The 54,376-nt window shown below is 68.2% G+C and carries 42 protein-coding genes and 3 pseudogenes; 11 read left to right on the top strand and 34 right to left on the bottom strand.

Going from position 1 to position 54,376, the window contains the following annotated elements; translation table 11 throughout:
* The 3 genes and pseudogenes from E2493_RS22290 to E2493_RS13580 form a co-directional block, all read right to left on the bottom strand.
* A pseudogene (locus tag E2493_RS22290) lies at positions 1-178 on the bottom strand (IS110 family transposase); the annotation flags it as partial.
* Between the two features lie 756 nt (positions 179-934).
* Positions 935-1,513 carry a tyrosine-type recombinase/integrase gene (locus E2493_RS13585; RefSeq protein WP_135087678.1) on the bottom strand — a complete coding sequence of 193 codons (579 nt, stop codon included), beginning with the start codon at positions 1,511-1,513 and terminating at the stop codon, positions 935-937.
* A 153-nt stretch (positions 1,514-1,666) separates the two neighbouring features.
* Entirely contained in the window at positions 1,667-1,888 is a 222-nt protein-coding gene (locus E2493_RS13580) for a hypothetical protein (RefSeq protein WP_135087676.1), read from the bottom strand.
* 607 nt (positions 1,889-2,495) lie between these two features.
* Between E2493_RS13580 and E2493_RS13575 the strand changes: the two genes are divergently transcribed.
* A complete protein-coding gene (locus E2493_RS13575; RefSeq protein ID WP_135087674.1) occupies positions 2,496-3,077 on the top strand; it encodes an SOS response-associated peptidase in 582 nt (193 codons plus the stop codon).
* A gap of 1,079 nt (positions 3,078-4,156) precedes the next feature.
* Here E2493_RS13575 and chrA read toward each other — a convergent pair.
* The 5 genes from chrA to E2493_RS13550 form a co-directional block, all read right to left on the bottom strand.
* Complete coding sequence (chrA, locus tag E2493_RS13570; protein WP_135087672.1) at positions 4,157-5,539, bottom strand: chromate efflux transporter; 1,383 nt, start codon at positions 5,537-5,539, stop codon at positions 4,157-4,159.
* Positions 5,540-5,550: 11 nt separating this feature from the next.
* A complete protein-coding gene (locus E2493_RS13565; protein ID WP_135087667.1) occupies positions 5,551-8,034 on the bottom strand; it encodes a TonB-dependent receptor in 2,484 nt (827 codons plus the stop codon).
* Positions 8,035-8,071: 37 nt separating this feature from the next.
* Positions 8,072-8,827 carry a sulfite exporter TauE/SafE family protein gene (locus E2493_RS13560; RefSeq protein ID WP_135087665.1) on the bottom strand — a complete coding sequence of 252 codons (756 nt, stop codon included), beginning with the start codon at positions 8,825-8,827 and terminating at the stop codon, positions 8,072-8,074.
* Positions 8,828-8,886: 59 nt separating this feature from the next.
* Positions 8,887-9,060 carry a YezD family protein gene (locus E2493_RS13555; RefSeq protein ID WP_135087663.1) on the bottom strand — a complete coding sequence of 58 codons (174 nt, stop codon included), beginning with the start codon at positions 9,058-9,060 and terminating at the stop codon, positions 8,887-8,889.
* 158 nt (positions 9,061-9,218) lie between these two features.
* Complete coding sequence (locus E2493_RS13550) at positions 9,219-9,872, bottom strand: RBBP9/YdeN family alpha/beta hydrolase (RefSeq protein WP_225421466.1); 654 nt, start codon at positions 9,870-9,872, stop codon at positions 9,219-9,221.
* A 299-nt stretch (positions 9,873-10,171) separates the two neighbouring features.
* Between E2493_RS13550 and E2493_RS13545 the strand changes: the two genes are divergently transcribed.
* Together E2493_RS13545 and E2493_RS13540 are read left to right on the top strand one after the other, a co-directional pair.
* Positions 10,172-11,224 (top strand): alanine racemase, encoded by a 1,053-nt coding sequence (locus E2493_RS13545; protein WP_135087659.1) that lies wholly within the window; start codon positions 10,172-10,174, stop codon positions 11,222-11,224.
* 25 nt (positions 11,225-11,249) lie between these two features.
* Positions 11,250-12,140 carry a metallophosphoesterase family protein gene (locus E2493_RS13540; RefSeq protein WP_135087657.1) on the top strand — a complete coding sequence of 297 codons (891 nt, stop codon included), beginning with the start codon at positions 11,250-11,252 and terminating at the stop codon, positions 12,138-12,140.
* A gap of 111 nt (positions 12,141-12,251) precedes the next feature.
* Here E2493_RS13540 and E2493_RS22255 read toward each other — a convergent pair whose 3' ends face one another.
* From E2493_RS22255 to E2493_RS13520, 6 genes and pseudogenes are all read right to left on the bottom strand, one after another.
* On the bottom strand, positions 12,252-12,413 hold the full coding sequence (locus E2493_RS22255) for a hypothetical protein (RefSeq protein WP_404828322.1): 162 nt from the start codon (positions 12,411-12,413) through the stop codon (positions 12,252-12,254).
* 21 nt (positions 12,414-12,434) lie between these two features.
* Positions 12,435-13,196: pseudogene (locus tag E2493_RS21870) on the bottom strand (TonB-dependent receptor domain-containing protein); the annotation flags it as partial.
* A 1,417-nt stretch (positions 13,197-14,613) separates the two neighbouring features.
* A pseudogene (locus E2493_RS22100) lies at positions 14,614-14,871 on the bottom strand (Plug domain-containing protein); the annotation flags it as partial.
* Between the two features lie 704 nt (positions 14,872-15,575).
* Entirely contained in the window at positions 15,576-18,755 is a 3,180-nt protein-coding gene (locus tag E2493_RS13530; RefSeq protein WP_225421469.1) for a TonB-dependent receptor domain-containing protein, read from the bottom strand.
* 292 nt (positions 18,756-19,047) lie between these two features.
* Positions 19,048-20,223 carry an acetyl-CoA C-acetyltransferase gene (locus E2493_RS13525; RefSeq protein ID WP_135087653.1) on the bottom strand — a complete coding sequence of 392 codons (1,176 nt, stop codon included), beginning with the start codon at positions 20,221-20,223 and terminating at the stop codon, positions 19,048-19,050.
* Positions 20,224-20,282: 59 nt separating this feature from the next.
* A complete protein-coding gene (locus E2493_RS13520) occupies positions 20,283-21,284 on the bottom strand; it encodes an alpha/beta hydrolase (protein WP_191993001.1) in 1,002 nt (333 codons plus the stop codon).
* A gap of 91 nt (positions 21,285-21,375) precedes the next feature.
* Here E2493_RS13520 and phaR point away from each other — a divergent pair, with 91 nt between their 5' ends.
* A complete protein-coding gene (phaR, locus tag E2493_RS13515) occupies positions 21,376-21,918 on the top strand; it encodes a polyhydroxyalkanoate synthesis repressor PhaR (RefSeq protein WP_135087649.1) in 543 nt (180 codons plus the stop codon).
* 166 nt (positions 21,919-22,084) lie between these two features.
* On the opposite strand, the gene E2493_RS13510 is transcribed toward phaR, so the two are convergent.
* Complete coding sequence (locus E2493_RS13510; protein WP_135087646.1) at positions 22,085-22,858, bottom strand: hypothetical protein; 774 nt, start codon at positions 22,856-22,858, stop codon at positions 22,085-22,087.
* 242 nt (positions 22,859-23,100) lie between these two features.
* On the opposite strand from E2493_RS13510, the gene E2493_RS13505 reads away from it, so the two are divergent.
* Entirely contained in the window at positions 23,101-24,414 is a 1,314-nt protein-coding gene (locus E2493_RS13505) for an SLC13 family permease (RefSeq protein WP_135087644.1), read from the top strand.
* A 27-nt stretch (positions 24,415-24,441) separates the two neighbouring features.
* On the opposite strand, the gene E2493_RS13500 is transcribed toward E2493_RS13505, so the two are convergent.
* A complete protein-coding gene (locus tag E2493_RS13500; RefSeq protein ID WP_135087642.1) occupies positions 24,442-25,257 on the bottom strand; it encodes a class I SAM-dependent methyltransferase in 816 nt (271 codons plus the stop codon).
* 102 nt (positions 25,258-25,359) lie between these two features.
* Between E2493_RS13500 and E2493_RS13495 the strand changes: the two genes are divergently transcribed.
* Positions 25,360-25,572, top strand: a complete 213-nt coding sequence (locus E2493_RS13495) for a hypothetical protein (RefSeq protein ID WP_135087640.1) — start codon at positions 25,360-25,362, stop codon at positions 25,570-25,572.
* 19 nt (positions 25,573-25,591) lie between these two features.
* On the opposite strand, the gene E2493_RS13490 is transcribed toward E2493_RS13495, so the two are convergent.
* Positions 25,592-27,127, bottom strand: a complete 1,536-nt coding sequence (locus E2493_RS13490) for a CpaF family protein (protein ID WP_135087638.1) — start codon at positions 27,125-27,127, stop codon at positions 25,592-25,594.
* Between the two features lie 91 nt (positions 27,128-27,218).
* Here E2493_RS13490 and E2493_RS13485 point away from each other — a divergent pair, with 91 nt between their 5' ends.
* Together E2493_RS13485 and E2493_RS13480 are read left to right on the top strand one after the other, a co-directional pair.
* A complete protein-coding gene (locus tag E2493_RS13485; RefSeq protein ID WP_225421465.1) occupies positions 27,219-28,145 on the top strand; it encodes a DMT family transporter in 927 nt (308 codons plus the stop codon).
* A 61-nt stretch (positions 28,146-28,206) separates the two neighbouring features.
* Positions 28,207-28,671, top strand: coding sequence for a DUF6265 family protein (locus E2493_RS13480; protein ID WP_225421464.1), 465 nt, complete (start codon positions 28,207-28,209; stop codon positions 28,669-28,671).
* A 116-nt stretch (positions 28,672-28,787) separates the two neighbouring features.
* Here the strand turns inward: E2493_RS13480 and E2493_RS13475 are convergent, their stop codons facing one another.
* From E2493_RS13475 to E2493_RS13455, 5 genes are all read right to left on the bottom strand, one after another.
* The gene (locus tag E2493_RS13475; RefSeq protein ID WP_135087636.1) at positions 28,788-29,054 is read right to left on the bottom strand and encodes an ATP synthase F1 subunit epsilon; all 267 of its coding nucleotides are present in this window, start codon (positions 29,052-29,054) and stop codon (positions 28,788-28,790) included.
* Positions 29,054-30,511 (bottom strand): F0F1 ATP synthase subunit beta, encoded by a 1,458-nt coding sequence (gene atpD / locus E2493_RS13470; protein WP_135087634.1) that lies wholly within the window; start codon positions 30,509-30,511, stop codon positions 29,054-29,056. The genes E2493_RS13475 and atpD overlap by 1 nt, the downstream gene beginning before the upstream one ends.
* Positions 30,512-30,538: 27 nt before the next feature.
* Entirely contained in the window at positions 30,539-31,423 is an 885-nt protein-coding gene (locus E2493_RS13465; protein WP_135087632.1) for a F0F1 ATP synthase subunit gamma, read from the bottom strand.
* A gap of 95 nt (positions 31,424-31,518) precedes the next feature.
* The gene (atpA, locus tag E2493_RS13460) at positions 31,519-33,048 is read right to left on the bottom strand and encodes a F0F1 ATP synthase subunit alpha (RefSeq protein ID WP_135087630.1); all 1,530 of its coding nucleotides are present in this window, start codon (positions 33,046-33,048) and stop codon (positions 31,519-31,521) included.
* Between the two features lie 32 nt (positions 33,049-33,080).
* Positions 33,081-33,635 (bottom strand): F0F1 ATP synthase subunit delta, encoded by a 555-nt coding sequence (locus E2493_RS13455; protein ID WP_135087628.1) that lies wholly within the window; start codon positions 33,633-33,635, stop codon positions 33,081-33,083.
* A gap of 240 nt (positions 33,636-33,875) precedes the next feature.
* Between E2493_RS13455 and ada the strand changes: the two genes are divergently transcribed.
* The gene (gene ada, locus E2493_RS13450) at positions 33,876-34,940 is read left to right on the top strand and encodes a bifunctional DNA-binding transcriptional regulator/O6-methylguanine-DNA methyltransferase Ada (protein ID WP_135087626.1); all 1,065 of its coding nucleotides are present in this window, start codon (positions 33,876-33,878) and stop codon (positions 34,938-34,940) included.
* A gap of 21 nt (positions 34,941-34,961) precedes the next feature.
* Here ada and E2493_RS13445 read toward each other — a convergent pair whose 3' ends face one another.
* The 3 genes from E2493_RS13445 to E2493_RS13435 form a co-directional block, all read right to left on the bottom strand.
* A complete protein-coding gene (locus E2493_RS13445) occupies positions 34,962-36,524 on the bottom strand; it encodes a hypothetical protein (protein WP_135087624.1) in 1,563 nt (520 codons plus the stop codon).
* A gap of 117 nt (positions 36,525-36,641) precedes the next feature.
* Positions 36,642-38,144: a S1C family serine protease gene (locus E2493_RS13440; protein ID WP_135087623.1), complete on the bottom strand. Its 1,503-nt coding sequence runs from the start codon at positions 38,142-38,144 to the stop codon at positions 36,642-36,644.
* Between the two features lie 177 nt (positions 38,145-38,321).
* Complete coding sequence (locus tag E2493_RS13435) at positions 38,322-40,487, bottom strand: primosomal protein N' (RefSeq protein ID WP_135087620.1); 2,166 nt, start codon at positions 40,485-40,487, stop codon at positions 38,322-38,324.
* A 135-nt stretch (positions 40,488-40,622) separates the two neighbouring features.
* Between E2493_RS13435 and E2493_RS13430 the strand changes: the two genes are divergently transcribed.
* Positions 40,623-41,309, top strand: a complete 687-nt coding sequence (locus E2493_RS13430; protein ID WP_135087618.1) for a DUF4197 domain-containing protein — start codon at positions 40,623-40,625, stop codon at positions 41,307-41,309.
* 177 nt (positions 41,310-41,486) lie between these two features.
* Here E2493_RS13430 and E2493_RS13425 read toward each other — a convergent pair whose 3' ends face one another.
* The 7 genes from E2493_RS13425 to E2493_RS13395 all read right to left on the bottom strand — a co-directional run bounded on the left by E2493_RS13425 (position 41,487) and on the right by E2493_RS13395 (position 51,625).
* Positions 41,487-42,380: an SDR family NAD(P)-dependent oxidoreductase gene (locus E2493_RS13425; protein WP_135087616.1), complete on the bottom strand. Its 894-nt coding sequence runs from the start codon at positions 42,378-42,380 to the stop codon at positions 41,487-41,489.
* 85 nt (positions 42,381-42,465) lie between these two features.
* Complete coding sequence (locus E2493_RS13420) at positions 42,466-43,152, bottom strand: TetR/AcrR family transcriptional regulator (protein WP_225421463.1); 687 nt, start codon at positions 43,150-43,152, stop codon at positions 42,466-42,468.
* A 37-nt stretch (positions 43,153-43,189) separates the two neighbouring features.
* Positions 43,190-44,776, bottom strand: a complete 1,587-nt coding sequence (locus E2493_RS13415) for an AMP-binding protein (protein WP_135087614.1) — start codon at positions 44,774-44,776, stop codon at positions 43,190-43,192.
* Positions 44,773-46,407, bottom strand: coding sequence for a carboxylesterase/lipase family protein (locus tag E2493_RS13410; RefSeq protein WP_135087612.1), 1,635 nt, complete (start codon positions 46,405-46,407; stop codon positions 44,773-44,775). Before E2493_RS13410 ends, E2493_RS13415 begins: the two co-directional genes overlap by 4 nt.
* A complete protein-coding gene (locus E2493_RS13405; RefSeq protein WP_225421462.1) occupies positions 46,404-47,741 on the bottom strand; it encodes a spinster family MFS transporter in 1,338 nt (445 codons plus the stop codon). The genes E2493_RS13410 and E2493_RS13405 overlap by 4 nt, the downstream gene beginning before the upstream one ends.
* Before the next feature lie 3 nt (positions 47,742-47,744).
* A complete protein-coding gene (locus tag E2493_RS13400; RefSeq protein WP_135087610.1) occupies positions 47,745-50,081 on the bottom strand; it encodes a TonB-dependent receptor in 2,337 nt (778 codons plus the stop codon).
* A gap of 254 nt (positions 50,082-50,335) precedes the next feature.
* Positions 50,336-51,625 carry an Hsp70 family protein gene (locus E2493_RS13395; protein ID WP_135087608.1) on the bottom strand — a complete coding sequence of 430 codons (1,290 nt, stop codon included), beginning with the start codon at positions 51,623-51,625 and terminating at the stop codon, positions 50,336-50,338.
* An 82-nt stretch (positions 51,626-51,707) separates the two neighbouring features.
* Here E2493_RS13395 and E2493_RS21280 point away from each other — a divergent pair, with 82 nt between their 5' ends.
* Entirely contained in the window at positions 51,708-51,884 is a 177-nt protein-coding gene (locus E2493_RS21280) for a hypothetical protein (RefSeq protein ID WP_167737523.1), read from the top strand.
* 114 nt (positions 51,885-51,998) lie between these two features.
* Here E2493_RS21280 and E2493_RS22095 read toward each other — a convergent pair whose 3' ends face one another.
* Together E2493_RS22095 and E2493_RS22090 are read right to left on the bottom strand one after the other, a co-directional pair.
* Positions 51,999-52,124 (bottom strand): hypothetical protein, encoded by a 126-nt coding sequence (locus tag E2493_RS22095; protein ID WP_263854092.1) that lies wholly within the window; start codon positions 52,122-52,124, stop codon positions 51,999-52,001.
* 32 nt (positions 52,125-52,156) lie between these two features.
* Positions 52,157-54,376, bottom strand: a 2,220-nt coding sequence (locus E2493_RS22090) for a M10 family metallopeptidase C-terminal domain-containing protein (RefSeq protein ID WP_135087606.1), incomplete at its 5' end; no start/stop codon positions are given.

Below are 54,376 nucleotides of genomic sequence, written 5' to 3'. Positions count from 1 at the left end.
GATGCGCACCGCCGCACGCCTCCAGCGCTACAATGCATCGCGGCTGCCCCGCGAAGAAGTCGAGCAGCTTGCCGCGCGTGAGCTTGCGGCTGAACACCAGCGTACCGCGCGCATCTGCGCCCTGCGCATGAAAAACACTCTTGGCGATATCCAGACCGATTGTGGTAACTTCCGACACGGACGCCTCCCTCAGTGGTGTTTCAACACCTCCACTTTGGCACATCGATGCCGTCGGGGGGCGTCCACCCCATCAGCTTTCCTTCCGTACACCCGTCGTCGACACCAGCGCGAGACGATCGGCTGGAGAGGGTGGAAGGCGGACATTGCGTCAGCTATCGATCCGTCTGTGAGTGACTATCCCTACCTCCTCAGTACCGCCTTCGAACGCAGTGGCGACGAGTGGCTGTACTATCGGTGGGCTTGGTCAAAGGCCGTCCCGGTGACGGCTTACGAGCGGGAGGTGTACCTTTCTGGCCACGTATGGGAGTTCAAGAGGTTGATCGCCGGACGGAGGCCGGTGGAGAAACGACGGCCATACTGGGCCACATTGAAGCGGATTTTGTGGGCGACGTGGAGCGGGCGCGATCCGGCGGAGCCGCGTGTCTGACGCTCGCCGGCTCAAATGGACGGAAAACGCCAGCAGCGTTCTGAAGTCCGCTTCGGGTCGATTCACGTCGTCCGCGATCGTCGCTGAGTCGGCACCGCCGAGCCTTGGCTCGAACTCGGATGCGGACATTGCCTGCATGGAGTACCGCGGTCCGCTGCATGCCCTTTCACCGGACGTAAGTCGCGCCACCATCTGAATGGTCGCTGCGGGTGCATGAGCTGCCGGCGGCGAGCGGCTCGGTCCAACTCGCCGTCGGCTCGATGGCGCGACTGATCAGACGTCAGTGGCCTCGGAGAGGGTAAGCGCGTCGTCCACGTCGACGCCAAGTTAGCGAACCGTGCTCTCGATCTTGGTGTGGCCGAGAAGGATCTGCACCGCGCGGAGATTGCCGGTACGCTTGTAGATCAGCGACGCCTTGGTGCGGCGGAGGGAGTGGGTACCATAGTCTCGCACGTTGAGGCCGATAGCTTCGACCCAGCCATCGACGAGGCGTGCATACTGCCTGGTGCTGATGTGCTCGCAGCTATTCACCCGGCTCGGGAACAGCGGCTGATCCGCATTGCCCCTCCGCTTCTCGAGCCAGGCATGGACGCTCTGACGGACCTCTTCGGTGATCTCGAACGAGACGGGCCGGCCGGTCTTCTGCTGGACCACGGTGGCTCGGCGCCGCACCTCGGATCCCGCCGCAACGTCGCCGATTCGGAGCTTCACGACGTCGCAGCCCCGAAGCTTACTGTCGATCGCGATATCGAAGAGGGCGCGATCGCGCGTGCGACCCTCGTGATCCAGATGGAAGCGGATAGCCCAGACCTGCTGAGCCTTCAGCGGCCGCTTGGCCCCGACGATCCTGCCGGCGTTCCAGATCGGCTTGCGCGCTTTCTCGTGCCGAGACTTTGATCCTACCATGACCATTCTCCTCGTAGGCTGCGGATTGCAGCCCACGAGAGATGGGATGTCGGCACCACGCCGGCGCCGCCTGGCTGAAGGTCCGGAATCCAGCTCAGCCAGTGGCCCGACGAACGGCAGGAATCGGCCAAAGCCAGCCGTTGAAGCCCTTGATCACCGCGCCGTCGGGACCGGGATCATCCGCGCCCGTTTCTCGCCGCAGCGCGAGCATTTCAGCCTCTTCTCCGCGGCCGGGATCGGGATCACGGCGGCGAAGGCGCGGATGAGCTCCTGGCCGGTGACGATCCTCTCGTAGGCGCAGCCGCCGCAGACGATGCGGCAGTCGGCGCGGGCGCGCGCGAAGCAGATGGTGGTCTCGAAGTTGCGATTGCCCAAGCGGCCGACTCCCGAGTTGCGATATTGACAAGGGCCAATGTTCGTGCTATGTTCCGCTTCATTGGTCAACGGTCAGAAGCCTTGCGAGCCGACGTCGCTCCGGGCCCATCCGTCCGCGACCACCGGCCCGAGGGGCCGATCCCTCCGCGCCGCGGCCGTTCGTCGAAGGCGGGGGATCGTTCGGAGACCGGAAGCCTCCCGATGCGCCGGCCCAACGACGCAGCAGGTGGACAATGGTCCGCATCGTCCAGCCATGCCGATGGCGTGCCTGCTCCCGTAGCCGAGCGGGCGTCGACGGCTCCCAGCGTCCCGCTGCGGCGCGGTGCCGCGTCGCGGCGGGAGCATCTGGCCAACCGGCAGGATGCACATTGGTCGGCTCGGCCGGCCGAAGGAGGAGAAATGGGACTCTTCGGTGGAATGGAGACGCGCTCGAAGGCGCGGCGGGCCGCGGCGGAGCGGAGCGGCGCGGCGGAGACCGCACGGCGTGCCGCTGCCGATCGCGCGGCGCAGCGGGCGGCGGCGGCGGCCGAGGCAATGCGCCTGCGCGACGCTCTGGTGCGGGCCGCGCGCGCCGCTAGACTGAGGCGGCAACCAGGAGAGCCCTCGCATGTGCAACCGCTACCGGATGACGGCCAAGCAGCAGGAGCTGGCGCTGCGCTTCGGGATCGACCCGGCGCTGATCATGCCGGAGCCGGAGCCGCTGCCGCCGCCGGAGCTGTTCCCGAAGAGGATCGGCTGGGTGGTGCGGAAGGAGGAGGGGCGCCGCGTGCTCGACACGATGACCTGGGGCTTCCCGCCGCCGGCCGCCGCACGGGCACCGGTCACCAACGTGCGCAACCTCGCCAGCCCTTTCTGGCGCTCGGCGCTGTCCCGCCCCGACCGCCGCTGCCTGGTGCCGGTGACCGACTTTTGCGAGTGGAGCGGCGAGAAGGGGGCCAAAAAGGAACATTGGTTCGGGACGATCGATCGGGCGATCTTCGCCTTCGCCGGCGTCTGGCGGCCGACCGAGACCGGCAAGGCGTTCGCGTTCCTCACCTGTGAGCCGAACCCTCTGGTCGCGCCGATCCACCCCAAGGCGATGCCGGTGATCCTGCACGAGGAGGATCACGACAAATGGCTCGAGGCGGAGACGGCCGACGCGTGCGCGCTCGCGGCGCCGTTCCCGAGCCAGATGATGCGGATGAGTTAGGCAGCAGGCCTGCGAGACTTGCGCTATTTCTGATTGCGCCTCGAGCTTCTCTCTGGCGCCGCAAACCGCTGGCTTGAAGCGGCTCTATCCTAGTGGCTTTGCCCCGGTATTCGGCACCGTCATCTCCACTGGCCGACGGATATCACGACCCAGCACTTCCTCCGCCGCGGAAATGAGGACCTCGCCGGCCTCCAGGGCAGACTCAGGTGCTCCGCAATCCGTCTCTCGCACGAGCTCGATTGCGGCCGGGCTGCGGCTTTGCACCTCCAGCAAAGTTGATGAGGAATGGGAGCATGTCTGAACAGGCCTTCGCACACTCATTTCACTCGGTCGAAGGGCAGCGGCTTTCGCGAGGACCTCAGCCCGCAGCGCTTCGAAGCGGGCCGCGGTGATCCACCCGACCTTGCGAGATGTTGGGGCCGCTCCCCCCTGCAGCGGACTGTGCACTTCCACGAGGAGTACTTGTGCCCTCTCGCCGCTTCCTGCGACCGCGAACTGGACGATGATCCGCCTTGTCCCCTGTTGCTGTGTTGAAGCGTTCGCTGCTCCGGTGGCGAACCAGATCGTGTAGCGCAGGACGTGCGGGTAGGCGGCAGTCGGGAAGAGGCCCGCGTCGCGAAGAGCCCGGCTGTCGGCCAAGAGATCCGCATGGGACCGCAAGCTGGGATTTACCACCGGTACGTCCGAGTTCGAACCGGCCAATCCGTAAAGGGCATACTCACCCTCAACAAAGGGTGAGGGAGCCGCCGGGGGGAGGGCAACGCCAAGGAGCGCTGCCAGCGGTAGGGCGCCAAGGATCATCATCACCTTTCCACCGTCAGGTTCGACTCTGGCTAGGGCCGAGTTATGAATGACGGCAACAGTCTACTAAATACATGAAATCCCATGGGCTGTTTCGATGGCCGGCCTGCCGCGCCTCGTCCTGCCCGGGCCGTCGTACCACGCCGATCGAGGCAATGCGCTGCATTCAGGAAACGGTCACCGTAATCCGCGGCGCGGGGACGCTGGCGTCTTCAGCAGCCGGGTCGCGGACCGGAAATTGATATTGTGTCCCCGATTTAGTCGGGTGCCCGATTTGGTCAGGGAGGGGTCATGATCAGGCTCCACCCAAGGCCCGCTGCCGCGCAGCCGGCGAGGACCTTCATCGCCCCGACCTTGAACCTGAACATGGCGACGATTGCGGTGACGGTGAGCGCGAGCGCGGCGAAATTGCACGTCGGGAGCATTGGGAGGTCGATCCGCATCCCCCAGCCCCGCCACGGCCGGACCTCGGCGAAGAGGGTGTGGATCGCAAACCAGATGGCGAGATTCAGGATCACGCCCACCACCGCGGCGGTGATCGCCGAAAGGGCGGCGCCCAGCGACCTGTTGCCGCGCAGCGTCTCGATGAACGGCGCGCCGAGAAAGATCCACAGGAAGCAGGGCACGAAGGTTACCCAAGTGGTGAGGATGCCGCCGAGCGTTCCGGCGACCAGCGGATCAAGGCCCGTCCCGGCGCGAAAGGCGCCCATGAAGCCGACGAACTGGGTGACCATGATCAGCGGCCCGGGCGTGGTTTCCGCCATGCCCAGGCCGTCGAGCATCTCGCCCGGGCGCAGCCAGCCGAAACCCTCCACGGCCTGCTGAGCGACGTAGGCGAGCACCGCATAGGCCCCACCGAACGTCACCACCGCCATTTGCGAGAAGAAGACAGCAATTTCGGAGAAGACGTGATCGGGGCCGAGTGCGACGAAGAGCAGGCCCACGGGGCCGAGCCACAGCAGGAGGAAGATCGCGCTCACCTTCAGCGACCAGGCAAGGCTGGGTCTTGCATGAGCGGGGACGTCTTCGCCGAGCAGGGTTTCCGAAGCCGCCACGATCCTGCCGCCTGCGCTGCCATGGGACCCGGGGGCGAACCCGGCGACGCCGGCGCGGCTGCTCGCCCAGCCGACGATGGCTGCGGCGAGGACGATCAGGGGAAAGGGGACGGCGAAGAAGAAGATGGCGACGAAGGCGGCTGCGGCGACCAGGCGGGTCGCATTGCTCTTGAGAGCCCGGCTGCCGATCCGTTTCACCGCTTCCAGGACGATCGCCAGCACCGCCGCCTTGAGCCCGAAGAACAATGCTTCGACCGCGCCGATGTCGCCGAACAGCGCGTACAGCCAGGAAAGTGCCATGATGGCGAGGAAGCCCGGCAGGACGAAGAGCCCGCCGGCGATCAGTCCACCCTTGGTGCGGTGCATCAGCCAGCCGATATAGGTGGCGAGCTGCTGCGCCTCCGGGCCGGGGAGGAGCATGCAATAGTTCAGCGCATGGAGGAACCGGTGCTCGCCGATCCAACGTTTCTCCTCGACGAGGATCCGGTGCATCACCGCGATCTGCCCGGCCGGCCCGCCGAAGCTGAGCGCCGCGATACGCGCCCAAACCCTCACCGCCTCGCCGAGAGGGACGCCGTGTTCCGTTCGGCCTCTCTCACCCGCCATGGTTCCTCTCCTCAGAATCGCGCCTGCGCGGTGATGCCGTAGGTTCGCGGATCGCCGGGTTGGCCGACGACCAATCCGGTGCTGCCGGATTGGGTGGCGAGCACCTCGTAATATTCGGCGTCCAGAACATTGCGAACCCAGCCGAAGAGATTCCATCCCCCGTCGGTACGGAAGCCGATCCGCAGGTTGGCAAGGCCATAGCCGTGAATGTCGGTGTAGGCGGAGCGCGACGGGTTGGACGAGAAGCGGCTGCGATAGCTGGCGTCGATGCCGAGATACGCCTCGCCTCTGAGGCCCAGGAAGGTCGCAGGGTGGTTGTACTCGCCGCCGTAGGAGGCCGCCCATTTCGAAATGCCGGGCAGCCATTGGCCGGAGATGTCGCAATTGGCCGGGCTGAAGCCGCCCGGGGTTCCCGGCGCGCTCGGCGGGTTGGCGGCCGAGGCGGCGGCGCCGCCGGCGAGCTCGGGCGGGCAGGGCGCATCGACGAACCTGACGTATTCGTGGTCGGTGAAGGCCCCGCTCGCATAGAGGTTCAGGCGGTCGCTCGGCCGGATCGAGAAATCCGCCTCGACGCCGCGCACCCGGACCTTGTCGGCATTGGCGAGATAGCCGCGCAGCACCCCGAGCTGGCCGTTGGTGACGGTCGCCTGATAGTCCCTGATCTCGGTCCAGAAGCCGGCGAGGTTCAGCGTCGCCCGCCGGTCGAGGAACTGGGTCTTGAGGCCGATCTCGAAATGATCGACCTTCTCGGGCTCGACCGTGCTGGCGCCGAGGATCGGATTGTTGCCGGCATCGAGCGGCAGGCCCGCCAGGTTGATCCCGCCCGACTTGAAGCTCTTCGCATAGGTCGCGTAGGCGAGCACGTCCTCGCCAGGCCTGTACGAGGCGGTGAAGTCTCCCGACAGATTCCAGTCGCTGAACACGGGCCGGTAGCTCTGCGGCGCGAGGACGCCGCGCTGATCGTTGTTGAGGGTCGTGCTGCCGGAGCCGGTGATGACGATGGCGACGTAGGCGCCGTTCTTCCTGTCGTAGTTGAGGCGGACGCCCGGCTGCAGGGTGAGCCGGTCGGTGACGTGCCAGCTCAGCTGCCCGAACGCGGCGAGGCTGGTGGTCTCCAGCCTGATGTCGTTCTCGGAGCGCAGGCCGTTCAGCGCCGCCGGGTTGCCGGCGTTGGCGCTGGACGGGTTGAGCAGCCAGCGGCTGGCGGCCGCGCCCTGCTCCTGGGCGCCGGTGGTGTGCTGCTTCTGGTGATAGGCGAAGAGGCCCGCGACATAGTCGAACCTCCCGCCGGAGCCGGCGTAGCGGAACTCCTGGGAATATTGGTTCTGCCGGGAAGGATTGGCCGAGACGGTGGTGATCGGCAGACCAGTGAAGTCGCGGTCGTTCGACGGGCCCCAGTTCCAGAAGCGCCAGGCGCTGACCGAGGTCAGGGTGCCGGGCCCCACGTCCCATTCGGCGCGCAATGCGACGCCGCCGATCTCCTGGAAGGCGTCGAGCGGGGTGTCGAGGTCGGTCAGGCGATCGAACGGATCGGTGCTCGGCGGCGCGTAGCCGAAGGCGGCGGCGAGGGCGGCGAACTGGCGGTTGAGCGGCCGCTGGGTGGCGCCGGTGCGCACGTAGATCTGGGCGCAGCATTCCGGGTTCTGGCGGTTGTAGTCGGCGGAGAGCGTCACATCGACTGTGCTCAGCGGCCGCCACAGCAGCTGCCCGCGCAGCCCGAGATTGTCCTGCTCGTTGACCCAGCGGTCGGTGGCGACGTTGTAGATCGTCCCGCGCCGGTTCGATCTGGAGGCGGCGAGCCGGACGGCGAGCACGTCATCGACCAGCGGCCCGGACACCGAGGCCTTGGCCGCGACATGATCGAAATTGCCGAGCGAGACCTCCAGCCGCGCTTCCGGCTGGAAGGTCGGCGCGCGGGTGGTGATGGCGATCGCGCCGGCCGTCGTGTTCTTGCCGTAGAGCGTGCCCTGCGGGCCGCGCAGCACCTCGATCCGCTCGACGTCGAGGAAGTCGAACGTCGCGACGGCGATGCGGCTGTAATAGACCTGGTCGATATAGATGCCGACGCCCTGCTCGATGCCGTCGTTGGTGAGGCCGAACGGCGCGCCGAGGCCGCGGATGTTGGCCGCCGAATTGCGCGGGTTGGTGGTGAAGAACTGCACCGACGGCTGGATCTGCGTGAGGCGCCCGACATTGATGCTGCCGGTCTGCTCGAGCTGCTCGCCGCCGATGACCGAGATGGCGATCGGCACGTCCTGCACCTGCTCCTCGCGCCGGCGGGCGCCGGTGACGACAATTGCGTCCTCCGTCTCCGACGCGTCCGTCGAAACCGGTTCGGCGTCTTGAGCGGCTGGAGGGGCGGGCTGCGCAGCCTCCTGCGCAGCGGCCGGGGCGGCGGCTGAAACGGCGGCAGTGGAGGCGAGCAGGATCAAGCGTGCGATCACGGGAAAGCTCCTTCGTGTGGATCGCGACGCCTCCGGCCGTCCGGTCAGCATCGATTATGAATGGGGTCGCCCTGCAAGGGCGGGGGGCTCAGGCCAGCGCCCGGTACACTCCGTAGAGGCTGGTGATGGTGAGAAGACAGCCGACGAACACCAACAGCGTCTTGCCGGGCGTCCGCTTCGCGATGAACGCGCCCAGCGGCGCGGCGGCGACCCCGCCGATCAGCAGGCCCAAAGTGGCTTCGGTGAAGGCCTCCCAGCCGAGATGCGCGATGAACGTCGCGGAAATCGTCGTCGTCAGAACGAACTCGGAGGCGCTGACGGTGCCGATCGTCTTGCGCGGCTCGTGGCCCTGGACGAGCAGGTTTCCGGTCACCACGGGGCCCCATCCGCCGCCGCCCGCGGCATCGAGGAAGCCGCCAATCAGGCCCAGCGGTTCGACGACCTTTGCCGGCTTGTGCTCTCCGGCGAGATGGAACCCCCGCCAGACGAGGTAGATGCCGATGGCGGCGAGATAGGTCATCACGATCGGACGCGCCAAAGACGCGTCGATCGTCGTCAGCACATAGGCTCCCAGGGTGCCGCCGATCATGCCCGGTATGGCGAGCCGGGCGAACAGCTTCCAGTCGACGTTCTTGTGCAGGATGTGGCTCATCCCGGACACGCCGGTGGTGAACGTCTCGACCGTGTGCACGCCGGCGGACGCCGCGGCCGGCGGAACCCCGAGGCTGAGCAACAGGGTGGACGAGATGACGCCGAACGCCATTCCCAGCGCGCCATCGACCAATTGCGCCGCGAAGCCGATTGCGATGAACGGCAGAAGGTCGATCAGGCTGAAGCCGTCCATTGCGAAACTTTCGAAGGGGCGCCGCAAGCGCCGTTAATGAGAGGACGACAGGCCGCGGGTCAACCGCCGAAGCGGCGCTTCTCGGTCACCTCGAGCTGGGTGAGGCGACCCTCGTGGATCGTGAGCGTGATCGTGCCGAAGCGAACCGAACCAGCCTTTTCGCGCACGACGCGAAGCGCTTCCTCCAGAGCCTGTAAAGGCTGCGTCCTGGTCGCGAACGTCATCTCGCTCATCGCTTCCTCCTGATCGGATAGCCCCGATTCGTGGTACAGGTATATCTCAACTGATTTGGTTGACAATAGGGCGAGCGTGCGAGGCGCCCCGGTCCGTCGTCCGGGGCGCCCCGAGGGCAGCCCACCTCGCAAGGACTGCCCAAGCTCTCGGAGCCGCCTCAGGCAAAGGCGGTCCTCAGGCCGAGCTCGGCGACCAGCAGATTGCCGTTGTGCCCGCTCAGCCGCGCCAGCAGCGGCAGGCCCTGCGCCCAGGGGCCGATCGGCGAGTCGGAATTGATGTGCCCGATCGCGCCCCCGTCGACGAAATCGCTGCCCCAGGCCGAGGCGATTTCCTGCGCGCGCGCGAAGCGGCAGAACGGATCGTTGCGGCTGGCGACGACGATGCTGGGGAAGGGCAGGCGCAGGCGGGGGAGGGGCCGGAAGTCGCGGAGGCGAATTTCGATGTCCTCGTCGTCGATGTCGGGCGGCGCGACCAGCAAGGCGCCGCAGACCTTCTCGCGGAACGCCTCGCTCCAGGAGAGCGCCGCCCACCAAGCGGCGGCGATACAGCCGAGACTGTGCGCGACCAGCACCAGCGGCCTCGGGTGCTCGCGGACGGCGCGGTCGAGACGCGGCACCCAGTCGTGCAGCCTCGGGCGCTCCCATTCTGCGAAATCGACGCGGCGGAAATGGGGAAGCCTGCTCCAGGCGCTCTGCCAGTGGCGCGGCCCCGAATCGTCGAGGCCGGGCAGGATGAGCACGCCGTGCGGCGCCGTGTCCCGGCCAATGTCGTGGTGGCGCCGCGCGCTGCCCTGATGGAGTTCCAATTGCACCTCTGCCTCCTCGCGATCTGCATTGCAGTCTGGTGTGAAGAAGCCCTCCGGTGGTCCGGTCGATGCCCGCCGATCCGCCTCTCCGTCGACGAATCGGGAGAAGCGAAGCGACAACGGCAGGAGAATAGCTAAGTGCCAAGGTTGACAATGGCCGCGCGCCAAAGCGGTTGGATTCGGAGCCGATCCGAAAATCGGCGTCGAAGCGGCCCCGCGCTTTCCTCCAGGCTGGCGCATTCGTCGGCCGTGCTCGGCGCGAGCGCGCTGGACGAACCCGCTCTGCCGCCGCTATCGGCGCTGGCGTGACCCATTTCCCGCTCCGCCTGCGTCTCGACGGTGCCGCGCTGGTCGCCAACTGGCGCTGGCTCGCCCGGCGCAGCGCGGGCGCCGCCTGCGGCGCGGCGGTGAAGGCGAACGGCTATGGGACGGGCGCCGCGCCGGTGGTCGAACGCCTGCTGGCGGCGGGCTGCCGCGATTTCTTCGTGTCCACCTGGAACGAGGCCGACGGACTGCCCGGGCTGCTGGGCGACGGGCCGGGAGGGCCCGCGCTCTCGGTGCTTCACGGCGTCCAGGAGGGCGACATGGCGCGCGCCCTGGCCTCGCCGGCGCGCCCGGTGCTGAACACCCCGCTCCAGGTCCGCCGCTGGCGCGAGGCGGCGGGCGGGCGGCCCTGCGACGTGATGCTCGACACCGGCATGAACCGCCTCGGCATCTCGGGCGAGGACGTGGCGGCGGGGCTGCTCGACGGCCTCGCCATCGAGACCGTGCTCAGCCATCTTGCCTGCGCCGACGAGGACACGGACATGAACGCGCGCCAGCGCGAGCGTTTCGCCGCGCTCTCCGCGGCGGTGCCGGCGCGCCGCCGCAGCCTCGCCAACAGCGCCGGCATCTGCCTCGGCGACGCCTATTGCTTCGATCTGACCAGGCCCGGCCTGGCGCTCTATGGCGGGATCCCGCGGCCGGAGGCGGCCGGGCAGATCCGCCCGGTGGTCGAGGTCCAGGCGCAGATCGTGCAGCGCCGCCGCGTCGAGGCGGGCGGCGCGATCGGCTATAACGCGACCTACGTCGCGGATCGCCCGATCGAGGTCGCGATTCTCAACATCGGCTATGCCGACGGCTATCTTCGCGGCTTCTCCGACCGCGGCCGCGCCCGCGCCGGGGAGGCGGTGCTTCCGGTGCTCGGGCGAGTCTCGATGGACCTGACCGCGATCGGAGTCGATGCGGCGCCGGCGCTGGCGGAGGGAGACTGGGTGACGCTCGACTACGATTTGCCGGCGGCGGCGGCGCAGTCCGGCCTCTCCCAATACGAGCTGCTGACCGGCCTCGGCGACCGGCACGAGCGCCTCTGGACCTGATCGGCATCCGGCTCGTTTGAGCCGCATGTCGACCATCGCCCATCTTTCCGACGTCCATTTCGGCCGCCACGATCCGGAGATCGTCGCCGCCGTGGAAGCCTTTCTGTTCGAGCGGCGGCCCGATCTCGTCGTGGTCAGCGGCGATTTCACGCAGCGCGCGCGAGTCGAGCAATATCGCCTGGCCGCCGCCTGGCTCGAGCGGCTCGAGCAGGCCGGCCTGCCCACGCTGGCCGTGCCGGGCAATCACGACGTCCCGCTCTACGACGTGTTCCGCCGCTTCGCCCGGCCGCTGCACCGCTACAAGCGCTACATAGACGACGATCTCTGCCCGTTCGTCGAAGCGGACGACGTCGCCGTCCTCGGTCTCAACACCGCCCGTTCGCTGACCATCAAGGACGGCAGCATCAATCGCGCGCAAATGGCGATCATCCGCGACCGCTTCGCCAGGGTCGGAGAGGGCAAGACCAAGATCCTCGTCACCCACCACCCCTTGTTCGCCATGCCGATCGGCGAGGAAGGGGCGCTGAGCAAGGTGGTGAAGCGCGACAGCGACGCGCTCGCCGCCGCGGCGGACGCCGGGGTCGACGTGCTCCTCGCAGGCCATTTCCACCGCACCTACGCCCAATCGGCGCGCGAGATGGTGGAGACGGCGGGCCCGGCGCTGGTCATCCAGGCGGGAACGGCGACCTCGACCCGGGTTCGCGGCGACGAGCTGCAGAGCTTCAACATGATCGCGCTGGCGCCTGCCAGCGTCGAGCTCCAGGTCCAGCGCTGGGACGGCAGCGCCTTCGTCGCCGGCCGGCCGACGCAATTCGCCTGCCGGGACGGAAACTGGGTCTATGCCGGGCGGCGCGAGGAAGAGGGCACCCCGGCCCCCGTGGTGGCGGCGCGCGCCGACGCGGCCGCGGAGGCATGACGCCCCCGGAGGCGAGGCCGGGCGGCGTGCCCGTCCCGACCCTGTCTTCGAGACAAAAAGAAAGGGCGGCTCCGAAGAGCCGCCCTCCCTCTTTCAGGTTCGTGCCGAAGCTTAGAACTTGAAGCGCGCGCCGGCGCGGAACTGGCGACCGAGGACGCCCGTGCCACCCTGGACGGCGTTGTAGAGATGCGCGCCGTAGGTGACCGGATCGATCGGCGGCAGGTCGTTCAGCGCGTTGAGGACGTTCACGTAGAAGGTGAGGTTGTCGCTCACCTCAACCGAACCATGGAGATCCAGCGTGAAATAGTCGTCGACACGGCACGGCGTGAAGCCGGACGAGAGACCGCAGTCCTTGTAGCCGGTGCCCTGATCGGTGGCCGACAGGTCATAGCCGCCGAACCACTGGACCGTACCCGACAGCGAGTAGGGGCCGTAATCCAGCGTGTTCTGCCAGCTGCCGTGCCACTCCGGCGTACCCGAACCGGCGGTCAGGTTGAAGTTGCCGAGGGTGCCCTCGTAACGTTCGAACGAACCGTCCGGGAAGGTGGTGCTGAGCTCGAGGATGTAGCTCGCCTCCGCGGAGGAGGTGAACCGGAAATCCCCGAAGCCGAGGCGGGCGACCGCCGCGAAATCCAGACCGCGCGAGCGGATGGTGTTCGCGTTGACCAGCTGCGACTCGATGAAGCCGATCACCGGCAGCGCGCCCGGGTTGTTCAGAGACGGAGCACCCGGAATCACGTTGTAGCCGGCCGGAATCGGGCAGGTGTTGCCGTTCACCTGCGCCAGCGTGCAGGAGTAATAGGCCTGCAGCGCCGGAGCGTTGGACGGCTGGGTGATCGCGCCCGTCTTTTTGATGTCGAAATAATCGACCGTGAAGGTGAGCTGCTTGATCGGGTTGAAGATCGCACCGATCTTCGGCGAGAAGGCGTTCTGACCGCTCGAATAAGCGTCGTAACGGCCCGATGCGTTGATCTCGAGGATGTCGAGGATCGGCGCATTGATTTCGCCGAAGGCCGCCCGATGCGTTGATCTCGAGGATGTCGAGGATCGGCGCATTGATTTCGCCGAAGGCCGAGTAGACCGTACGATCGCCCGAGGTGCCGAAGGCGTTGAGCGTGAAGTAACGCTGGGTCGGACCGTTGAAGTCCGGGTTGCCGCTCGGCGCGTCGACCGCTTCGTAGCGGATCTGGCCGCCGAAGCCGACCTGCAGCGGACCGCCGGGCAGCTCGAACAGCGAACGGCTCACCGAAGCCTGGAACGCCACGAGATCCGACGAAGCATCCGTCCGGTTGTCCGGAGAAATGTAGTTCATCGTCTGCTCGGTGTTCGCGCCCGGATTGACCAAGTTCACCGTGCCCTGAGCGATCGCAGTCAGGAAGTTGTTGATGTAGATGTAGTTGTTCTGGGTCCGGCGAAGGTCGTTGTGCATCGCCGTGAAGTCGACGCGGTAATCCCAGTCGGCGACCGTGCCGTTGATGCCCATCGCCGCACGATACACGCGGCTGCGCGTCTCGTTATAGGTCGGCTCGGAGAACGGACGGCCGATGATGCGGGCGATCTGGCCCTGCGCCGCGAACGGGTTGTTCGGGTTCAGGACGCCGTTGGTCGCATTACAGCCCGTGTTCACACCGGACGGATCCGGGGTGCCGTTCGGGCAGACGTAGACCGGCAGCGACAGCACGAACGATCCCGGCGCCAGGTTGGCGGCGGGGCCCGCCGACGTCGAGAACGGACGGAACAGGATGCCGGCGTTGGCCTGGCCGCGGATGACCGGCGGGAAGCCGGTATAGTCGACGGTCGACTGCTGGAAGTTCACCATGAAGAAGCCCTCATGGTTGTCGCCCAGGCGCGCGGTGACGCGGGCCGTGCTGCCCCAGCGCTGGATGTTCGGCGTCGCCATGGCGAAGCGGTTGGTGATGTCGACCGTGCAGACCGGGGTCACGACCGGCGCGGCGGCGTTGACGGCAAGAGCAGCCTCGGCGGGGGTCAGCTGGTAGCCCGGGCCGTATTGACAGCCCGCCGCCGGGTTGAGCAGCTCGTAGCGCCGGCCCGGAATGACGGCCGTGTTGGTCGCATTGTACGGGCGCACATAGGTGTCGTAGCCGATGAGGAAGCCGTTGAGCTGGCCGGTGTCCGGATCGCGCGAGTTGACGATGCCGTTCGGGCCGCACTCGCCGTCGAAGCAGATGCCGGTCTCGTTGTCCGTGTTGAACGGATAGGGCAGGTCGCGGTTGTAGACGCCCTTCTGGTTGAAGAAGAAGCCGCTCAGGTAGGCGTTGAAGCCCTGGTCATCGAGATCGCCGATGCCCGCGGTCAGCGACGCGCGCTGGGTCGGAGCGTTGCCGTCCTCGGAGACGCCCGCCTCGAGACGGCCGCTCACGCCGGTGATCTGGCGCTTGGTGATGATGTTGACCACGCCCGCGATCGCGTCGGCGCCGTAGGTCGACGAGGCGCCGTCGCGCAGCACTTCGACCCGGTCGACGACATCGTCGGGAATGGTGTTGAGGTCGACGAAGTTGCGCGAGCCGTCATCCGCGAGCGGATAATAAGCGGCGCGCTGGCCGTCGAAGAGGACGAGGGTGGAGTTGGTCGAGAGGCCGCGCAGCGAAACGGCGGACGCGCCGGCCGCGAACGCGCCGTTGGCGGTGAACGAGTTGGTCAGCGCCGGGCCGTTGTTCGAGGAGAGCTGCTGGATCGCCTCCTGAACGGTGTTGTTGCCGCGCTGGTCCATCGCTTCCGCGGTGACGACCGTGATCGGCGAAACGGTCGCCGAGGTGGTGCTGCGGAACAGCGTACCGGTGACGACGATCTCTTCTTCGCCGGCCTCATTGGTGTTTACGACGGGGGCCGGAGCCTGCTCGTCGTCGACTGCCTGCCCCTCGGGCGAGGAGCTCTGCGTTCCCGGGAGGTTCGAGGCATCTTGCGCCATCGCAGGCGCAAAGCCCGCGGCGGCCAAGGTAATAAAGGCAGCCGAGCGCATGGCGCTACTGCCCAGGAGTCCGAACTTTCTCACGTGTCATCCCCTTATGATTGGCTGCGGTGCGCGCAGCTGAGAGAGGAAAAAGACCAAGCGGGAGAGCGGCGCAAGGGACTTGCCGCCCGTGGCGGAGATTGTTTGCAATTGTGTCGCTTGCGCAACACTGCTCTCGGCAGGAGGTCGCCCGGCTTTTCTGCCCCCCATTCGGGCGTTCACGCCGACCGTCCGGCTAGAATGATTGCATAAAGAGACTTATTTTGCGCTGCAGCAGTGTTTCTCGCGCCCTGGTCTGGCGCGCGCCGCGGCGCCTGACACGAATGTCAGTAAAACCGGTCGCCCGGTGCGCGCACGACATCGCTTCCGCGGGGCATCGGCCCGAATGACGAACCCGCAGGCGCACCGCGCAAAAAAAAGGGGGCGCCGGGAAGGCGCCCCCAGGGATGCACGTGATCTGGCGCTTAGAAGTCGATCTGCGCGCCCGCGTAGAAGAACCGTCCCGTGACCGGGAAGATGCCGCTGCCGCCACCGGTGCCGGTGAGGTCGTACGGCGGCTTGCGGTTCAACACATTGTCGATGCCGGCGTAGAAGCTGAACTTCTCGGTCGGCTCGAACCCGAAGCGCAGGGCGTGGTAGACCACGTCCGGATACTTGCGGAACGGATAGGCATCCGGATTGGTCGGAGCGCGGCCCTGGTGCGAATGCTGGACCTCCCAGTCGGTGACCGACTGCGCGCCGACGTAGTTCAGGCGATAGCCGATATCGAAGGTTCCGAAATCGACGTTGGCGGTGAACGTGCCGGCCCAGATCGGATCGCCGAGCACGCCGTGCAGGCGGGTCGAACGCTCCGGATCGGTGATGAAGCTGAAGTTCTCGCGATTGAGGTTGTAGGTCGCGATACCCCGCAGATTCACCTCGATGCCGTCGTTCAGCTTCTTGCGGTAGGCCGCGTCGAAATCGATGCCCTCCGCCTTGTAGGAGGCGAAGTTGAACGGCTGGTTGAGGAACGCCGGACCGAGCTTCGCGAAGTTCAGCGTCGGCACGCCCGGAGCCGGGGTGCGGTTCGTCTGACCATCGAAGGTGAAGTCGATCAGCGGGTTCGGATCCCGGCGGCGGAACACGGCGTCGCAGAACGGATTGTCGGTGCTGACGGGGTCGTCATAGCAGCGATTGACGATCTGCTGGCCGGTGAGGCCGGAGATCACGTTCTGGATCTTGATGTTGTAATAATCGACCGTGAACGAGAAGCCCGGGATGAAGCGCGGCTGGAGGACCGCGCCGACCGTGAGGCTCTTGCTGACTTCCGGGACCAGCTGCGCGTTGCCCTGGTTGAAGTAGCTCACGCCCGACGAAGGCGTGTTCACCCAGGGAATCGTCTGACCGTCGACCACCATGGTCGTCGGAATGCCGGCCTCCGCGCAGTTGCGGACACGGTTCGGGTTGTCGTTGATCGCCGTCTGGCTGCACGGATCGATCAGGCCGTTGGCGAAGTTCTCCGACTGGGGCGCGTACAGGTTGCCGAGGTTCGGAGCGCGCACCGAGCGGCCGTAGGCCGCGCGGACGCGGAGGTCCGAGATCGGGGCCCAGGTGCCGCCGAAATTGTACGCCCAGACGCCGCCGATGTTGCCGCTGTAATCGGAGTAACGGGCAGCGCCTTCGACGGTCAGCTCGTGGAAGAACGGCATGTCCCTGAGGATCGGCACGCGAAGCTCGCCGAACACTTCCTTGACCTCGACCGACGGCGGATCGAACGGCGCCGACGCGTTGAGGAAGGTCGCGCCGGTGGCCGTGTAATCGTCATAGGCCGAATAGGCGTCTTCCTTGCGGTACTCGGCACCGAGCGCGAAGCCGATCGCGCCGCCGGGCAGCTCGAACAGGTTTTCGGTGTCGCCCGAGAGATAGGCGACCGCGTTCTTCTGCTCGGCCCATTCGTTGCGGAACGAGGTGTAGAGAACGTAGTCGATCGCCGCCTGCGACGGTGCCCCGTAGCCGAACACGTTCAGCGGTGCGCAGCTCGGATCGTCGTTGGTCGTGCTCGCATCCGCGTTCACCCGGCAGACGATCTGGCCGGACGAGTTGCGGACCGCGTCGAGCGCACGGTTGAACTTCGCGACATCGACGTTTCCGCCGGTCTCGTAATAGGTTTCCGTGCGGCCGTAGTTCAGCGACACTTCGTACCGCAGGTTCGCGGTGTCGGTGAGCTTGCCGCTCGCGCCGGTCACGATCCGGAACGTCTCGCGCTTGTGGTCCTCGGCGCGGGTGCCGATGTCGTTGTTGAAGCGCTGCATCTGGAAGGTGCTGGCGCCGCCGGTGATCACGTTCAGCGTCGCCCGGGCCTGAGCGGTCAGGAACGGGTTGCTGGTCGAGAAGATCGGGTTCAGCGCCGAGGCGATGAACGTCGGCTGGGTCGACGTCTGGTTGGCGTCGACACGGACGTACTTCGCCTCGACGAACGGTTGGAAGCCCTCGCCGAAATCCCCGTTGAGCAGCAGGTTGGCGCTGTAGCGCTCAAGGCCCGGGAGCAGCATCGCGCCCTCGAGACCGGACGCGCCGAGGCCGAACAGGGCCGAGCCGCCGGCGGCGCGGTTGTCGACCAGGCCGTTGGCCGGGTTGTTCGGGATCAGGTTGCCGTTCGGATCGAACGCGTAGTTGTACGACAGGCGGCCGCCCGACGTGGGCGAGAGCTCGCCGGTGCAGACCGCGTCGCGGCGGGCCTGGTTGGTCGCCGTCGCTGCCGGGCAGGAGGTGAGCACCATGCCGCCGGTCGACACCGTGTTGAAGGTGAGTCCCGACGAGATGAAGCGGGTGTTCGGCACGCCGTTGTTGTTGCGGTTCGGCACCGCGACCGGAACGCCGTTGACCAGGCGGAAGGTCGGCTCGACGGTCTCGAAGCCGGCCGGGCCGACGCCCGTCGCCGCCCCGAGATAGGCGCGGTCCGAGAAATAGACGGCATTGGTCTTGGCATATTCGCCGGCGACCGCGACGTTCAGCCGGTCATCGAAGAAGTTCTTGCCGGCGATTCCGCTGATGAAATAGGTGCCGCGGTCGCCATAGCTGGACGTGCCGCCCTGGCCACGAAGGCTGAGGCCCTCGTAATTGCGCTTCAGGACGAAGTTGACGACGCCGGCGACGGCGTCCGAGCCGTAGACGGCGGAGTTCGCGCCGGTGACGACGTCGACCCGCTCGACCAGATCGGTCGGGATGGTGTTGGTATCGACCTCGTAGCTGCCGGGCGTCGAGCTGACGTGGCGGCGGCCGTTGACGAGGACCAGCGTGCGCTCGGTGCCGAGCCCGCGCAGGTCGAGCAGGTTCAGGCCGGCGGTGCCGATGAAGCGGGTGGAGTTCGACTGGCTATAGGTCGAACGCAGCGACGGAAGCTCGTTCAGCGCGTCGCCGAGCGAGACGTCGCCACGCTGGGTGAGCTCTTCGGCGCCGACCGAGGTGATCGGCACGGTCGAATCGAGGTTCGGCCGGTTGATGCGGGAACCGGTGACGACGATCTGGTCGTTGCTGGCCTGATCAATGGCCTGGCCGGATTCGAGCTCGACCTCGTTCTGGGCGAGAACGGCAGGGCTGTCGCTATCGGCAACCGTCTCCTGGGTGTTCTGGGCGAAAGCAGGCGCGGCAACGGCCAAGGACATGGTCACAAGAGCCGCAGAGCCGAGGGCGCTGCTGCCCATCAAACTGAACTTTCTCATTATGGTTGTTCATCCCTTCTGACGCAGGCCGGATACAGATCGGCCGCGAGCAGCGGGAAGAGACGAAAGGCAAAGCGGGTTCAACCCGAAGGGAGAGAGGTTACCCGATTTTGCGGGTATGATGTATCCCGTTTACAACAATTGCTGTCCAAGCCGGCCGGAAAACCCCGGGCAGCTACCGTAAATCTACCGTAGTTACGGATCCGGATCTGCCGTGGCGACCCGGCAACATCGGTCAAGTTCGCTCGACGCAGACCGCGATTCCCATGCCTCCGCCGATGCAGAGGGTGGCGAGTCCCTTCTTCGCGTCGCGGCGCTCCATCTCGTAGAGGAGGGTGGTCAGCACCCGCGCCCCCGAGGCGCCGATCGGATGGCCGATGGCGATCGCCCCGCCGTTGACGTTCACCTTTTCGGGATCCCAGCCGAGCTCCTTGCCGACGGCGATCGCCTGGGCTGCGAACGCCTCGTTTGCCTCGATGAGGTCGAGATCGGCGATCGACCAGCCCGCTTTCTCGAGCGCGCGCTGGCTCGCCGGCACGGGGCCGATGCCCATGATCGACGGATCGACGCCCGCCGACGCCCAGCTGGCGATCCGCGCCAGCACCGGCGCGCCCCGCCGCTCGGCTTCCTCGCGGCTCATCACCACCAAAGCGGCGGCGCCGTCGTTGAGGCCGGACGCGTTGCCGGCCGTCACCGTGCCGTCCTTGCGGAAGGCGGGACGCAGGCCGGCGAGCCCCGCCTGCTCGACGCCGTCGCGGATATATTCGTCGCGGTCGACCACGGTCTCGCCCTTGCGGGTCTTGAGCGTCACCGGCGCGATCTCGTCGGCGAACCGGCCGGAGGCGCGGGCCGCGCTCGCCTTGTTCTGCGAGGCGGTGGCGAACGCATCCTGATCGTCGCGGGTGATCTGGTATTTCTCGGCCAGATTCTCGGCGGTGATGCCCATGTGATAACCGTTGAACGCGTCGGTGAGCCCGTCCTTGATCATCGTGTCGACCAGCTCGAGCCCGCCCATCTTGGTGCCGGCGCGGAGCGCCTGCGCGTGGGTCGAGAGGCTCATGCTCTCCTGGCCGCCGGCGACGACGATCCGCGCGTCGCCTGTCTGGATCGCCTGGCTGGCGAGGGCGACGGCGCGAAGGCCGGAACCGCACACCTGGTTCACGCCCCAGGCCGGAACCTCCTTCGGCACGCCTGCCGCCATCGAGGCCTGGCGGGCCGGGTTCTGTCCCTGGGCGGCGGTCAGCACCTGACCGAGAATCACTTCCGAGACCTCGTCCGGCGCGACGCCGGACTGCTCCAGCGCCGCGGCGATGGCGGTGCGGCCGAGCTCATGCGCCGGCGTGCTCGCGAACGCCCCGAGGAAGGCGCCGACGGGCGTGCGCTTGGCGGCGGTGATGACGACGTCGGTCATGGGATGGCTCCTCTTGGCGGGGCTGGCAATGCGGGACGTTCTTGCCACTAGCACCTTGGTCAGGTGCGGAAAAGCCAATCGGAAAGCGGCTGCCAGAGCTGCGCCCGCCCCCGCGCCCCGACCACCATGCCGACATGGCCGAGCGGGATCTCGAGCCGCTCTCCGCAGGCGGCGACGCTCGCAGCCGGCACGATCCGGTCGGTCGTCGAGACGATGTTGAGGAAGGGGCAGGATAGCGCCGCCGGATCGACGGGGCGGCCGGCGACGTCCCAGCGGCCGGAACCGGGGCGGTCCTCGGCGAAAAAGCTCTCGAACAGCTCGCGGGCGGCCGCTTCCCCGATCGGCGGTCCGTCGTTCGCCCAATCCTCGAGCAGGACGAAGCCGTGCGCTTCGGGGCTGGCCGGGTCCAGCGTCGCGAAGCGCTCGAACTTGGCGATGGTGCGGGCGGGGTCGAGGCTCCAGAACGCGCTCTGCAGCATCTCCATCGGAAAGGCGCCCAATCGCTCCGCCAGCGGCTTTCCCTGCGTCCAGAGCGATGCGAGCAGCGCCCGGGCCGGTGCGGGATAAGCAGCGAAGTGCCACGGCGCGGCGATCGTCGCCACGTTGCGGACCTTGCCGCGCGCTGCCGCCGCGAGCGCCATCGTTCCGCCGAGGCAATAGCCGACCAGCGCCGGCGGGCTCTCGAGCGTTTCGATCAGCGGCAGCAGGATCTGCTCGACGTGGCCCGCGACCGAGAGGTTGCGGCGGGTCTCGACGTCCCAGCCCCAGTCGAGCAGCAGCGGCCGGTGCCCGCGCGCGGCCAGCCAGTTCAGCAGCGACGTCTCCGCGCCGAGATCGAGGATGTTGGGCGGGTTGATCAGCGACGGCACGAACAGCACCGCTGCGCCGTCGTCACCGCTCCCGGGCGGCTCGCCGTACGCGCGCAGGGTCGCGCCGCAGAGCGAGGCGATCGCCGGCTTCGGCGCCGGAAGCGGTGGGCGCCTTGCCTCCTGGTAGCGCCGCAGACCCTCCAAAGCGCGCGCTGCCCGCGCCGGTTCTTGTGCGGTTTCGCTGCGCAGCATGGCCAGGAACAGCGGAAGCGGGCGCGGCCTGTGTTGCGGTGCAGAAAGCTTTGGTGCTAGTGCGGTAGCTCCAGGCTCGGGAGGACGGTTCATGGCAGCTGGATCCGGCGGCGACGCTGTCGTCATCATCAAGAAATATGCGAACCGTCGGCTCTATGACACGGAAAGCTCGAGCTACATAACGCTCGAGCGCCTGGCCGAGATGGTGCGCCAGAAGCGCGAGTTCAAAGTCGTCGACGCGAAGACCGGCGAGGACATCACCCATTCGGTGCTCACGCAGATCATCATGGACGAGGAATCGCGCGGCAAGACCATGCTGCCGGTCAATTTCCTGCGCCAGCTGATCGGCATGTACGGCGGCCAGATGCAGTCGCTCGTGCCGGAATATCTCGAGGCTTCGCTGGAGGCGTTCCAGCGCAACCAGAACCAGTTCCGCGACGCGCTGGCGGGCGCCTTCACCGGCGGCCCCTTCGCGGAAATGGCGCGGCGGAACATGGAGCTGTTCCAGAGCGCCGCCGGCGGCGCTGCCGCCAAATCCGCCCCGGCCGCCGAGGCCCAGGGGGATGACGAGATCGCACGCCTCAAGACCGAGCTCGCCGCCCTTCAGGCGAAGGTCGACAAGCTCGCCAAATAGATCCGTCCGCCGCTCCTTGCGAGCGGCGGCGAAAGCAATCGGCCGATCGGTCCACGCCGCCGTCGCGCCGCGTCGTTTCGCTCCTGTGGTGGGCGATCTCCGTAGAGGCGCGCGGCACCTTCGGTGACGCGATCCGGCGCGCGGCTTCGTTTGACGCGGCGGCCGCTCAGCCCTGCGACCATTCGGCGAGCAGCGCACCGCTGTCGCCGCGCTTCAGCTCCACCTTCTGGATCTCGGCAGAGACGATGCAAATCGGACGCGCGTCGGCGCCGGCGGCGATGCAGTTGATCACCTTGCCGTCCTTGAGCCGGCGAAGCCGGCCGGAAAGCACGAGATCGAAGCCGCGGGCGAGATCGCGCGCCTGCTCCGGCGGCAGCGTGGCGACGCTCTGATACGAGCGGTCGTCGCGGCGGCCGGTGCGGGAATCCTCCGCCGCGTGGAACTGGGCGATCGCAAGCGACGGTGAAGCGCGCTGAGCGACGGCGGCGGCGGGCGCGGCGGCAGGGCAGGCGGCCTCGAGGAGCCAGGGACGCTGGATCCAGAAGCCTTCCACAGCCTCGTAGGCGGTGCCGGCGATGGTGGCGACTGCAGCGTCGGTGAGATCGACGTCCGGCGTTGCCGTCACCTCCAGCCGATCACGGGCGGGGTCATATCGCCACGACATGGGTTCCACGGGGAGCGGCTCCGGCGGCGTGTTCGCAGCGCCGCGATCGGCTGCCGCCGGTGCCGTCTTGGCGGCCGGAATCGCCGCCGCATCACCTTGCGGCTGTATTCCGGCGGGACCGCAGCCGAAGCGGATCGGGAAGGTGAACAAGGCTCCATCGAGGACCCGCTGCGCCTCGGCATCGTCGCGGCCGCTTGCGGCGGCGCTTGCCGCCCGCGTCACTGCGAGCAGGATGGCCTCGCGCTCGAGAAGCTTCGGTTCAGGCAGCGAGGGCAAAGGCGGGGCGATGGAGGATGTGTTCGCGCTCGCCGCCGGCGGCGGCGGCTCGTCTTCCCTGCTGCCGCAGCCGCCGAGGCAACCGGCGAGAGCGAGGAGGGAAAGCCAGACTTTGGTCGCGGGTCCGCAGATCATCGCGGGACGATAGCACAGCCTCGCCGCTCCGCGAGCCGGAACCGACTTGGCGGGCCGGGCGAACGTCCCCATAGGGGAGAGGGACCTTGCCGGGATCGTGCCATCACGTGAGCCTTGATCAGATCATCACCCTTCTGGTGCTCGCCGCAGTCGTGGCGGCCCTGATCTGGGACAAGGTGCGGGCCGACGTGGTGGCGCTGACCGGGGCGGCCGTGCTCCTGGTCTCGGGTGTGGTGCGGCCGGTGGAAGTCCAGGGCGCCTTTGCGAGCCCCGCGATCATCGCCATGGCTTCACTCTTCGTCATCGCCTACGCAATGGAGCTCTCGGGGCTGCTCGACAGCGCGATCGAGCGGGTGGTCGCGATCTGCCGGCGGATCGGCGCGACCGGCGTGTGGATCGTGATCGGCCTCTGCGGATCGGCCTCGGCCTTCCTCAACAACACGCCGATCGTCGTCCTCGGCGCGCCGGTGGTGCGCGACGTCGCCAAGGCGCTCGATCTCTCCCCCAAGCGTTTCCTCATGCCCTTGTCCTATGCCGCGGTCCTCGGCGGCTGCTGCACGCTGATCGGTACCTCGACCAACCTTCTCGTCGACGACATGGCGAGCATCGCCGGCCAGCCACGCTTCGGCATCTTCGAGATCACGCCGGTGGGCCTCGCCGTCGCGGTCACCGGCGGCATCTACCTGTTGCTGGTGAGCAACCGCCTGATCTCGATTCCGCCGCAAGAGGCTGCCGACGAGAAACGCGCCCTGGCGGCGCGTGACGAGATCGGCCTGGCGGGAGGCTCGGTCGGCACCGCAAGCGCGTTCGAGAAGCGTCGGACGCTGCGGCCTGCGGCAGCCCTTGCCTCGTCCCTCGTCTTCCTCGGCGTGATCGCGCTTGCGACGCTCAACGTCGCGCCGATCGCCGCCTGCGCCTTCGCCGGCGCCGTGCTCCTGATCCTCCTGCGCGTGATCACCGCCGACGAAGCCTATCATGGGCTGCGGCCGGACGTGCTGATGCTGATCGCGGGAATGGTCGTCATCGGCATCGCGCTCGACGAAACCGGCCTGGCGAGCTCCGCGACGAGCAGGCTGGTCGGCTCGCTCGACAGCCTCGATCCCTTGCTCGCGCTGATCGTTCTCTACGGCGCGACCCTGTTTCTGACCGAGCTCCTCTCGAACGCGACCGTGGCGGTGCTGGTCACGCCGGTCGCCGTGGCGCTGGCGGAGGCCCTGGCGGTCAGTCCGAGGCCGTTTCTCGTCGCGGTGATGATCGCCGGCAGCGCCGCCTTCGCGACGCCCTTCGGCTATCAGACCAACGTCCTCGTCTACCAGATGGGGTCCTACAGCTACCTCGATTTCGTCAAGGTCGGCCTGCCGCTGAACCTGATCACCTGGGCCGCCGCGATCGTCGCGATCCGCCTGTATTTCCCTTTCTAGGCACGGGCTCGCGCCAGCGGCTGCCGATTATTTCGGCTTCACGAACCTGAGCGTCATCCGGTCGCTCTCGCCGATCGCCGCGAAGCGCTCGCGGTCGACGGCGCCGCCGCGATAGGTCGGCGGGAGCGACCAGACGCCGTTGGGATGATCCTTGCTATCGCGCCAATTGGCGTTGATCTCGGATTCGCCGGCGAGGCGGAAGCCGGCGGCCTCGGCCAGCCGCCGGACCGTCGAGACCTTCAGGTAGCCCGAGGTGCGCTCGCGCGCCGCGTCGGCGCTCTCGGGCAGGCGGTGGTCGACGACGCCGAGCACGCCGCCCGGCTTCAGCATCGCGTACATCTGGCGGAACGCCTCCTCGCCGCGATCGGCCATCACCCAATTGTGGACATTGCGGAAGGTGAGGACCACGTCCGCGCTGCCATCGGGCACCCGGGCCTCCCCGCCCGATGCGGGGAAAGCGGCGAGGCGGATCTTGCCGTAGGTGGCCGGATCCTTCTCGATCAGGGCGCGCACGCCGGCGAGCTGCTTCTCTCCCGCCACCGCCCAGAGCATGCCGGATTCGCGCAGCAGCGGCGCCAGGATCTCGGTGTACCAGCCGCCGCCGGGCCAGATCTCGACGACGGTGTCGTCCGGCTCGACCCCGAAGAAGCCGAGGGTCTCGCGCGGGTGGCGCCATTCGTCCCGGGCGACGTTCGCCGGCGTCCGCGTCTCGGCGGCCATCGCCGCGGCGATCGAGGTATCCGCATAGACCGAAGCCGCGGCGGCCCGTTCGGCCGAGGCGGTCGGGCCGCAGGCGGCGAGCGCAGCTAGGGCGACGGCGGCAAAGAGGCTCTGGCGGATCATCATGTTCTCCCTACATGGTCACGAACGGAATGGCGGAAGGACAGAAGTGACGCAAGCAACGGTCTCTTCCCCGCGGGCAGCGGGGCAGGCGGAGCGCAGCCGATGATCGATCTCGATTTCGTGTCGCTCGACACCGAATTGTGGGTGGCCGCCGCCGGCCTGTTCGTGCTCGCCGCGGTGGCCGCTCTGGCCGAGCACCGCCGCAACCGCCGCCGCACGCTCGATCGCGTCGGCTGGGTGCCCTGGAACGTGATCCAGGTGCTGTCCTTCATGGGATCGGTGGTCGCGCTCGCACTCGCGCTGAAGGCGCGCTGAGCGCCTCCACGGGGGTGCCTTAGAGGCAGGCCTCGAGATAGGGCTGGTCGAAGCCGAATTGCTTGGCCTTCTCCAGCGTGTAGGGCCGGAGGCCCATCGAGCGATATTCGCCGATGATCTTCCCGTCGGCGGTCTCGTCGAGATATTCGAACTTGAACAGCTCCTGGGTGACGATCACGTCGCCCTCCATGCCGATCACCTCGGTGATGTTGGTCGTGCGGCGCGAGCCGTCGCGGAGACGCTTCACCTGGACGATGAGATCGACCGAGTCGGCGATCTGCCGGCTGATCGCCTCCTTCGGCACCTTGATGTCGCTCATCATCACCATGTTCTCCATACGCGCGAGGCCTTCGCGCGGGGAGTTGGAGTGGAGCGTCGCCATCGAGCCGTCGTGGCCGGTGTTCATCGCGGCGAGCAGGTCGAAGCATTCGGATCCGCGGATCTCGCCGAGGATGATGCGGTCGGGGCGCATACGCAGCGCGTTGATGACGAGGTCGCGGATGGTGATCGCGCCCTGGCCCTCGAGGTTCGGCGGACGGGTCTCGAGCGGCAGCCAATGCGGTTGCTGCAGCCGGAGCTCGGCCGCGTCCTCGATCGTGATCACGCGCTCGCCCGGGTCGATCAGCTTCGACAGAGCGTTCAGCATCGTCGTCTTGCCCGAGCCGGTGCCGCCGGAAATGATGATGTTGAAGCGGCTGGCGCCGGCGATCTTCAGGCAGGTCGCCATCTTGTCCGACATCGAGCCGAAGTTCTTCATCATGTCGACGGTGATCGGCTTCTCGGAGAACTTACGAATCGAGATGGCGGTGCCGCGCAGCGACAGAGGCGGCACGATCACGTTGACGCGGCTGCCGTCCTGGAGACGGGCGTCGGCGAGCGGCGTGGTCTGGTCGATGCGACGGCCGACCTTGTTCACGATACGCTGGGCGATCTGGAACAGATGCTCCTCGTCGCGAAACTGGATGTTGGCGACCTGGAGCTTGCCGCGCTTCTCGACGAAGGTCTGGTTCGGCCCGTTGACCATGATGTCGCTGATCTCGGGGTCGTTGAGCAATTCCTCCAACGGCCCGAGGCCGAGCAGCTCGTCGACCAGCACCTTCTCCAGCGCGAACTGCTCGCGGCGGTTGAGGTTGATCTTCAGCTCGGCGAGCACCTCGCCGATGATCGGCCGGAATTCCTCGGCCAGCTCGTCCTTGGAGAGGGTGGCCGCGGCTTCCGGATCGACGCGCTCGAGCAGGCGCGGCAGCACCTGCTCCTTGATGCGGTGGATCGAGGCCTCGAAGCCCTCGTTGCGCGAGACCGGCGCATCGCTGGCCGCCGCCATGCGGTCGGCGAGGCGCGACATCGCGTCCGAACGGTCGTTGCCGCCGGGGACGATTTCCTCGCTGGTGAAATCCATCGTGTCGATCGGCGGGAATTGCTCGCCGCCGAGAGCGGCGGGAGACTCGCTGGGCAGGGTCGCGGGCCCGCCGGGCCCCTTCATCGGTTTCGCGACGCCGAAAGCGGGCTTGATTCCCGATCCGCCACTACCGCCACGCCGTCCGAATGCACTCATGTCGCGCGAACCTTGCTCGAAGAAGACACGTTCGGGGTGGTGAATAGGCGGGAAACTTTGACAATTGCCTAATCGCGGAAGAAGGGGCGGCGTGCCTTCCCCCACCGTCCCAAGCCCCGCCCGCGAATCGGCGCGGACCGCCCTGGTCATAGCGCTCTGCGGTTTCGCCAGCCTTTCATGCGGAGACGCCTTGGTGAAATCGATGGCCGGCCAGTGGCCCGCCCCGGCCGTCTCGGCGCTGCGCTACACGTTCGGCGCGATCGGCCTGGCGGTGATGGTCGCGCTGCGCCACGGGCGCGCGGGCTTCGTCATGCCGCGCCCCGCGCTGCAGCTCGGCCGCGGCGCCGCGGTCGCCGTCGCCACGATCTGCTTCTTCATCGGCGTGATGGTGATGCCGCTCGCCGATGCGACCGCCATCCAGTTCACCAGCCCGATCATCACCGCGCTCCTCGCGCCGTTCGTGCTGGGCGAGCGCACCAAGCGGGCGACCTGGCTCGCCACCCTGCTCGCTTTTGCGGGCGTGCTCGTCGTCCTGCGACCCAACCTCTACGAGCTCGGTGCCGTCGCCTTGTTCCCGATCGGCGCCGCGGTCGGGATGAGCTGGCTGATGATGTTCAACCGCAAGGCGGCGGGCGACGCGCCGGTGATGGTGATGCAGTTCCTGCTCGCCCTGATCGCCGCACCGCTGCTGATCGCCGCCGCCTTCGTGCTCGGCCGGCTCGGCATCTTCGCCATTCCTGCGCCGAGTGCACTGGTCGTCGCCAAATGCCTCGGCGTGGCATTGTTCGCGACGCTCGGCCACACGCTGATCTTCGCCGCGGTCGAGCGCGCCGACGCCTCGATAGTCGCGCCGATGACCTATGTGCAGCTCCTCGTCGCCGCAGGGCTCGGCTGGCTGCTGTTCGGCGACGCGCCGGACGCGACCGGCTTCAGCGGCGCGGCGCTGATCATCGCCGGCGGTCTCTTGCTGTGGCGGGCGCAGAGGACGAATGTCGCACCGGAGGGCACGCCCGACTGAGCCGCAGCGGGGCTCCCGTCGAAGCCGAAACGCGCTACAAGGCGGGAGGGAGGACTGGCCGATGAACCCATTGCTGTTGTTCGCTGCCGGGCTCGCCGCGGCGCTCGCCGCTCCGGGCGAGCCGCCCGACCTCGGCTGGATGGCGGGCAGCTGGGTCTCGGAAGGTCCCAGCCGCTGGACCGAGGAGCGCTGGTCGCGGCCGCGCGGCGGCGTCATGCTCGGCACCGGCCTCAGCGGCGAAGGCGCCAGGGCGGAGAGCTTCGAGTTCATGCGCATCGCGCCCGACGATCAGGGTCGGCTGACCTTCTGGGGCTCACCCGAGGGCGCCACGCCGACGCCGTTCCGTTACGAAGGGGGCGGGGAGCGCGAGGCGGTGTTCGTCAATCCGTCGCACGATTACCCGCAGCGCATCGTCTATCGCCGCGAGGGCGCCGAGCTGGTCGCGACGATCTCGCTGGCCGACGGCTCGAAGCCGCAGACCTGGCGCTACGTGCGAAAATGGCCTGCCGACCGGAAGCGTCCGTAATCCCTCTTCCCTTCAGGGGAGAGGCCTTCAGGGGAGAGGGAGGTGCGCCGCATCGACGAAGAAGGCCGCGCTGCCGGTGAGCAGCGCGGCCTTTCCAAGCCCTTGTTCGACAGCGCTCAGCCCTCGGTGCCGGCCCGCTCGGCAAGCACGGTGAGGCCGCGGTCGCTGACCTCGGCGAAGCCGCCCTCGACCGGGATCCGCTCCGGCTCGCCGCCGGCGCTGCGGTAGATGGCGATGTCGCCGTTGCGCAAGGTCGACATGAAGGGCGCGTGGCCGGCGAGCACGCCGAACTCGCCCTCGCTGCCGGGCACCACGACCATGTAGACCTCCTCGGAGCGGACCAGCCGCTCCGGGGTGACGAGCTCGAAGTGGAGATCGGCCATTACGCCGCCTCGGCGGCCAGGCGCTGCGCCTTCTCGACCGCTTCCTCGATGCCGCCGACCATGTAGAAGGCGGCCTCCGGCAGATGGTCATACTCGCCGTTGATCACCGCCTTGAACGAGCGGACGGTGTCCTCGATCTGCACGAACTTGCCCGGGATGCCGGTGAAGACCTCGGCGACGTGGAACGGCTGCGACAGGAAGCGCTGGATCTTGCGGGCGCGGCTGACGACCAGCTTATCCTCTTCCGAGAGCTCGTCCATGCCGAGGATGGCGATGATGTCCTGGAGCGACTTGTAGCGCTGCAGGATCTCCTGGACGGCGCGGGCGGTCTCGTAATGCTCCTGACCGACGGTGCGCGGCTCGAGCACGCGGCTGGTCGAGTCGAGCGGATCGACGGCCGGATAGATGCCGAGTTCCGAGATCGCGCGCGACAGCACGGTGGTGGCGTCGAGGTGGGCGAACGAGGTCGCCGGAGCCGGATCGGTAAGATCGTCGGCCGGCACGTAGATCGCCTGCACCGAGGTGATCGAGCCCTTGTTGGTCGAGGTGATGCGCTCCTGCAGCGCGCCCATGTCGGTCGACAGGGTCGGCTGGTAGCCCACCGCCGACGGGATGCGGCCGAGCAGCGCCGACACTTCCGAGCCCGCCTGGGTGAAGCGGAAGATGTTGTCGACGAAGAACAGCACGTCCTGGCCTTCCTGGTCGCGGAAATACTCCGCGATGGTGAGGCCCGAGAGGGCGACGCGGGCGCGGGCTCCCGGCGGCTCGTTCATCTGGCCGAACACGAGCGCGACCTTCGAGCCTTCCGGCGTCGGGTTGCCCTCGGCATCCTTGGCGATGACGCCCGCGTCGAGGAACTCGTGATAGAGATCGTTGCCCTCGCGGGTGCGCTCGCCGACGCCGGCGAACACCGAGGTGCCGCCGTGGCCCTTGGCGATGTTGTTGATCAGCTCCTGGATCAGCACGGTCTTGCCGACGCCGGCGCCGCCGAACAGGCCGATCTTGCCGCCCTTGGCGTAGGGGGCGAGCAGGTCGATGACCTTGATGCCGGTGACCAGGATCGAGGTCTCGGTCGACTGGTCGACGAAGAGCGGAGCCTCGGCGTGAATCGGGGCCGACTGCTCGGCGCCGATCGGGCCGCGCTCGTCGATCGGCTCGCCGACGACGTTCATGATGCGGCCGAGGGTGCGCGGGCCGACCGGAACGCGGATCTGGTCGCCGGTGTCGCGAACCGGCTGGCCGCGGGTAAGACCGTCGGTCGAGTCCATCGCGATCGTGCGAACGGTGTTCTCGCCGAGGTGCTGGGCGACCTCGAGGACGAGGCGGTTGCCGTTGTTCTCGGTCTCGAGCGCCGAGAGGATCTCGGGCAGCTCGCCGTCGAAGGTCACGTCGACGACGGCGCCGATGACCTGGCTGATGCGGCCGGTGGTGGTGGTGGCGTTAGCGGCGGTGGCCATGGCTTCTTTCCTTGCCTTTCGGATGTCTTAGAGCGCTTCGGCGCCGGAGATGATTTCGACGAGCTCGGTGGTGATCGCGGCCTGACGGGTGCGGTTGTACTGGATGGTCAGGCGGTTGATCATGTCGCCGGCATTGCGGGTGGCGTTGTCCATCGCGGTCATGCGGCTGCCCTGCTCGGACGCGGCATTCTCGAGGAGAGCGCGGAAGATCTGCACGGCGACGTTGCGCGGCAGCAGCTCGGCGAGGATCTCCTCCTCCTCGGGCTCGTACTCGACGGCGGCCTCGACTCCGCTGGTGGCGGTGCCGGCGCTCTCCGGCATCGACACCGGGATGATCTGCTGCGCGACCGGGTCCTGGACCAGGGCCGACTGGAAGCGGGCGTAGAAGAGATGGGCGACGTCGAACTGGCCGGCCTCGAAGCGGTGGACGAGGTCCTGCGCGATCTCCTGCGCATCGGCGAAGCGGACCTGCTTGATCGCGCCGGTATCGTGCTGGTGGACGATCTGCTTCGGGAAGAGCCGGCCGATCACCGCGCGGCCCTTGCGGCCGACGAGGTAGAAATGGACCGTCTTGCCCTCGCGGATCAGGTCGTCGGCCTTCTTGCGGGCGGCGCGCACGATGTTGGTGTTGAACGCGCCGGCGAGGCCGCGGTCGGAGGTGCAGACGACGAGCAGATGAGTCTGGTCGGCGCCGGTGCCGGCGATCAGCTTCGGGCTCTGCGGGCCGACGACGACCTTGGCGGCGATGCTCGCCATCACCGTTTCCATCAGCTCGGCATAGGGGCGGCCGGCCTCGGCCGCCTGCTGGGCGCGGCGCAGCTTGGCGGCCGCGACCATCTTCATCGCCTTGGTGATCTTCTGCGTCGACTTGACCGACGCGATCCGGCCCTTGAGCGTCTTGAGGCTGGCCATTCTATCCCTGCTTCCAATTCCGTCATCCCGGCCAGGGCCGGGATCTCAGTGCGAGACCGCGAGAGGGTTGCGGACGGTGCCGCAACCCCTCCGGCTCAGGCGAACGACTTGGCGAAATCGCCGATCAGCGTCTTGAGCTGACCCGCGGTCTCGTCGTCGAGCGCCTTGGTGTCGCGGATCTTCGCGAGAACCTCGGGATGCTCCGAGCGGAAGAAGGCGAGGAGCGCGCTCTCGAACCGCGTGACGGCGGCAACCGGCACGGTGTCGATGAAGCCGTTCACGCCCGCGAAGATCGAGACGACCTGCTCTTCGACCGGCATCGGGTTGAACTGCGGCTGCTTGAGCAGCTCGGTGAGGCGGGCGCCGCGGTTCAGCAAGCGCTGGGTCGCGGCGTCGAGGTCCGAGCCGAACTGGGCGAAGGCCGCCATCTCGCGATACTGGGCGAGCTCGAGCTTGATCGAGCCGGCCACCTTCTTCATCGCCTTGGTCTGAGCGGCGGAGCCGACGCGGCTGACCGACAGGCCAACGTTGATCGCCGGACGGATGCCCTGGTAGAACAATTCCGTCTCGAGGAAGATCTGGCCGTCGGTGATCGAGATCACGTTGGTCGGAATGTAGGCCGAGACGTCGCCCGCCTGAGTCTCGATGATCGGCAGCGCGGTGAGCGAGCCCGAGCCGTTGGCCTCGTTCATCTTCGCGGCGCGCTCGAGCAGCCGGCTGTGCAGATAGAAGACGTCGCCGGGATAGGCTTCGCGGCCCGGCGGACGGCGCAGCAGCAGCGACATCTGGCGATAGGCGACCGCCTGCTTGGAAAGGTCGTCGTAGACGATGACGGCGTGCATGCCGTTGTCGCGGAAGAACTCGCCCATCGTGCAGCCGGTGTACGGCGCGAGGACCTGCAGAGGAGCCGGCTCCGAGGCGGTCGCGGCGACGACGATCGAATATTCCATCGCGCCATTCTCTTCCAGCGCGCGGACGATCTGCGCGACGGTCGAGCGCTTCTGGCCGACCGCGACGTAGATGCAATAGAGCTTCTGGCTCTCGTCATTGCCCTGGTTGGCGGCGCGCTGGTTGATGAAGGTGTCGAGCGCGACGGCCGACTTGCCGGTCTGGCGGTCGCCGATGATCAGCTCGCGCTGGCCGCGGCCGACGGGGACGAGCGCGTCGAGCGCCTTGAGGCCGGTCTGGACCGGCTCGTGCACCGACTTGCGCGGGATGATGCCCGGCGCCTTGACCTCGACGCGGCGACGCTCGGTCGCCTCGATCGGGCCCTTGCCGTCGATCGGGTTGCCGAGGCCGTCGACCACGCGGCCGAGCAGGCCCTTGCCGACCGGAACGTCGACGATGGTGCCGGTGCGGCGGACGGTGTCGCCCTCGCGGATCTCGGCGTCGGTGCCGAAGATCACGACGCCGACGTTGTCGGCCTCGAGGTTCAGCGCCATGCCCTTGATGCCGTTGGCGAACTCGACCATCTCGCCGGCCTGGACGTTGTCGAGCCCGTAGACGCGCGCGATGCCGTCGCCCACCGACAGCACGGTGCCGACTTCGGAGACTTCGGCCTCGGTGCCGAAGCTGGCGATCTGGTCGCGGATGACCTTGGAAATTTCTGCGGCGCGGATGTCCATGTTCAGCCTTTCATCGAAGCCGTTTCGGGCTTTCAACCCTTCATTGCGTGGGCGAGAGTGTTGAGTTTGGTGCGGATGGAATCGTCGATCATCTGCGAGCCGATCTTGACGACGAGCCCGCCCAAGATGGTGGGATCGACCGTCAGATCAACCGCGACGTCGCGGCCCAGCCGGGTCTTGAGATTGGCCTTGAGGGCGGCGATCTGATCATCGTTCAGCGGGTGCGCCGACTTGACCTCCGCCGTGGTCTCGCCGCGATGGCTGGCGGCGAGCAGGTTGAACGCGCGGATCACGTTCGAGAGCTGGCCGAGCCGGCGGTTCTGGGCGAGAACCCCGAGGAAATTGGTGGTGATCGGATCCAGCCCCATCGCGGTGGCGGTGGCCCGGACCGCCTTCAGGGCGTCCTCGCGACCGATCAACGGGCTGGTGGTCAGCGTCTGGAGATCGGCCGAATCGCGCAGCGCCTCGCGCACGGCGTTGAGGCTCGCGCCGACGGCTTCGAGCTGCCTTTCGTCGCGGGCCAGTTCGAACAAGGCGGTCGCATAGCGTCCCGCCAGACTTGCCTGAATGCCGCCGGAATTCTCCACGCGCGCTCTACCCTCCAAATTCGAAACGATGGAGCAGCGATCGCGCCTCCGAAGCGGAGGCGCGGCCCCATGTCGCCCATGCAAAAAGGGGGCTTGCGAACCAAGCCCCGATGGGTTGCGCGCGCCCTAGCAGGGGGTTTTCGGCGATGCAAGAACGGCTTCGCCCGCCGCGGCGCGATGATCGCCTTTGAAAGCAAGCGGCGGGATGCGGGCGGTGCCGTGCGGGCGTATAGCGCCGTCATGGACACGATCGAGACCAATATCGCCGCCATCGACGAGGACGCCGCCTGGCGGGCGGTTCTGGCACGCGACAGGAGCGCCGACGGGCGGTTCGTCACCGGCGTGCTGACCACCGGAATCTACTGCCGGCCCTCGTGCGCGGCGCGCCACCCGAAGCGCGAGAACGTCCGCTTCTTCCCCACCGAAGCCGAGGCGGCCGCGGCTGGACTGCGGGCCTGTCTGCGCTGCCGGCCCGACGAGGTGACCCGCGAGGCCGTGGCGCTCGCCGCGGCGCTGCGCCTGATCGAGACCGCCGAGGCGCCGCTCTCGCTCGAGGCGCTGGCGCAGGCGGCCGGCTATTCGCCTTTCCATTTCCACCGCCTGTTCCGGCGCGCGACCGGAGTGACGCCGGCCGCTTATGGCCGTGCGAAGCGCGCGCGGACGATGGCCGAGGCTCTGAACGGAGGAACCAGCGTGACCGACGCGATCTACGATGCCGGCTATTCGGGGCCGGGCCGCTTCTACGAGGACGCGAAGGGACGGCTCGGCATGACACCGTCCGCCTGGAGGGACGGCGGGCGCGGCGAGACGATTCGCTGGGCCCGGGCCGAGACCTCGCTCGGCACGATGCTGGTCGCGGCGACGGCGAAGGGCATCTGCAGCCTCAGCTTCGACCAGGACGAGGCCGATCTTCGGGCCCGCTTCCCCCACGCGACGATCGAGCAGGGTGGCGCGGAGATGGCCGAGCTCGTCGGCCGCACCGTCGCTGCGGTCGAGGCGCCGGCGCGCCCGCACGACCTTCCGCTCGACGTCCGCGGCACCGCCTTCCAGGAGGCGGTGTGGCGCGAGCTGTCGCGGATTCCGCCGGGCGAGAGCCTGAGCTACGCCGCGCTCGCCGCGCGCGCGGGCAAGCCCGGCGCCGCCCGCGCCGCCGGCACCGCCTGCGGCTCGAACAGCGTCGCGATCCTCATCCCGTGCCACCGCGCCCGCCGCGGCGACGGCTCGCCGGGCGGCTATGCCTGGGGTCTCGAGCGCAAGGCCCGGTTGATCGAGAAGGAGAGGGGCGAGCCGCGGCTCGATCTCTGAGACTGCCCGCGCCCTTGGCCGTCAGGCCTTCTTCTTGGCCGCTTCCTTCTCCTTGTCCTCGGCCTCCTTCTTCAGGCGATCGAACTCGGAAAGCGCCGCCGGCGCGCCTTTGTCCGCGAGGGTCTTCAGGATCGCGCTCGCCATCTCGGCCAGCTCGCCGCCGTGCGGGTGGTAGGCGACGGGTCCGAGAGCCAGCTTGGCGCCGGCCGCATTGCCGGAGGCGAGATACTGGCGGCCGGCCTTGAGCCGAACATCGATGTCCTGCGGGGCGGCCTCGAAGGCCGCGAACAGGCCGGCGACGGCATTGTCGGTCGGCTTCGCACCCGCCGCCTCGAAGCTGTCATAGAAAAGCACCAGCGGCAGCGGATTGCTGGGATCGGCGCGGTTCGCCGAGCTGAACAGCCGACGGACCTCCCGCCACACGGTCGGGTCGCTCGATTTCTCCGCCTTCGCCTTTTCCATGCGGGCCATGCCCTTGTAGAGGATCGCATCGACGAATTGCGGATCGGCGGCGATGGCACGGTCGGCGGCGGCTTCCGCCTCGGCATAGTTCTTGGCGTCGAACTCGGCCTCCGCGAGCATGACCTGCGCGGCCTTGTCGTTCGGGAAAGGCGCAGCCGCCTTGCGGGCGTCGAGCACCAGCTTCTTGGCGGATTCCTCGGTCACGCCGCGCTTCGAGCGGATGACGATGGGGATGATCGCCGCCTCCGCCGCGGTCAGCGGCCGAACCTCGATCGAGCCGGGCTTCACCAGGCCGGCGGGGATCGTCTTGCCCTGGAACCTCGACTGCTTGAGGTAGGCGCGCATATCGACATCGAGCTTCTTCAGATCGCCGAACGCTGCCTTCGCCGCATCCATCCCGCTCTTGCCGCTGTTGAGCTCGGACAGGTACTTGCCGAGCTGTCCCTCGCGATCCTTGTCGAAGGTCAGCATGTGGGTGAGCAGCCAGCTCTTACCGTAGAAGGCGTCGCCATCCTCGGGGCTCATCTTGCTCGGCGGCTCGAGCAGATCGTTGAGCGTGAAACCCTGGTGGTAGGCGAGGCCGTAGATGCGGTGCCTGGCCGGCATGCCGAAATCGACCGAGCCGTCCTTGTTGACGCGCGCGCCCGCGCTGAACTCGGCGAAGCCCTCGCCCAGCCAGCGAGGAAGGGCGAGAGACGCCCAGTTCTCGAACATGAAGGCGTGGGCATATTCGTGCCGCAGCACGTGTTCGGCGTCCATTTCGCGCTCGGTGCTGGCGACGATCCGTCGCGGCATCAGCGCGAACGAGCCGCCCGCGCGCGGGATGTAGAAGCCGGCCACCTTGGTCGAGTTGTCGCCGAAGATCTTCTGCACCTCGTCGATGTCCTCGACGACGAACAGCCTCACCCGGCCTGCCTGACCCTTGTCGGGATCCTGCACGCCGCGATCGACGCGCATGGCACTGTCGTATCGCTCCAGCCGGTCGGCCAGAGCGCGCAGGTCGGCCTCGCTCTGGTCGGAATAGATGAGGAAGTGCTTGCTGGTCGCCTGCCGCCAGGCGGCGGAGGCCGGGCTCAGCGCCGATGCGGCGAGCGCGAACGCGAGAAGAGTCTTCTTGATCATGGTCATCCCCCTTGATGGCTGGAGGATAAGCGGCATCGTTCGGATTTCGCTAGACTATTTCGACGCTGCCGGTCGATTTCCCGCCGTCCGCGAGCGCCCGCAGGGGGGCTGAACCGCTCATTCGCGGCTGCAGCGATAGACCAGGCGCTCGTTGGGAAGCTCGGGAAGGCTCGATCGGATCGTGTCCTGGCGGTCGCCGAGGATTGCCACCTCTTCCTGGTCGGCCGAGCAGGCCTTGATGTTGATGCCTGCGCGCAGCCGCCGCGCCTCGGCCATGGCCTCGGCGCTCATCAGATAGCGGGTGACGACATATTCGCCGGCCGCCGGCCGATATTCGAGGATCGAGACGGTGGCTTCGCCGCTCGGCACCAGCACCCGCCGCCAGACGTCGCCGGCGCGCGCATATTGGGTCCGGCCGTTCATGCACCCGCCCGCCTGCCAATCGAGCTCGACGTCGGCCGTCGAGGAGACCGTCACCCGGCTCCTGTTCTCCACCAGCCTGCAGACGCTGCGGCCGGTCGGCTCGACGGCGGCGATCTTCTTCTGCTCGGGCAGCTCGGCGGCGGCGACGTCGAGATCGTCGCGTGCCGGGCGCGAGAGGAAGGCGAGCACCGCGCCGAGCACCAGCAGGGTGCCGCCGCCGGCGAGGATCGCCGCCGGCCGCATCCTGTCCTTATAGGCCATCAGGCCGGCGCCGCCGAACGCGACGAGGCCGAGCAGGCCGAGGACGATGGCGACGGCCAGCCGGTTCTCGCGGGCATCCTCGTTGGCGGCGCGGGCATGGGCGAGCGCCGCCTGCCGCGCCTGCTCCCGCGCAGCCTGCTCGCCGGCCTCGGCCCGGGTTCGCGCCTGGTCCTCGCGCGCCTGCTCCGCGCTCAGCCGTTCGGCCATGCTGACGCAGGCGCCGGAGACGGCCTGGAAGCGCTGCCGCGCCGCCTGGAGGAAGACGGCGAGCTCGCGATTGGCGATGGCGAAGCCGAACGGCGCGTCGCCTTCCTCGCCGCGGGTGATGAAGGTGTTGACCCCGAGGATGCGCCCGCACGAGTCGAGCAAGGGGCCGCCGCTGTTGCCGCGGGCGATGCTGGCGGTGTGGAGCAGCGAGTGGATGCCGTCGACCATGCGCTCGTTCGAATAATTGCCCTGCGAGCGGGTCGGCGCCTGCGGGGTGATGTAATCCTCGGCCGAGCGGGCGGTGGCGAGATCGACATTGCCGGGGTAGCCGAGCGCCACCACCTGGCCTCCTTCCTCCAGCGGCCCCATGTACAGCGCGGCCGGCGGCAGCCGTCCTTCGTTGAGCTCGAGCAGGGCGAGGTCGCGGGCCGGATCGAACGCCACCAGCCGCGCCCCGTAGGACTTGCTGCCCTCGGAAGGGACGACACCGATCGCGACGTTCTCCGGATGCTCGGCGGCGAGGGCGACGACATGGGCGTTGGTGACGATCCGGTTGGCCGCGACCGCGAAGCCGCTGCCGTGGCCGAAGCCGACCACCTCCTCGCCGTCGATCGCGACGGTGACGACCCGAACGACGCTCCGTGCGGTCGCCGAGATGTCGTCCGCCCGGGCCGGGCTGGCGAGGGGCAGCGCGAGGAGGAAGACGAGGATGAGCGCAAGTCTGGCCATGAATTCCAATTCCTTCCTCCCTGTCGCCAAAGGCGAGGGGGAGGGGGACCGTGCGTCAGCGGGGTGGAGGGGCAAGGGCGCGCAAGCCCCTCCACCAGCCTTCGGCTGGTCCCCCTCCCCATGGGCTTCGCCCACAGGGAGGATGAGATCTGAACCTCCTCTATTCAGGTTGAAGCCTCAGAGAAAGCTGTAGGGATCCACATCCACCGCGACGCGCACGCTGCGCGGCCATTCGAGTCCGCCGAGCCATTCGCGGATCACGTCCTGGACGTCGAGGCTGCGCGCGGCGTGGACGAGCAGGCGCTGGCGGTGGCGGCCGCGCAGCATCGCCAGCGGCGCCGGGGCGGGGCCGAACACCGCCATGTTCTCGATCGTCGGCGCCGCCCGGCCAATCCTTCGCGCCGTGTCGGTCGCCTCGCCGAGGTCCTCCGAGGAGACGATGATTCCGGCGAGGCGCCCGAACGGCGGCATCGCCGCCTCGCGCCGGGCCTCGGTCTCCGCCTCGTAGAAGCTCTCCTCGTCGCCGCTGACCAGGGCGCTGATCACCGGCGCGGTCGGCTCGTGGGTCTGGACGAGCACTCGGCCCGGCTTCTCGCCGCGCCCGGCGCGGCCCGCGACCTGGGCGATCTGCTGGAAGCTGCGCTCGGCGGCGCGCAGGTCGCCGCCGGCGAGGCCGAGATCGGCGTCGATCACCCCCACCAGGGTGAGGTTGGGGAAATGGTAGCCCTTGGTGACGAGCTGCGTCCCGACGACGATGTCGATCGCGCCCGCCTCCATCCGCGCGACGAACTCGGCCGCCTTGGCCGGCGACCAGATCGTGTCCGAGGTGACGATCGCGGTGCGCGCGTCGGGGAACAGCGCCTTCACCTCGTCGGCGATGCGCTCGACGCCGGGGCCGACCGGCACCAGGCTGTCCGGCTCCTGGCATTCGGGGCAGAGGTGCGGCGGCGGCATGATGTGGCCGCAATGGTGGCAGGCAAGCCGCGCCGTGAGCCGGTGCTCGACCATCCACGCCGTGCAGTTCGGGCATTGGAAGCGATGGCCGCAATTGCGGCACAGGGTCAGCGGCGCATAGCCGCGGCGATTGAGGAACAGCAGGGCCTGCTCGCGCCGCGCCAGCGTCGCCTCGATCTCGGTGACGAGCCGCGGCGCGATCCAGCGGCCGCGCGGCGGCGGCTCGGCGATGAGGTCGATCGCCTCGATGTCGGGCAGCTCCGCCGCGCCGTAGCGACCGGGGAGGCGCACCTCGCGATAGACGCCGATCTCGGCCATCTGCCGGGTCTCGATCGCCGGCGTGGCGGAGGCGAGGACCACCGGAATCTTCTCGAGCTTGGCGCGCATCACCGCGACGTCGCGGGCGTGATACTGGACTCCGTCCTCCTGCTTGAAGCTGGTCTCGTGCGCCTCGTCGACGACGATCAGTCCGAGGTTCGGATAAGGCAGGAAGAGCGACGAGCGTGCGCCGACCACCACCCTGGCGTCGCCGCTCGCGATCGCCCGCCAGGCGCGCCGGCGCTGCGACTGGCGCAGGCCCGAATGCCAGGCGACCGGCTCATACCCGAAGCGGGCGGCGAAGCGCTTGAGGAACGGCTCGGTCAGCGCGATCTCGGGGAGCAGCACCAAGGTCTGGCGGCCGCGGCGGAGCGCCTCGGCGACCGCCTCGAAATAGACCTCGGTCTTGCCGGAGCCGGTGACCCCGTGGAGCAGGAACGGCGCAAAGTCCGGCGCCCGCACCGCCTCGACGAAGACGGCGGCGGCGTCGCGCTGCGCGGCCTCCAGCGCGGGGGGCGCATGGTCGGGATCGGGCAGGGGGAAGGGGTCGTCGACCGACACCTCGACCGCCTCGATCGCCCCCGCCTTGACCAGGCCACGGATCACGCCGTCCGAGACGTCCGCCGCCATCGCCAGCTCGCGGACCAGCCCCTGGCGCTCGCCGATCCGCTCGAGCGCCTGGGCGCGCTGCGGCGTGAGGCGCTCGGGGACGAGGCCCGTCGCGCGATATTCGGTGACGGTGCGTCCGCCTTCGAGCGCGGAGGCGGACGCGAGCGCCATCCGCAGCACCGCGGCGGTGGGGGCGAGATAATAATCGGCCGTCCATTCGATCAGCCGCCGCAGCGGCGCAGGGAGCGGCGGAAGATCGTAGGCGGCGAGCAGCGGACGGAGGCGATTATCGCCGACGCTCTCCGCCTCCAGCCGGTCGGCCTCCCAGACCACGCCGGTGATCTGCCGCGGGCCGAGCGGCGCGAGCACGATCGTGCCCGGCGCGACATCCATGCCGTACGGCACGCGATAGTCGAGGGGGCCGAGCGCCTGATTGAGCAGGAGGACGCGAACACGGGTCATCGTTTCCCGCCATATGGCGATTGGCGCAGGGTGCGAAAGGGGGAGGGCGCCGCTTCGTGCGCCGCCTGCGCACCCGGCCGATGCAACGTTGGCGCGGCGAAGTCGTTACCGGTCCGTCCCAACGGAGTATCGGCCATGGACCAGTTGCTTTCGCGGCGAACCCTTCTCGCCACCGGCCTCGCCGTTCCGATCCTGGCGCTTCCCGGCTGCGCCAGCGGCCTCGGCGGCGGATTCGGCCTGGAGGACGCGATCCGCCGCATCCTCACGCTCTCGTCGCAGCGCGCATTCGCGCAACTGCTGACCGACGAGGGCTTCTTCCAGGACGAGCTCGCCCGCGTCCAGCTTCCCTCGCAGCTCGGCGGCAGCGCAATCACCCGCGCGCTCACCGTCGCGCTCGGCACCAGCGCCGTGCAGGACCGGCTGCTGCGCCTGGTCAACCATGCCGCGGCCGATGCCGCCGATGCGGCCGCGCCGATCGTCTACGATTCGATCCGCACGATGACGATCGCCGACGCGGTGTCGCTGGTCCGCGGCGGCCCGACGGCCGCGACCGACTTCCTCCAGCGCAGCATGGGGGATGCGATCGTCGACGCCATGTTCCCAGGAGTCGGCAACGCTCTGCGGATCGCCGACAACGGCCTGATCAACCGGGTGCTCCAGACCGCCACCGGCATCGACTTCACCGGCCTCCAGGCCGATGTCGCGCGCAAGGCGGCGAGCGGCATCTACCGCGCGATCGGCCGCGAGGAAGCCGCGATCCGGTCGAATCCGCAGGCGACCGGCGATCCGGTGCTGATCGGCGTGTTCGGCCTGCTGCGCTAGACCAAGATTGACGCCTCAGGCTCAATCAGCCTGAGGCGGGAATCTTGGTCTCAACTCTCTGAATAGAGCGCGATTCATCTGTGGAAGCGCGAAGCGCTTCCACCTCAGCCGATCGCGCTTTAGGCGGGCAGACGGCGGCGCCTGGGCGAGGACCCGGGTGCCGGCGGGCGGCCGACCCTAACGTCGGGCCTCCATGACCGGCGCGAGCGTGCCGGCGCTGGCGAGCTCGCGCTCGGCCTGGACGAAGCCGTAGCCAGGCACGATCTCGCCGCTGCGATCGCTGATCTCGTTCCAATGCGCGATCGCGAGCTCGCCGGCATCCTCGGCCCCGCCGATGTAGCAACCCTGGCTGAGAGTGACATTGGCGGTGGCGAAATGCCCGGCGCCGGCGCAGAGCACCGTCCGGGTCGGCGCGTCGTCGCCGGTCAACACCAGCAGGGCAGGGCTGACCAGGGCCGGATCGAGGGCGCGAAGGCTCGCTTCGGAGAGCACGCCGTGGGTCATCTGCGTGGCCGCGGTCGGCGCGAGGCAGTTCACCTTGATGCCGTATTTCTCGCCCTCCAGGGCAAGCGTCTGCATCAGCCCGACCAGCGCCATCTTGGCGGCGCCGTAATTCGCCTGGCCGAAATTGCCGTACAGGCCGGACGAGGAGGTGGTCATCACGATCCGCCCGTGGCGCTGCTCGCGCATGATTTCCCAGACCGCCTTGCTGCAGATCGCGGCGCCCATCAGGTGCACGTTCACGACCAGCCGGAAGTCATCCATGCTCATCTTGGCGAAGCTCTTGTCGCGCAGGATGCCAGCATTGTTGACGAGGATGTCGATGCGGCCCCATGCCTCCATCGCGCCGGCGACCATCGTGGCGACCGCGGCTTCGTCGGTCACCGAGGCAGCGAAGGCGATCGCCTCGCCCCCGGCGGCGGCGATTTCGCGCGCGACCCGCTCGGCCGCATCCTGCGAGACGTCGTTGACCACCAGGCGTGCGCCCTGGCGGGCGAGATAGACAGCGTGGGCGCGCCCCAGTCCGCCGCCGGACCCCGTGACGATAGCGACCCGACCGTTCAGCGACATCGAAGCTCCTCCCGTTGTTTCGGGAAGACTAGCGGCTTCAACGTTCACTCACAAGCTAGTGAATGATTGTCGCTGGGTGCCGTTCTCAGGCGGACGATCGCTGGCGACAGACGGCCAGGAAGCCGGCGGCCATGAAGGTGGCCATCCGCTCCTTGACCGCGGCGAAATCCTCGGATTTGCAGAGGCCGTCGGAGAGCTTGTCGATGCGCCCGGTGCGCGCCAGCGTCAGCATCAGCGCGCCGGTGACGAAATGATATCCCCAGAAGATGTCCTCGGCCGCGCAATCGGGCAGGGCCTGCTTGAGAAGCCCGATCAGGCGCAGGACGACGGGATCGAAATGCTCGTCCATCAGCTGCGCGCCCCATTCGGGGGTATTGGCGACCTGCGCGCCGAGCGCGGCATAGTTCTTCCAGCCGTCGCCGCCCTCGATGTAAAGATCGAGGTCGGTGTCGAGAAAGGCGCGAAGTGCCCCCTCGACGCTGGGCTTGCCCGCCGCCGCCGTCTCATATTCGTCGAGCGCCTTCATCCGCCGTTCGCTGGTCACCAGCGCGCGCCGCGAGAAGACGGCTTCGAACAGCTTGTTCTTGTCCTCGAAATAGTAATTGAGCAGCGTGTGATGAACGCCGACGCGCTTGGCGACGTCCTTGAGGGTGACGCCGTACAGGCCGTGCTTCGAGAACAGATATTCGGCGGCGTCGAGGATCTGCTCCATCGTCTCGGCGCGCTGCTCGGCCTTGGTCGAGCGTCGCGTGGATGTCTGCTTGTCCGCCACGCGGCCCTCTTTCGGTATCGCGAGGGCAAGCGTCAAGTCATTGACCCGGGGTACCATATTCCGAGCGCAGGCGGATCTTGTCGATCTTGCCGGTGGCGGCGAGCGGCATGTGCTGCAGCCGCACGACGGCGTCGGGGATCCACCACGGCGCCACCCGTCCCGCGAGCGGCGCGAGCAGTGCCTCGTCGCTCAGCGTCTGCTGTTCGCGCATCTCGACGAGCAGGATCGGGCGCTCGCCCCATTTCGAGTCGGGCCGGCCGATCACGGCGGCGAGCGAGACTTCCGGCAGGAGCCCGACCACCGCCTCGATCTCGGCGGGATTGATCCATTCGCCGCCGGACTTGATCAGGTCCTTGGCACGCCCGGTGATGATCAGATTGCCGCCGGAATCGATCCGCGCCAGATCGCCGGTCGCGAACCAGCCGTCGGCATCGGTCGCCGCCTCCGCCTCGCCGAAATAGCTTTGCACCACCGCGGCGCCGCGGACCCGAAGATGTCCCTCCCTGTCGCGCTGCTCCTCGAGCGCGCGGCCGTCGGCGTCGGTCAGCAGGAGATCGACGCCGATCGCCGGCCGCCCCGAACGCGCCGCGTCACGCTCCGTCTGCCAGGGAGGCGCGACCGTGCCGGACGGCGACAATTCGGTCATGCCCCAGCTGGTCTGGATGACGACGCCGAGCCGGCGCTCGATCCGCTCCATGAGGGCGGGGGCGAGCGGCGCTCCGCCGACGATGATCCGTTCGAGCGTCGGCAGGTCGCCGCCCACTGCCTCCAAATGCTCGACCAGGCCGAGCCAGACCGTCGGAACCGCGACCCCGACGGTGACCTGCTCCGAACGGATCAGCCGGGCGAGGCTTGCGCCGTCGCTGTTGCGTCCGGGCAGCACCAGCTTGCCGCCCGCGGCTGGGACCGCGAAGGGCAGGCCCCAGGCATTGGCGTGGAACATCGGCACGACGGTCAGCACCGAATCCCGGCCGGAGATCGCCATGACATCGGCCTGCAGCAGCCGCAGCGTGTGCAGGAAGCTGGCCCGGTGGGTGTAGGTGACGCCCTTCGGCGCGCCGGTGGTCCCCGACGTGAAGCACAGGCCCGACGGGCTGTTCTCGTCGAAATCGCCCCAGGCGAGGCCGCGGGGTGTCTCGGCAATCAGATCCTCGAGCGCGCGGCATTCGGGGCCCGAGCCGGCCTCGGCATCGCCGTCGATCACCAGCAGCAGCGCGATCGCCGGGGCGCTCGCGGCGATCTGCCGGGCGAGGGCAAGCAGGTCGGCGCTGACGATCAGAATCCGCGCGTCCGATTGCGTCGCCATGGCGGCGAGCTGATGCGGGGCGAGGCGTGGGTTGAGGGTGTGGCAGACCGCCCCCATGCCCATGATCGCATACCAGGCCTCGACATGGGCCTGGGTGTTCCAGGCCAGCGTCGCAACCCGATCGCCCCGGCCCGTGCCGAGCGCCGCCAGGGCGGCCGAGATGCGCTGGCTGCGCGCCATCAGCTCGGCATAGCCGATCCTCTCGACGCTGCCGCCGTCACGCGCGGTGACGACTTGCGCATTGCGGTGCCATTTGGCCGCATGCTCCAGAAACTTGTCCAGGGTCAGCGCGAAAGGCTGCATGGTGCCGTCGATCATCGGCACCCCGGGGCCGCAGCGGGCAGGGCGGGCGCGACGATGCCGACGTTCCAGTTCCACGGCGTCGCACCCTGCGCGCGGCGCCTGCAGACGACGGCTTCGTTGAGCTCGTACATGCCCGGCATCAGGTTGCTGTCCGCCCGCGCCCGTTCTGCGAAGCGCATGAAGGCTTCGCCTTTGGCGTAGGGCGCCCAGCGCGGGGCGCCCGGGGCGCGCGGCGCCCCGGACGCGACGAAGCTGGTCCAGTAGCGGCTCAGCGTCGCGCCGAAGCGCTGCTCGCCCGGGCCGTCGGGAATTCTCGGCCAGAGCGCGGTCGTCCGCCGCTCTGTGCCGAACACATAGGGGATTTCGCTGGCGTGGAAGGCGTGCAGCCCGGCCTCGTCGGCGGCGGGATAGCCGTGGTCGAACAAATAGAGGAACGACGGCTGGCCGATCGCCGCCTGCTTCGCCGCAAGCCGCTCGGCCGTCCAGCCGTAGAGCATGTCGCGGGTCGTCGCGAGGATGCTCTCCGCCATGGTCGAGGCCGGGTAGAGCGACAGGAAATCGTCGGCAAGGTCGCCATAGCGTTCCCGGATCGCCGCGACATAGGCGGCCTCGTCCTGCGGCACCGGCGGGGCGAGGAAGCGCAGCGAGCGAATCTCGCCGCTGTTGAAGCCGGCGAGCAAAGGCACCGGCGCCTGCTCGCCCTTGTCGAACGTCTCGACGAGCTGGCGCGGCAGGATCTTTCCGTCGACCGTGCCGAACGGCAGATAGCCGGTCGCCGGGGCCTTGTTGGTGATCTCGGCCGGATCCATCGCGCGAAGCGCGGCAAGGGAGCCGGCGCCGAGCTTCGCGGCAAGCGCCGCGCCATGCACCTCGGCCGCGGTCTCGCCGAAACGCGCGGTCTTCAGCTCCGGGGTCGAGATCATGTAGGCGCTCTGCAGGATCGCCTTGTCGAACAGGCCGCGCGCAGCGGGCGCGGCGAGCAGGTACATGACGCTGAGCGCGCCCGCCGACTCTCCCGCGACGGTGACGTTCGCCGGATCGCCGCCGAAGGCACCGATGTTGCGCCTGATCCAGCGCAGTGCCTCGATCTGGTCGAGCAGCCCGTAATTGCCCGAGACGCCTTCGGGCGATTCCGCGCTGAGCTCCGGATGGGCGAGGTAGCCGAGCGCCCCGAGCCGGTAGTTTATCGACACGACGACGATGCCGCGCCTGGCCAGCGCGCTGCCGTCGTACATCGCCTGGCTGCTCGCGCCGGCGACCAGCGAGCCGCCGTGGATCCAGACCATCACCGGAGCCCGCTTCGCCTTCGCCGGCGTCCAGACGTTGAGCGACAGGCAGTCCTCGCTCATCGGCCCGACATCCTCGGAATAGATGCTGCCGGGACGCGACGGCGGCTGGTAGCAGGCCGCGCCGAAGCGGGTCGCCTCGCGCACTCCTTCCCAGCGCGGGGCCGGCACCGGCGGTTTCCAGCGTCGGTTGCCGATCGGCGGCGCGGCATAAGGCAGGCCCCGAAAGATGCGCACACCGTCGCCCGCTTCGCCGCTGACCACGCCGGCCGGGGCATTGACGACGGGCGCGCCGGCCGCGGCGGGGCTCGCGAGCGCCAAGGCGAGAATTGAGGCGAGAGCGGTTCGGGCGAGGGTCATGAAGGCGATACGGTGCTGGCGTCGTCGCGCCCGATCGCCCGCGCGAGGGCGAGGAACAGCACGATCGCGACGAAGTAGAAGGGGACGAGGGTGTAGAAGGCGAGCTGCAGCGAGTTCTGGTGCCCGGCGGCGCGGAACCAGTCGCTGGCGGCGCCGAGATAGGTCGGCCCGAGACCGAGCCCGACGAGGTTCATGACGAGGAGAAGCAGCGCGCCGGAGAGGACCCGCTCGTTCGGCCGGACCTCCTCCTGGACGAGCGCCACGGCCGGCGACAGGTAGAAATAGTTGAGCCCGAACGGGAGGATCAGCATCGCCATGGCGAGCTCCCAGCGCGGCGACCAGATGAACCCGATGAAAAACGGGATCGCGATCGCCAGGCCCATCGCCGGGATCAGGGCGTAGGCGCGCTTGTCGCGGGGCGCGAGACGATCGACCAGCCGGCCTGCCAGGAAGATCCCGCCGCCCATCGAGACGAGGATGAGCAGGGCATACCAGATCGCGATCTCGTCGAGCGTCATGCCCTTCTCCTCCATCAGGAAGAGGGTGGCGAAATTGCCGGCCGCGTAGGTGATGAACTGGTTGGCGGCGGTCGCGAGCGAGACGAGCAGCAGGACAGGCCGGGTGAAGAACATGCGGCAGGTGCCGAGGAACGGGGCTTTCGCGGGCTGAGCAGAGGGATCGGCGCCGTGCGGCGCGGCGTCGAGGCCGCCGCGGCGGGGCTCGCGCACCGTCGACCAGACGATCACCGCCGTGACCACGCCGATCGCTCCGACGGCGATGAAGGCGTCCCGCCAGCTGTAGGCGGCAGCGACCGAGGCGCCGAACGCCACCCCCAGTGCGTTGCCGAGCGGCGGCCCGAGGTTGTAGAGCCCGAGCGCGGTGCCGCGGGTGCCCGGACGGAAATAGTCCGAGATGATCGCATAGGACGGCGGCACGCCACCCGCTTCGCCGACGCCGACCGTCATCCGCGCCGCGGCGAGCTGGGGATAGGTGGCGGCGACGCCGCAGGCGGCGGTCGCGGCGCTCCACAAGGCACAAGCGAAAGAGAGCACCTTCACCCGGTTGGTACGATCCGCGAACCAGGCGACGGGCACCGCGATCACGCAGTAGAAGACCGCGAAATAGAGGCCGCTGATCAGGCCGATCTGGCCATGGGTGAGGCCGAGCTCGTCGCGGATCGGCTTGGCGAGGATCGACAGCAGCTGCCGGTCGAGGAAGTTGAGCACGTAGACGAAACAGAGCATGCCGAGCACGAACCAGGCCCGGGGCCCCGGAGCCGCGGGATGCGCGGCTCCGGGGGGCGTCGCGGCGGGGCGGGCCGGGGCGATCGTCACCGGCTAGATCCCGTAGCCGATACGGATCCCGACCGTCCGGGGCCGCATCGTGCCGAAGCGGCTGACCAGGAAGGCCTCCGGGTGGATGTAGGTGATCGAGTGATCGTCGAAGACGTTCTCGACATAGAGCTGGCCCGACCAAGCGCCCTTGCGGACTCCGAAGCTGAGATTGACGTTCTCGTAGGCGTCGGTGCGGCCGAAGGTCGAGAGAGGAAGGCTCGGCTTGCCCGGCGTGTTCGGGAAGGAGCTGTTGTAGGCGCCGACATGCTGCAGGCTTGCAGCCAGCATTCCCTTCGTGTCCGCCGTCAGATCGAAGCTGTAGCTCGCATAGATCGACCCCTGGAACTTCGGGGCGGAGAGCCGGTGGTCGGGTACGGCCCCGGAGATCGCGGCCTCCTCTGGCGACAGCTCGGTGATCTGGGCATCGACGAAGGCCGCGTTCAGGCCGACGTTGAAGCCGTCGGCCGGAATGAAGTTCGCCTCGAGCTCGAGCCCCTTGCTGCGCGCGGCGCCGATGTTGGTGGCGAACTGCACCGAATCCGAGACCCGGTTGGCCTGCGCCTGGATGTTGCTCCAGTCGATCAGGAAGGCGGCGGCGTTGACGCTGACCCGCCCGTCGAGCCAGCGGCCCTTGGCGCCGATCTCGTAGCTCTTGAGATCGTCCGACGTGGCCCCGAACGGAATGATGATGTCGGTCGGATCGACCAGGCTCGGCCGCCCGGCGAAGGCATTGACGATCGGCGCGCGGAAGCCTGTCGAGAAGGTCGCGTAGGTGGTCAGCGCCTCGCTGGGCTTGAAGGTCGCACTGAGCTTCCATGACGGCTTCTTGCCGCTCGCCTTCACGCCTTCCGTCGCGGCATAAGGCGTGAACGTGTTGAACTTCACCGGAATGCCGAGACGCGCGTAGGTGAAGTAGTTCTGGCCGAACGCGGTAGCGAGATAGCCGCCCTCCTCGGTGAAGCCCTGCGCCGAGGTGCGGCCGTAGCGCAGGCCGCCGGTCAGCCAGAATTGGTCGGAGAAGCGATAGGTCAGCTCGCCGAAGCCGGCGAGCTCCTCGCTGATCTGATGGGTGAACTGCTTCTGGTAATATTGATCGGGCAGGCCGGTCAGGTTGCGCGCCGCCAGGAATTCGGGGGACGAGCGGTAGAAATAATCGACGTCGCGGCGGCGGTGCAGATAGAAGCCGCCGACCACGAACTGAAACGGACCGTCGAGTGACGAGGCGAGCCGGGTCTCCTGCACGAACACCTTGTCATAGGCGTTGGCGTCGAGACCGAACGCGATCGGCGCGCCCGGGAACGACCCTGCGGGGAAGGTGCCGGCGAGATCGATCCAGAAGCGCTGGTCGAAGTCTGAATAGGTCGACGAGCTGGTCAGCCTGGCGAAGTCGAACTCGTATTCCAGGGTGCCGTTGAGGATGGTCTGCTTGCCGGTGAAGCGGTCCGGCTGGTCGGAGATCCTCTTCTCCCGGCCCAGCGACGGGCTGGTCAGTGAGGAATCCTTGGGATCGCTGTCCTCATAGGAGCCGAGCAGGCGGATCGAGAGGCGGCTGGTCGGCGCCCAGAGCAGGATCGCGCGGCCGCCGAAATCGACCAGGGTGTTCGAATTGTGCACCCCCGTCCCGACGTTGTCGAGATAGCCTTCCTCGTGCCGATAGAAGCCGACCGTCCGCAGCGCGAGCGAATCGGCGACGATCGGCACGTTGAGCATCAGATTGTAGCGCTGCCGGATCGAATCGGAGCCGGTGAGGCCGAGATCGACCAGCGCGGACACGTCGACCTCGTCGAGATCGGGGCTCTTGGTCAGGATGCGCATCGCACCGGACAGCGAGCCCGATCCGAACAGGGTGCCCTGCGGACCGCGCAGGAACTCGACCCGTTCGACGTCGAACAGATTGGGATCGACCACCGTCGTGTTGCCGATCGTCGAGACGGGAAGCTCGTCGATATAGACGGCGACGGAGCTCTGCAGATTGGCGTTGTAGCCGTTGGTGGCGATGCCGCGAGAGGTGAAGTTGTTGAAGTTCTGGGTCGGCCGGTTCAGCACGACGCCCGGGGTCTCGCGGGCGATGCCCTCGAAGCCGACGATGCCTTTCTCGGTCAGCTCACGCTGCTGAAAGGCGGTGATGCTGAGCGGCACGTCCTGGAGGCGCTCCTCGCGCCGCGTGGCCGTGACGATGATCTCCCGATCCTCGGACTCCGGCTGATCGTCGGCCGCGGTCTGCGGAGCCCGGTCCTCGACCGTCTGGCTCGGCTGGGGAGCGTTATCCTGCGCGATCGCGGGTGAAATGGCACCGGTCAAGGCGGCGGCGCACGCCGACCCCAGTAGGAATCCCCTCATGCTCTCTCTCCTCATGGTCCGGTCTCGTGCCGGCCGTTGGCAGCATGATGATGCCCTTTCGGGACCAATGTCAACACTCACTAACGCGTGTGTGAATATCTTTGAAAGCGGGACGATGCGCTCGTTCCGCCCAAGAGCGCGATCGGCTGAGGTGGAAGCGCTTCGCGCTTCCACCGAGGACGTGAATCGCGCTTATTCAGATGGTTGAGACCAAGATTCCCGCCTCAGGCTGATTCCGCCTGAGGCGATTTGGTCTAGGCGGCCCAGGCGGCGAGGTCGTCTTCCTCGCCGATCAGGGCGAGACCATGCGCGATCGAGGTGAGTTCGTTGCCGCTCGCGATCCGCTCTGCGCCGAAGCGCTCGGCGAACAGCCGGCGGATCCGCGGGATGAGCGAGCTGCCACCGGTCAGGAAGACGCGATCGACCTCGTCGGCGCTGATGCCGGCGGCGGAGAGGGCCTCGACCACTCTGGCTTCGATTCGCGCGATGTCGGGATCGATCCACGCCTCAAACTGCGCGCGCGTCACCTCCGCCTCGATCGAGAGGCCGCCGCCGCTGAAGCGGAAAAGGGCGACCTCCGCCGAGGAGAGATCCCGCTTCACCTGACCCACCGCCTCGTAGAGCCGGTAGCCGAGCTCCTGCTCGATGACGGCGATCATCGTCTCGATCGGTGCTGGATCGACCGCGGCGCGGCGCAGCTTGTCGAGCTCGGCCAGGGTCTTGCGGTTGCGCATGAAGGCGAGCCGCGACCAGTCGGCGAAATCGGAGAAATAGCCTGCGGGGATCTCCAGCACCTTGTCGAACGATCGATAGGAGCCGCCCTTGCCGAGGAACGGCATGACCAGCCGGTCGAGAATGCGATGGTCGAACCTGTCTCCCGCGATCCCCACGCCGGCATGGCCGAGCGGGACACAGCGCTTCGCAGCACCCGGCGCGGCGATCCGCACGACCGAGAAATCGCTGGTACCGCCGCCGAAGTCGGCGACGAGCACGGTCGCAGGCGCCTCCAGCGCCGCCGCGTAACTGAACGCCGCGCCGAGCGGCTCGTAGACGTAATGCACTTCGGCACCCAGCTCGGCAAAGACGGCGTCGTAGCGCGCGCGGGCCAGGGCCTCGTCGGGGCGGTGGCCGGCATAGGCCACAGGCCGCCCGACGACCAGGCGGGCGGCGCGTCCGTCCAGCGCGCCCCCGGAATGCTCGCACAGCTTGCGGACGAACGTGCGTCCGAGGTCCTCGAAGCGGTAGCGCCGGTCGAAGATGGTCGCATGCTCGAAGCTCGGCGACGCCGCGACCGTCTTGAAGGACTGGATGAAGCGGCTGCCTTCCGGATAATCGAGATATTCGGCGACCGCCCAGGGGCCCGCCTCGACGGCGATGCGGGCGTCCTCCTCCCAGAAGCACAGGGCCGATCGGAAGACGAGGTCAGCGCCCGTGGGGCCGAGCAGCGGGACGAGTTGCGATGTTCCGGCGCGCGCGATCGCGGCAACCGAGTTGGTCGTGCCGAAGTCGAGGCCGAGGACGAGCGGGGGAGGGGGAAGCGACATGGGCGGCGCTGCCTAGCCGCCCCGCGCCGCAAGCGCAAAGCCGCGCTTGCGTCGGCCCCGGCGCTGCACGCAAGGTGGGCGAATGCGCACGCGCCAGAGCATCTGCAGGAAGAAGGCGCGCTTCGCTTCCGAGGCGGAGGCGCGGGCCGCGGCGGCGCGCTCCGGGCTTCTGCTTCTGCCCTATCGCTGCGATCGCGGCGGCCATTTCCACCTGACCAGCCGCACGAAGGGCAAGTTTCTGCGCCGGCTCCGGCGCTGAGGGCTGAAAGGAGACGCTTTCGCCAGTCCGACTTCGGGCAGGCACGTGCGGTCGGGCGGGCCGATCGGGCCCGCCCGTTCGCTACGCATGTTCACGCGACGGGCTGCGGCCGTCTCAGCTGTTGGCGAACATCCCGTCCGCGAGCGAGCCGCCGCCAGCTTCCGCGGACCCCGCGGCCAGCTTCTTCACGCGGGGTTCCTTCCAGGTCTTCTTCGTCTGGGTCGTGGTGGCGGCCTTCATTTCGTTCCTTCCCTGCTAATTCTTCTGCTCGCCTAGAGCACGAAGTCCGATGTCGCGATGAGGTGCGAGTCCGCCGAGATCAGGTGGAGCTCGAAATCGGCATTGCTGTCGCCGTCGACGTCGGCCTGCACCACCCAGGCGTTGCCGCTGCCGACCGCGCGCAGCTGCCCGGCCTGGCCAGAGAAAGCGCCCGAGCCGATGAAGTTGAAAGCGTCGTCGACACCGCCTGAGATCGCGTCGATGCGGCTCAGGTCGATGATGTCGCCCTGGCGGAAGTCGGTGATCGTATCGTGCGCGCCGGTGACCGAGTCCGCGATGCCGCGGTAGATGAAGACATCGTTGCCGCCGCCGCCGGTGAGCTGGTCGGCGCCGCCGCCGGCGTTGATCGTGTCGCCGAGCGCCCCTCCGATCAGCTGGTCGTTGCCGGCGCCGCCGATGAGGCGGAACCAGGCGTCGAGCTCGGCGGACCCGTCGATCCGGGCCGTCTCGTTGGCGGCAAGCGCGAAACCGTCGATCGTGAAACGCTGCCCGGCGGCCGCATTGCCGTCGTGCATCGTGATGTCGAAGCTGGTTGGCGGGACGATCGGGCCGAAGCGGATATCGACCCCCGACATCAGCACGATCGTGTTGACGCCGCTGATCTGATCGGCGCCCATCACCACCCTGTTCGGTCCGGTGAAGTCGCCGCGGAAGCCGATCTGATCGCTGGCGTCGCCGATCACCTTGTCTCCCGGGTTCCAGTAGGCGCCGCTTCGGAAGTAGAAGCCGTCGGCCCCGCTGCCGCCGATGAACGTGTCGCTGCCGCGCCCGCCGGACATGATGAAGCTGCCGTCGGTTTCGGCCGAGCCGTCGAACGTGACGCTCTCGCCCGGCATCAGCATCACCGCGTCGATCAGCATCGTCTGCCCGGCCGCAACGTTGGAATCGCGGGAGGTCAGCAGATAATCGTAGGAGTCGGTGCCCGCGTTGCCGAAGCGGGTGTCCGACCCGGAGAGAAGAATCAGGTCTTCGATGCCGGTGAGCGGGCCGAGCTCGAGATTGTAATCGCCCTGAAGCGCGACCTGGTCCCGTCCGATGCCGCCATCGATCGCATCGGCCGGCGTGTAGGCGCCGCCGAAATAGAAACCGTCGTTGCCGCCGCCTCCGAAGACCTCGTCGTCGCCGCCGTCATCGAGCATGAACAGCTCGGCGCCGTCGCCTCCGGTGACATCGTCGGGCCCGGAGCCGCCGTTGATCCGGCCGTCGTCGGCGAGCGTGATCGCGACCGTGTCGGTATCGGTGAGGACGCCGCCGGTCCCCGTCTCGCCGCCGTCGCTGGTCGTCACGGTCAGCGTGTCGGCGCCTTCGTAGTTGAGCGCACCCCGATAGACGAGCCCGTCGAGCGCGGCGTTGATCGCGGCGGCGGTCCCCTGAATGGTCATGGTCGCGCTGCCGTTGGCACCCGCCACCACGTTGATCCCGGCGAGATTGGCGATCCTGAGCGTGCCGTGGCCGACGCCGAGCGTCACGCTGAGCGTCGCGGCGTCGGCGTCGGCGACCACGATCCGGTTCGCACCGGTGAGGACGAGATCCTTGTCCTCGGTTCCGGCCAGGTTGGCCGGCACGAAGTTGCGCGGCGCATCGTTCACCGCGACCACCGCCAGCGTCTGGGTGACCGTGGCGGCCAGCCCGCCGCCGCCGGTGTTGCCGCCGTCGTCGAAGGTGAGCGTGACGAGCCGGTCGCCGGCGGCGGGGTTCTCGCCGGTGATGACGTAGACGAAATCGTCGAGCAGCTCGTTGACCCGCGCATTGGTCGCGAAGGCGGTGAGGGCGGTGATCGAGACGTTCGGCGTGCCGAAGCCGGAGATCGTGCCGAAGCCGATCTGCGTCGGGCCGTCCTGGTAGACGATGTCGAAGCGGCCGCCGCCCTGCGGAACGATGGCGAAAGGAGAGCCCGCCCGCAGGTTGAGGCCGCCGGGGCCGCCGCTCACGTTGAGGCCGATGCTGCCGCCCGCGAAGTTGGTCGGCGCATCGGGATCGCTGAGCGTCACTCCGCCCATCAGCGCCACCGAGACGTCGCCCTCGGTGAACGTGACCCTGCCCGCGGTGGGCGTGCCGAGCGCCGGCGCGTCGTTGACGGGGGTGATCGTCACCGCGATCGCTTTCTCGGTGGTGCCGCCCTGGCCGTCCGAGACCAGGATCGTGAAGGCGTCGGTGCCGTGATAATTGGCCGCCGGGGAGTAGATGAAGGTGCCGCCGGCCTGGTCGAAGGC

The sequence above is a fragment of the Sphingomonas parva (ex Maeng et al. 2020) genome, assembly GCF_004564275.1.
Lineage (GTDB): Bacteria > Pseudomonadota > Alphaproteobacteria > Sphingomonadales > Sphingomonadaceae > Allosphingosinicella > Allosphingosinicella parva.
This window is presented reverse-complemented; position numbering and strand designations above follow the sequence as displayed.

Excerpts from the sequence above, each read along its gene's own strand:
- E2493_RS13525 (WP_135087653.1), bottom strand. The coding sequence starts at position 20,223 with ATGACCGACGTCGTCATCACCGCCGCCAAGCGCACGCCCGTCGGCGCC.
- chrA (WP_135087672.1), bottom strand. The coding sequence starts at position 5,539 with ATGGCGGGTGAGAGAGGCCGAACGGAACACGGCGTCCCTCTCGGCGAG.
- E2493_RS13555 (WP_135087663.1), bottom strand. The coding sequence starts at position 9,060 with ATGAGCGAGATGACGTTCGCGACCAGGACGCAGCCTTTACAGGCTCTG.
- E2493_RS13530 (WP_225421469.1), bottom strand. The coding sequence starts at position 18,755 with ATGTCCTTGGCCGTTGCCGCGCCTGCTTTCGCCCAGAACACCCAGGAG.
- E2493_RS13540 (WP_135087657.1), top strand. The coding sequence starts at position 11,250 with ATGTCGACCATCGCCCATCTTTCCGACGTCCATTTCGGCCGCCACGAT.
- E2493_RS13475 (WP_135087636.1), bottom strand. The coding sequence starts at position 29,054 with ATGGCCGATCTCCACTTCGAGCTCGTCACCCCGGAGCGGCTGGTCCGC.
- phaR (WP_135087649.1), top strand. The coding sequence starts at position 21,376 with ATGGCAGCTGGATCCGGCGGCGACGCTGTCGTCATCATCAAGAAATAT.
- E2493_RS13430 (WP_135087618.1), top strand. The coding sequence starts at position 40,623 with ATGGACCAGTTGCTTTCGCGGCGAACCCTTCTCGCCACCGGCCTCGCC.
- E2493_RS13410 (WP_135087612.1), bottom strand. The coding sequence starts at position 46,407 with ATGACCCTCGCCCGAACCGCTCTCGCCTCAATTCTCGCCTTGGCGCTC.
- E2493_RS13445 (WP_135087624.1), bottom strand. The coding sequence starts at position 36,524 with ATGATCAAGAAGACTCTTCTCGCGTTCGCGCTCGCCGCATCGGCGCTG.
- E2493_RS13565 (WP_135087667.1), bottom strand. The coding sequence starts at position 8,034 with ATGCTGACCGGACGGCCGGAGGCGTCGCGATCCACACGAAGGAGCTTT.
- ada (WP_135087626.1), top strand. The coding sequence starts at position 33,876 with ATGGACACGATCGAGACCAATATCGCCGCCATCGACGAGGACGCCGCC.
- E2493_RS13560 (WP_135087665.1), bottom strand. The coding sequence starts at position 8,827 with ATGGACGGCTTCAGCCTGATCGACCTTCTGCCGTTCATCGCAATCGGC.
- E2493_RS21280 (WP_167737523.1), top strand. The coding sequence starts at position 51,708 with ATGCGCACGCGCCAGAGCATCTGCAGGAAGAAGGCGCGCTTCGCTTCC.
- E2493_RS13465 (WP_135087632.1), bottom strand. The coding sequence starts at position 31,423 with ATGGCCAGCCTCAAGACGCTCAAGGGCCGGATCGCGTCGGTCAAGTCG.
- E2493_RS13575 (WP_135087674.1), top strand. The coding sequence starts at position 2,496 with ATGTGCAACCGCTACCGGATGACGGCCAAGCAGCAGGAGCTGGCGCTG.
- E2493_RS13495 (WP_135087640.1), top strand. The coding sequence starts at position 25,360 with ATGATCGATCTCGATTTCGTGTCGCTCGACACCGAATTGTGGGTGGCC.
- E2493_RS13425 (WP_135087616.1), bottom strand. The coding sequence starts at position 42,380 with ATGTCGCTGAACGGTCGGGTCGCTATCGTCACGGGGTCCGGCGGCGGA.
- E2493_RS22095 (WP_263854092.1), bottom strand. The coding sequence starts at position 52,124 with ATGAAGGCCGCCACCACGACCCAGACGAAGAAGACCTGGAAGGAACCC.
- atpD (WP_135087634.1), bottom strand. The coding sequence starts at position 30,511 with ATGGCCACCGCCGCTAACGCCACCACCACCACCGGCCGCATCAGCCAG.
- E2493_RS13435 (WP_135087620.1), bottom strand. The coding sequence starts at position 40,487 with ATGACCCGTGTTCGCGTCCTCCTGCTCAATCAGGCGCTCGGCCCCCTC.
- E2493_RS13480 (WP_225421464.1), top strand. The coding sequence starts at position 28,207 with ATGAACCCATTGCTGTTGTTCGCTGCCGGGCTCGCCGCGGCGCTCGCC.
- E2493_RS13520 (WP_191993001.1), bottom strand. The coding sequence starts at position 21,284 with ATGCTGCGCAGCGAAACCGCACAAGAACCGGCGCGGGCAGCGCGCGCT.
- E2493_RS13500 (WP_135087642.1), bottom strand. The coding sequence starts at position 25,257 with ATGATCCGCCAGAGCCTCTTTGCCGCCGTCGCCCTAGCTGCGCTCGCC.
- E2493_RS13440 (WP_135087623.1), bottom strand. The coding sequence starts at position 38,144 with ATGGCCAGACTTGCGCTCATCCTCGTCTTCCTCCTCGCGCTGCCCCTC.
- E2493_RS13415 (WP_135087614.1), bottom strand. The coding sequence starts at position 44,776 with ATGATCGACGGCACCATGCAGCCTTTCGCGCTGACCCTGGACAAGTTT.
- E2493_RS13395 (WP_135087608.1), bottom strand. The coding sequence starts at position 51,625 with ATGTCGCTTCCCCCTCCCCCGCTCGTCCTCGGCCTCGACTTCGGCACG.
- atpA (WP_135087630.1), bottom strand. The coding sequence starts at position 33,048 with ATGGACATCCGCGCCGCAGAAATTTCCAAGGTCATCCGCGACCAGATC.
- E2493_RS13490 (WP_135087638.1), bottom strand. The coding sequence starts at position 27,127 with ATGAGTGCATTCGGACGGCGTGGCGGTAGTGGCGGATCGGGAATCAAG.
- E2493_RS13585 (WP_135087678.1), bottom strand. The coding sequence starts at position 1,513 with ATGGTAGGATCAAAGTCTCGGCACGAGAAAGCGCGCAAGCCGATCTGG.
- E2493_RS13400 (WP_135087610.1), bottom strand. The coding sequence starts at position 50,081 with ATGAGGGGATTCCTACTGGGGTCGGCGTGCGCCGCCGCCTTGACCGGT.